We start from the raw sequence: 57,671 nt of genomic DNA on the forward strand, positions 1-57,671 counted from the left end.
AAATAGAGTAATTATATTATGGTATCCATCATTTCTTTTCTCAACCACATCAAGAAATAAATTAACCTTTGCAAATGCTTTTAAAAGCATTAAATCACCTCAAGCGCGCGTAACGCGATTTTTGACCAACCTTCAAAATTTCCATCGAAGTTTTTAAAATCCTTTTCATTTAGCCATATTTCATTAAAGTTTTCTTTTTCTCTAATATCTGCATTAGTAACATATCCTATGAATAAAATACCAAGATGAACCCTTGAAACTTCTGTTGAGTCATCAAGTATTAACCCGACATATTCTAAGGATTTTAATTTATCAATATATAATTCTTCATTTAATTCTCTATTTAACCCGTTGTAAAACGTTAATTCCTTATTTTCATTTCCATCTATTGGATTAATATGCCCCCAATTCCAACGCTATATAAATTATGTAATCTTTTTTCTGTCTGATTTTTCGTTCTTTGAACTACTAAAATCTCATTATTTTCATTTTTTATAACAACGTATGGAATTATTTGTTTTTTTGATTCATCTGTTTCTGCCAATTCTCTATCTATGAAATAAGCATTATTAAAAATCTTTTCAAGTATGTTTTGTTCAACTATAGTAAAACCATTATAAAATTCTATATCCTCTAATACCTCATTATCTACTACCCAGACTTTTTCTTTCATTCAATAACCTCCACAGTGATGTTTTGATTTGTATATATACATATTTCACCGGCTATCTTTAAGGCTTTTGTTGCAATTTCTTCTGCATCTAAGTCTGTATTATTTAATAAAGCTTTTGCAGCAGCTAAAGCATAGGGGCCACCTGAACCTATAGCCATTACATTTTCTTCCGGTTCGATAACTTCACCATTTCCTGAAATTAATAATAAATAGTCCTTATCACCAACCAATAACATAGCTTCTAATTTTCTTAAAACTTTATCTGTTCTCCAATCTTTTGATAATTCTACAGCGGCTTTTAACAAATTTCCAGCATTTGCGCGATACTTTGTTTCAAATCTTTCAAATAACGCTAAAGCATCTGCTACTGAGCCTGCAAAACCGGCTATAACTTTTCCTTCACCCAATCTTCTAACCTTTCTTGCAGTTCCTTTAAATATAGTATTACCAAGTGTTATTTGACCATCACCAGCAATAACAGTTTTTCCATTTTTTCTGATTCCGACTATTGTCGTTCCTCTAAATTCCATTTTAAACACCTCGCTATTTTAAAATTAAGCAGTTTTTAAGAATAGTATATTATAATTAGTTATAATATGGTTTAATTGTTTTGTAAAGTAAATAAACTATAATTTTATTTAGATTACGAGTATTATTATAACATAAGGAGGGTAAAAAGATGAAAAAGGTATTTTTAATTTTTGTGCTATCTATAATGATTATTAATGTAGGATTTACAGCAAAATCAGTGTTTTCGCTGGATATAGTTATACCAACTTTTAATGATGTAACAGGGAGATTTGATGGGTTTTATCTTTTAAGGATGTTTCTAACATTAAGTATGGATTTGATTCAGGATTTTCTTTTCCGTTTATCAGATATTATTTATATGATTTAAAAGGAACATTTGATTTTAGCACGTTAATAGATACAGTGGATTATAACACAAAGTTTTCTATAATGGCAACATTTGGAAAAAGAGAGGCATCCATTATTATTGAACAACCGGTATCATCTAATCTGGATTTTTCGACAAAATATGGAATAAAATTTTTTTTAGAAAATTTTGGTGGTTATATGATAATTGAAACAACATTAAAGGAACTATATGTTGGATTTACTTATTAAGAAGGTGATTGTGTGTTTAAGGTTTTAGTAATAGAAGATGATAGAAGTATCTCAAGATTATTGGAATTGGAATTAAAACATGAAGGATTTTCTGTTGAAGTAGCAAATGATGGAAGAGAAGGATTGGAAAAATATGAAGCATTTAAACCAGATATTATAATATTGGATTTAATGCTTCCGGAATAGATGGTATGGAAATAGCGGATTCTATTAGAAGTTATGATCATAATGTTGGAATTATAATGCTTACAGCTCGTGGTGATTTACCTTCAAGAGTTGAAGGATTAAAAGCTGGAGCAGATGATTATATTGTAAAACCATTTGAAATTGAAGAATTGCTGGCAAGAATAGAAGCTTTGCTCAGAAGATTGGGAAACATGATGTTTTGAAAGTTTCTAATATTGAGTTGGATTCGGAAAAAATGGAAGTGAAGGTAAATAACAAAGAAATAAACTTAACACTTACAGAATTTAATTTATTAAGATTTTTATTGATTAACAAAATAGTGTAATTTCAAAAGAAAAATTGCTTGAGGAAATATGGGATATGATGATCCAGAGAATATTAATTTAGTTGAGGTCTATGTTAATTACTTAAGAAAAAATTGGGTAAGGAAGGAAAAAAATAAAAACAGTGAGAGGTGTTGGATACGTTTTTAAAGAAGAGTAAAAAAAGTGTTGTTGTAAATCTTACAATTATATATACTATAGTAATGATAGTTGTTTTATTAGCGATTATTTTTTCGTTAAGATATTTTGTTGAGAGAATATCTGTAAGATCTTATGCTGTTATATTAAAGCAACAAATAGAAAAAATTTCACAACCATTCCCGGTGAAAGAATGGGGCAATGATGAGAAATATGAATGTATTAAAGGATTCGGAAAGGTTAAAAAATAGTATAATATCAAATAAAGTGGTGATTTTAGATGGAATCGTACTAAATGATCCATACGGTATTGTAAACGATGAAATTTATCATATGAAAAAAGATTTTGCAGTTTATAAAAAAGATGGGTTATATTATATTTTCATTAAAACTAGAGTTTTTGGAGATTCTGATTTGATAATAGGTGGACCTTCGTTAGAATACACAGCCTTACTTGGAACCTTTAATTTATTATCTCTCAGGCTTAGTTTAATAAGCATTTTAATTTCTATTTTTATTTCTTATTATTTTGCAAAGAAATCTTTAAAACCTTTACTTGAAATATCAAAAGAAATATCTGAAATAAATGTAGAGAGTTTGGATAAAAGAATTCCAGAGCAAAAATTTATAGAATTCCACACATTAACAAAGAATATAAATTCAATGTTAGAAAAGATAAATAAAGGATATGAATTACAAAAACAATTTGTTTCTGATGTTTCTCATGAGTTGAGAACACCATTAACCTCAATAATTGGATATATTAAATTAATTGAAAGATGGGTAAAGAGGATAAAGAAGTCTTTTATGAGTCATTAAATAATATGAAAGAATCATCAAATTATTTAAAAGAAATGGTGGAAAACTTATTGTTGTTGACTAAAGCTGATGAAGAAATAAAATTTGAAGAAGTAAATTTAAAAGAGGTAATTGAAAAAATTATAGGAATTTATAAAAACGAAAATGTAAAAATAAAGACAGACTTAAAAGATGTATATATAAATACCAATAAGGATTATTTGAGCATATTGCTTAAAGTCATAATAGAAAATGCAATTAAATATACTGAGTTGAATAATGAAAATGAAATTTTTATAAAATTATCAGATCGTGCAATTGAAATTATTGATAGGGGTCCTGGGATTGCCGAAGAAGAAATACCTAAAATATTTGAGCGTTTTTATAAATCTGACAAATCTCGTTCAACAAAAGGTTTTGGTTTAGGATTGTCTATTGCCAAAAGAATAAGCGAAAAAATTAAGGTAAAAATAGAGGTTATAAGTGATATAGGCAAAGGAAGTACATTTAAGATTAAATTTTCTTAAATATTTTGATTTTTTAAAGAAATTGGTGTATAATGGTATAATAAAAAGAGGTGAAAATATGAGAAGTATGACAGGTTACGGAAGAATAGAGGAAAATATTGGGAATTATAGTTATACGGTAGAAATAAAATCATTAAATGGAAAACACTTAAATATAAAAACGAATTTGCCGTGGATATATTCATCTCTGGAATTAAAGGTAAATGATATATTAAAAAAACATTTTAAAAGAGGCTCCCTGAACGTATATATAGATATTAGATTATTACAGCCAAAGGATATAATCAAAATAGATAAAGCACTTGCAAAATCTTACTATGATGCATTAAATGAGCTTGCGCAATATCTTCATTTAAGCGATTTGCCTAATCTGGATTTATTAATTAGATTTAAAGAAATAATGAAATATTCAATTGATGAAAAAGATTTAGAATTAATATGGAAAGGTTTAGAACAGGTTCTTCTTAAAGGTGTGGAAAAGGTTATTGAAACCCAAAAATCTGAAGGAGAAAAGATATATAAAGTTTTAATGGGGTATGTTGATAAAATAGAAGAAATTACAATTCAAATAGAAAAACATTCTTCAAAAATGAAAGAGTATTATAAAGAAAAGCTAAAAGAATCATTGAAAGATCTTGATTTAGAAATAGAATATAATAAAGAAAGGTTGGAATATGAAATAGCACTTATATTAGAAAGAGGAGATATCACAGAAGAAATAGATAGATTGAAAATGCATGTGAAAAAATTTAGAGAGGTTTCCGGGTCAAATCTTGAATCATTGGGGCAAAATCTTGATTTTCTGGCTCAGGAAATGCATAGGGAATTTAACACAATAGCTTCAAAATCTAAATTGAAAGAAATAACAGCATTGTCTATTGATGGAAGATTACATGTAAATAAGATAAAAGAACAGGTACAAAATATCCATTAATAATAAATTTATTATCGGAGGTGTAAGTTGTGTACGGTTTAATAAATATTGGTTTTGGTAATGTTGTAATTGGTGATAGGGTAATTGCTATTGTTAATCCTGAATCATCACCATTAAAAAGGTTAAAGGATATAGCAAAAGAAGAAGGTAAATTAATAGATGCAACATATGGAAGAAAAACAAGAGCTATAGTAATCACAGATAGTAATCATATTATTTTAAGCGCTATTCAACCAGAAACTATAAGTGGAAGGTTTATGCAAAATTTCTATGATGTTGAAAGTGCATTGGAAAAAATAAGGAGAGAGGTATACTCTAAATGACAAAGGGGATTCTCTATGTTGTTAGTGGTCCAAGCGGAGTTGGAAAGTCTTCAATTATAAAGAATGCAATGTCTAAACTTGAAGGTTTTAGTTTTTCTGTATCATATACAACAAGGCCACCAAGGCCCGGTGAAAAAGATGGAAAAGACTACTTTTTCATTGATGAAAGAACTTTTGAAAAGATGGTTGAAAATGATGAATTTTTAGAATATGCTGAAGTTCACGGTCATAAATATGGAACCTCCAAAAAATACATAAAAGATAAAATTAATGAGGGAATGAATATAGTTCTTGATATTGATGTTCAAGGAGCTTTAAATGTAGTAAGAAAAATGCCCAAAGAAACAGTATTGATATTTATAGCTCCACCATCATATTCGGAATTAAAGAAGCGTTTAATGAATAGAGGAACAGAAAAAGAAGAAGATTTGAAAATTAGACTTGCAGATGCAAAGTGGGAACTTTCTAAAATTAATGAGTTTGATTATCTTATAGTAAATGAAGATTTAAACGAAGCTATAAATCAATTAATATCTATTTTTATTGCTGAACAGATAAAAACAGAAAGGGTAACAGAGCACCTTGGGAAATATTCATTTTTTAAATTTGAGGAGGAATAAAGATGTCAATGGATTTTAATTATGATGAAATTATGAAAAAAGTAGGATTTAAATATGTTGTTCCTATTATGGTTGCTAAAAGGGTTCAAATTTTGAAAGAAGAAGGTTTTGATGCAACTGCGAAACCACTTGTTAAAACTTCTGACAATAATTTAGTTACTATAGCTTTTAAGGAAATTGAAAAGGGACATGTAAGATTAAAGAATAAAGATAAACTTGAGGAATATAAACCTGAGGTGAAATAAATTGAAAAAAACTCTTCTTTTTTTATTTCTTTTGTTTAGCTTAATAATATTTTCTGTTAATTTTGATATAGGAATGTCTATATTAACAGGTGAAAATAACTGGAATATGGCTCTAAAATTAGGTCTTGAAGAAAGTAATTTTGAATTTTCCAGTGATGTGACCTATGTTAGTACACCTTCTTTTGATTTTTTGACAGTAATAGATATTAGTACTTCTATATTAAAGATAAATAACAACAGCAATATAGACTTTGGAATTGCATGGTTTAACGATAGAATTACAAAAGAAGCTACTCAAAATAGAAGTATATTTTTAATGTATTCGGGATTAAGATTTAATCTTGAAAATTTAGCTTTAAAAGCTGGATTTGGGTATCCATTATCTCAAAAAGAGTATTCTACAAATCTTGTGGATTATATGTTTTTTAAAATAACCTATATAGTTCCGCCTCCAGAAGATTTTATTGATGATTTAAAGATTCAATTCAGATTTTTAAATGGAAGAAAGGATTTTTCACTATTCTTTTCGGAGCCAATAAAATGAAAAAAGGATATCTTATGTTGGAAACATCAATATCATTGATTTTAATTTCAATACTATCTATAATTGTCCTTGCTTTATTTGCAAGGACAATTATTATGTTTAAAGAAATTTTATATATAAATTTTAATGTAATAAATGTAGAGAATAGCCTTGTGAATCTATTTCGTTTTTTTAGAGATGATATAAAAGTTGAAACGGTTGATTTCAAAGATGCAGGATATAAAAAATATTTTGAGTTTGAACGTAGAAATAATGAAAGATTGCGAATAGAAAAATATTCTAATTATTTAAGAATGATATTTATAGATAAATATAATAGAAGAACATATGAATATTTTTATACAGGTAAGAATGTCGATATAGGAAAAGAGGATAAGATATTAAAATTTCAATTGGAAAATTATGAATTAAATATTTATTCTGAGGAGTGGTAAAATGTCTAATCCAATTATAGAAGCATATAAAATTTTACAGGAGAAAATACGACATGATAATATGAGATTATACCTTGAATTGCTGGAATCAAGTGTTTCTACAGTGAAAGCAAAGTCTATTCAGGAGTTATCTAAACAAAAAGTTGAAATTACGCATATGCATGAAATGTTAAAAGATAATAGTCCTAATGTAAGGATATCAGCTTTAAAATATCTTGAAAAAATGGGTAAATTGGACTGTACAATATTAAAAGAATTATTTTCTGATATATCTCCAATAATAAGGAAAGAAGCTGTAAAATTATATCTCTCATTGGGGTGTGAAGAGTTTGAAGAAATATATCCATTAACAAGAGACCCAGATTTTAAGGTTAGATTTCAACTTGTGAGTTCTTTTATTGAGTATTATCCTGAAGATATTGACAAAATAAAAGATAAATTTAAGGATGATCCTAACCCGCAAATAAAAGTATTGTTAAATATTACAGATAATATTAGTGAGGTTATTTTGTCAGATGAAGTACCTTTGTCTTTAAAAAAGCTTATATTAAAACGTTTTTTTGAATCAAATGATTCTGTTACTGTATATAATACATTTAATGAAATATACAATAATGCAAATAAAGAAATGAAATTAATAATAATAAAATATTTATCTGGATTACCCTGTGAAATTTCCAAGACTTTTTTCAATAAAAATATAGATGAAGAAAATGATATAGAGATATTGTTTGAATTAGTAAATAAAGGAAAGAAAATTTGTGGTAATGATATAGTACAGGATTGGATTGTTGATAAGTTTATTGACTCTGAAATATCAAAAATAAAAAATTTTGGATTTAAACTGGCAATGGAAAAAGATGATATGAATTATGTAGATTATGCAAGGAGTTTATTAAATGTTGTTGAGGACGAACTGTTATCAGGAGCAGTGTCTTATTTATTGCATTTTCTTGATTACACACTTCTTGAAAAAGTGCCAGAATTTTTAGAATCTCTATCAGTAAAAAGAAAAAATTATGCTTTACAAATAATAAAAAAATTAAAAGCAGAACAATTTCTTATGGAAGTAGCTAAAATTGCCGAAAATAAAATATATCCATTAAATTTAAGAAAAAATGCGCTGAGTATACTAAAAATATTAAAAGCGAACAATTTTTGGGAAACGCCTTACAATATTTTAAAAGATGAAAGTGAAAATGGAAAATTGAAGTTAACAGCTTTAACAACACTACTGAAATTAAATCCAGAGGTAGTACCCAATGTTCTTGAATGATATATTTCCAAATAAATGTGCAGTTTGCGGTAAAAATATAAATTTTAGCAAATTAATCTGCGAGTCATGTGAAGACTCGCTTTTTCAGCCTTCATTTATAAATAGAAATAATAAAATAATTTATTTTGCAGGATTATATGAAGAGCCGTTATCAAGGCTTATTAAAGAATTTAAATTTAAACAAAATACACATTTTGCGAATATTTTCGCAAAAATGATATATAAAACATATAAATATTATAATATTGAACTCAATAGTTTTCCAGAAATATTATATATTCCATCAATAGAAAAACATTTAAAAATAAGAGGATACAATCCTGTATATTTGATTGCAAAAGAATTTTCTAGGATTACTGGATTTTCTTTAAGAAAAAAGTTAAAAATACAAAAAGGATATTCAAAAACACAAGTTGAAACAAAATCTTATTTTGAAAGAATAAATCAGATAAAGAATAAATTTATTTTGAAGAATATAACAATAAAAATAAAGAATATATATTAATAGATGATGTTTACACTACCGGAGCAACGATTAAAGAAGCGGTTAATATTATTAAAGGAGAGGTTACACCAATTATTCTTTGCAGGAATGTAAAAAATATATAACCTTTAACAAACGTGAATTCATGTTATGAGTATTGAATAAACATGATTATGTTTAGAATTCTTTTTGTTTTTGCTGTTTGCTAAAAAAAAATATATGATACAATTTAAAAGGTTGGAAAAAATTAATTGGGGTTGAATTATGATAATAGACAAAAAACTTTCCAGACTTTTAGAAAATGAGGAACCAAGTATTCAAGAATTAAGAAACATAGCAAAAAATATGGGTATTAAGCTTAAAAGATCAATGAGAAAAAAAGATATAATAAAAGTTATTAAAAATAAATTATTGCAATTAAAAGAGGAAGGTTTGATAACGGATACATCGAATCAATTATCGTATCAAATGCCGAGAATTGGTAGGATAGATTTAGTAGAAAATAAAAACAATTTACTTAATGAAAATTTACTTGTAATAACCAGTATTAATGCAAATTGGATATTTGCATTCTGGAACTTTTCAAAAGAATTGTTGATGAAAATAAATAAAATACCAGAAAACACCAAGATGATTATGAGATTTTATGATATAACAAATAAAGATTTTTCAATAGATGAAGCAAATAGAATTTATGAATCTACAAATGATTTAAGGGAATATAAGAGTTATTATTTTTTTGTACCTTCTTCAAATGCGGAATATATAGGAGAAATAGGATATATAGATTATGAAAGGAATTTTATACCTTTAATTAAAAGTAATAAATTAAAAATGCCATCTGACAACTTAAATATTTCAGAAAATATAGTTTTTTACAATATAAAAACAGCCAAAAAGAAAAAAATAAGAAAAAAACTAAATATTAATATTATAGAAAAAATTCCAAGTATAGCTAATGGTAATATGACATTACCTCAATTGGGAGATAGACCTCCAATATCAGGTGGAGGGTCTTTTGTCTGGAATCTATATTCCTTAAACAGGGGATAAAAAAATGAACAAAGGAAAAATACTTTTTGTGTTGCATTCGCATTTGCCGTATGTTAGACATCCGGATTATGAAGAATTTATGGAAGAAAGATGGTTATTTGAAGCAATAACAGAAACATATGTTCCTATTATTAGAATGTTTAAAAATCTTGAGAGAAAAGAAATTGACTTCAAACTAACTATGAGTTTTTCACCAACATTGATAGAAATGCTAAATAGTATAGATTTACAGGAAAAATATGTTCGATATCTAAAAAAAATTATAGAACTATCAGAAAAAGAATATGAAACAACCAAAGATGAAGAGTTGATAAAGCATAAAATGGCAGATTATTATAGGAATAACTTTAAAGAAATTCTGGAAATTTTTGAAAAAGAATATAATAAAAATATATTAAATGCATTTAAAGAATATGAAAGTAAAGGATATTTAGAACTAATTACCACATCTGCAACTCATGCAGTATTACCATTATATTCGGAATATCCAGAAATTATAAAAATGCAAATTAAATATGGTTTAGAAACATTTAAAAAAGTTTTTGGACATAACCCAAAAGGGTTCTGGTTACCAGAGATGGGGTATTATGAAGGTCTGGATAGTTATTTGAAAGAATTTGGTCTGGAATATTTTTTTGTCGAAAAAGAAGGATTGATATATGGAAATCCATATCCAATTTATGATGTATATAATCCAGTTATTACTAATTCAAAAATGTTTGTTTTTTCGAGAGACAAGGAAAATAATGTTGAAATTTTTGATACAGAATCAGGGTATTTAAATGATCCAAGATATAGGGAGTTTTATAGAGATATAGGTTTTGATAGAGACTATGAATATATAAAAGATTATATTGATAAAAGTGGTGTGAGATGTAACACTGGAATAAAATATCATAAAATTACAGGTAAAGATAAAGAACTTTTTGATAAATTATTGTATGACATTGATGAAGCATATGCTGCAGTGAAAGAAGATGCAAATGATTTTGTTCAAAAAAGAGTAACTCAGGTAAAAAAACTGAATAAAAAGTATCCAGAATTAAATCCTGTTATGACATATGCTTTTGATACAGAATTTTTTGGACATTGGTGGTATGAAGGCATTATGTTTCTAGAAAAAGTAATAGAATATGTGTATAATTCTAATGTTATTGAGCTAAAACATCCACAAAATATTTTATCTGAAATAGAGGAGGTACAGGTAACAACACCAGCAAAATCTTCATGGGGAATAAATGGCTTTTTTGAGGAATGGATAAATGGAAATAATGATTGGATATATCCAGCTATTTATGAAATGGTAGAAATATTGAAAAAGAAAATTGATAAAAAGTGGAAAGAACAGGAAAAGAATATTATATTATTGATGATAAAAGAGCTAATGCTGGCGCAATCAAGTGATTGGGCATTTATTATAAGTTCAGGTACAACGGTAGAATATGCAGTTAACAGAATAAAAACACATGTGAAACGTTTTTTTGAACTTAATGCAATGCTTGAGAGTGGAAAAATTGAAAAAAATAAGTTAAAATATTATATGTGGGTGGATAAAATTTTTGATAACATTGATTATAGTGACATTATGTGATCAATATTTGAAAGGAGGGCATAAGAGTGCCAGAAAAATATTTTGAAATCAGATGGCATGGAAGAGCTGGTCAAGGAGCAAAAAGTGCATCACAATTCTTGACAGAAGCAGCCGTAGAAGCAGGAAAATATTCTACAGCATTCCCAGAATATGGTGCTGAAAGATCCGGAGCGCCAATGAAAGCATTTAACAGAATTGCAGATGTTCCAATTAGAATAAGAAGCGGTATTGAAAATCCAGATGTTGTTGTAATCTTTGATGACACGATGCTAGGATTGCCTGAATTAACAGCAGGATTATCAGAAGACAAAATTATGTTAGTTAACACAGTTATGTCTCCAGAAAAAGTTAGAGAAAAAACAGGATTCAAAGGAAAAATATATACAATTCCAGCAACAGATATAGCTTTAGAGGAAATTAAAAGAGGTATACCAAACACTGTTATGATTGGTGCTTTAGTTAAATTAACAAATGTAGTTCCTTTAGAAGTAGTAAAGGAAAAAGTTAAAAAAACATTTGAGAAAAAATTTGGACCTGAAATAGTTGAAGCAAATATCAGAGCAGTTGAAAGAGGTTATCAGGAGGTGAAAGGCGATGCCTAAATATGATAGCTGGAAAGAAATGCCAATTGCTGGAGTAATAGATAAACCAGCTACAGCAAGAGAATACAATACAGGTACATGGAGAATAATGAGACCTATTGTAGATAAAGATGCATGTATCAATTGTATGCAATGCTGGTTATATTGTCCAGATATGGCTATAGATGGTATTGTTAAAGAAGATGGAAAAACAGAAATGGTAGGATTTAATTATGATTATTGTAAAGGTTGCGGAACATGTGCAAAAGTTTGTCCTGTTAACGCAATAACAATGAAACCTGAAACGGAATTTTTAAAATAAGGAGGTTGAATATAAATGCCTACAAAGTTAGCAATAACTGGTGCAGCTGCAGTTGCTCATGCAATGAGACAAATTAATCCAGATGTTGTAGCTGCATATCCAATAACACCCCAAACTCCAATTGTTGAATATTTTGCACAATTTGTAGCTGATGGAGTTGTTGATACAGTAATGGTTCCAGTTGAATCAGAACACTCTGCAATGAGTGCTGTAGTAGGTTCAGCAGCAGCAGGCGCAAGAACAATGACAGCTACAGCAGCTAATGGTTTAGCATTAATGTTTGAAATTGTATATATAGCAGCATCAATGAGATTACCAATTGTAATGCCTATAGTTAACAGAGCATTGTCAGGGCCAATAAATATTCACGGTGATCACTCAGATGCTTATGCAGTAAGAGATGCTGGATGGATTCAATTAATGAGTGAAAATTCTCAAGAAGCTTATGACTTAACTATAATAGCAACAAAATTAGCAGAAAGAGAAGAAGTTTTAACTCCTGCTATGGTTAACTTAGATGGTTTTATTACTTCACATGGTGTTGAAGGTGTAGAAATCTTAGATGATGAAGTAGTTAAAGATTTTGTTGGTCAATGGGAACCTAAATATCCATTATTGGATGTTGACAATCCAATAACACATGGTCCATTAGATTTATTTGATTATTATTTTGAACACCACAGACAACAACAGGAAGGTTTAAAAAATGCATACAAAGCATTACCAGAAGTATTTGCTGAATACGAAAAGATTTCAGGAAGAAAATATGACTTCTTAGATTTATATAAAATGGAAGATGCTGAATATGTAATGGTTGTTATGAACTCTGCAGCATCAACAGCTAAATATGTAGTTGATGAATTAAGAGAAAAGGGTATTAAAGCAGGGTTAATAAAACCATGGGTATTTACACCATTCCCTAAAAAAGAATTTTTAGAAGCTCTTGATGGTAGAAAAGCAGTTGTTGTACTTGATAGAGCTATGTCATTTGGTAAAGAAGCACCATTATACTCATTAGTTAAATCAGCGTTATATGAAGCAAAAGAAAGACCAATGATTGGTTCATATGTATATGGTTTGGGTGGAAGAGATGTAACTCCAGCTATGTTACACATTCCATTTGAAGAAGCAATGAAAGGTGAATTAGATCCAAATGAAGAAAGATATCTTGGTTTAAAAGAATAATTGGAGGTGAACAATAGTGCCTGTAAATATGAAACAATTAATTAATTTGGTAGCTAAAGAAGACTGGCCTTTTACACAAGGTCATAGATTATGTCCAGGATGTAATGCGCCGATGGTAGCAAAGTGGGCAACAATGACAGCAAAAGCATTAGGATATGAACCAGTAGTAGGTGCAGCAACTGGATGTTTAGAAGTTTCTACAACAATATATCCATTTACAGCCTGGAATGTACCATATATTCACAACGCATTTGAAAATGTAGCAGCAACTATTTCTGGTGCAGAAGCTGCATATAGATCATTAAAAAATAGAGGAAAACTAAAAACAGATAAACCAATAAAATTCATAGCATTTGGTGGAGACGGTGGAACATATGATATAGGTCTTCAATCATTATCAGGTGCTGTAGAAAGAGGACACGATTTCTTATACATCTTATACGACAATGAAGGATATATGAACACTGGTAACCAGAGATCAGGTTCTACACCTCCAGGTGCTGATGCAACAACTGAACCAGTAGGAAAAGTAAAAACAGGTAAAGTACAATTTAAGAAAAATATAGTTGAAATAATAGGTGCTCATGAAAATGTATATGCAGCAACCGCTTCAACATCAGACCCATTTGATTTTATGGCAAAAGTTGAAAAAGGTTTAAAACATGAAGGACCAGCATTTATTGCTGTATTAGCTCCATGTGTAAGATTCTGGAGAATTCCAGAAAGTGATGGACCAAAAATCACAAAATTGGCAGTAGAAACAAAATATTGGCCATTATATGAAATTGACAGAGGTGTTTATAAAATTACAAGAAAACCAAGAAACTTTAAACCAATTGAAGAATACATTAGATCAATTGGAAGATTTAGAAAAGCATTACAACATCCAGAATATAAAGAAGTAATTGAAGAAATGCAAAAATATGTAGATACAAGATGGGAAAGATTGTTAAAATTTGAAGAAGCAACAAAAGGTATGTACTTAAGATAATAAAAAACAAAAACCGGGGATACCCCGGTTTTTAGACTATTATAACATGTAGGAATAGAGGGGGTTTTTAGATGAGAGATTGGTTTGTTAAATGGGAAAAGACAATTGTAATTATAATTGTAGTATTATTTACAGCAGGTATTGTTTGGTGGTCAATTGCAGCCTACTTAGGTGCATCAAAAGTAAAAGCAGCTTCCAGTAAACCATCAAGAGATAATGCAGTAGCTGTTATTACAAAAGATGGAACAGAATTAGATTACCCATATTGGATAATGGATTATGAAGTAAATGATGAAGTTTCACAAATGAGACAACAATATACATCTTATGGTCAAAAATTAGATCCTGTATTTGATGAATTGATGTTATCGTATACTGCAGCAAAACAATTATTTGATATAAAAGTAATTGAGTATTACGCTGAAAATAATGGATTAATGCCAACCGACAAAGAAGTTGAAGAAGCATTTAATAAATACATTGATGATCAAATCGCAAAATTAAAAGAAAATCCTGATAATTGGAAAAAATATTTAGATTATTACAAGAGTGAAGAGAATTTAAGAAACTTGATTAAAGCAAACTATAAAAATGCATATAAAACACAATTTATTATTGATAGAGTAAAAAATAGTGTTTCAAATATATCTAAAGAAGAAGGATTGAAGTATTTAAAGGATAATTTTTCAGATTTAAAATCAAAATATGAGGAAGTAAAAGCACAACACATTCTTGTATCTGACGAAGCTACCGCAAATAAAATAATGAAAATGATAAAAAATAAAGAAATAACCTTTGAAGATGCTGCTGCAAAATATTCTAAAGATACATCAAATGCTACAAGTGGTGGAGAATTAGGTTGGTTTAAACACAATACAATGGTAAAAGAATTTGAAGATGCATCATTTAATGCTACAGTGGGAGAGTTAGTTGGTCCAGTTAAAACTAACTATGGATATCACATAATTAGAGTTCAGGATAAAAAAGTGTTTAACAAACCAGAAGACATTATGGATAAATATCCAGAAATATATTCTGAAATTGAAAAAACTTTAAAAAACGATAAGTTTGTTTCCTGGTTAAAAGAATACAAAAATAAAGAAAAATTAGGATTGGATTTCCTTGATGAAGATTTAAAAGCATATGATGAATATAATGAATTATCAAAATCAAAAGATGAAAATAAAATAAAAGAATTTATATCATCAATTGAAAAACTTGTATTTGATAATGGAGAATTAGCTGTTAATGCATCAGCTAATGAAATGGCATTATACATAAATGCTACCAATTTATTAAAAAGTATTTTAAATGAAAGATTAGACAAATTCACAAAATACTTAACTTTAAAAGATGATGTGGATGAAAATATTCTTAAATTAGGTATTGACGAAATTAATAAGAAGTATGAAGAATTAAGTGAAAAAATGAAAAATGTTCAAGGCGAAGAATATACAAAATTATTAAAAGAAAGATTTAAATACGAAGATGCAAAAGATTTCTTAAATCTTAAAAATGAATTAAAGGGATATACAGATGAAGAAATAGCAAAAGGTAAGGTAGAATTACAAAAAGAATTAGATGAATTAAAGTCAAAGAGAGTAAAAGTGTTAGATGAATTATTTGCAGAATATCCGAGCTCAACGAAAACAATTGATTATTATTATCAAGAAGCACCAGAAAAACCTGAAGTTGCTTTGAAATATTCTGAAAATAAAATAAACACATATAAACAATATTTAAAGTATATTGATGCAAATGCTATGTTCCAATATTTTGGGCAACAATTAAGAGAAATAAGCTTTAATTTAAATAGAGTGGCTTTCTCAAAAGCATCAACTGAAACAAGATTAGAAGCATTAGAAACATTAATAGATTTTAATGACACATTCAGCCAGGATACATTCTCAAAGATAGGATATCTTGAAGAAATCAAAAAACTTGATCCAAAATATCCTGGAATAGATAAAATGATAGAAGAAGCAGAAAAAGAATATCAAGAATCAAAAAACGCAACACCAACAAGTAAATAATTTATTGGAAACCAAAACCCGGATTTTCCGGGTTTTGTGTTTATGTTAACAAAGTGAAAAAAGAACGTTAATAACGTGTAAATGTTTATTATAGTGAATAATTTCATTTTATCGCTTATCAATACATTTGTTATTTTTTTAATAAAGTAGTAATATATAATTGAGGGGGTGAATATTATGGAAAAATTTTATGAAAAAACCTTATTAGAAGAACTGCATGATATTCAAGATACATATGGGTATATTCCGGAAGAACAAATTATTAGAATTGCTAAAACGAGGAATATGCCAAAATCTCAGGTCTATGGTGTAATCTCTTTTTATTCTATGTTACATGTTAAACCGAGAGGAAGATACATTGTTAGGGTATGTGATAGTCTTTCGTGTCATCTGAACAATTCAGAGAGTGTAGTTGAAATGATAAAGGAATTTTTGGGAATTGAATCGGGTGAAACTACTGCGGATAAGAAATTTACACTTGAGGTTGTTGAGTGCCTTGGACATTGCGGGAGGGTCCGGTAATGCTTGTAAATAATAAGATTTATACGAAACTTACTCCACAACAAGCAATTTCTATTTTAAAAGAATGTATATAAGGTGGTGATAAAATGATAGAAGAAAAAATATTTTTAAAATCAGATCTTGATAAATCAATGGAAAATTATGAATTTCCAGGATTGAAAAAATCTTTAAAAATGAATTCTGAAAATATTGTGAAAAAAATAACCGAATCAGGTTTAAGGGTAGAGGTGGAGCAGGGTTTCCTACTGGAAAAAAATGGGAATTTGCATTAGCTCAAAAGGATGATGTGAAATTTTTAATTTGCAATGCTGATGAAGGGAACCAGGAACATTTAAAGATAGATTTTTGCTTGAAAATATGCCATTTAAAGTATTAGAGGGAATAATAATAGCTGCATATGCTGTTAAAGCAAATTATGGATATATATACATTAGAGGAGAATACTCTAAAGCAATAGATATTTTCGAGAAAACAATAAAGGATGCTTATCACAGAGGATTGCTTGGGAAAAATATATTAGGAAGTGATTTTAGTTTTGAATTAAAATTAGTTAAGGGTGCAGGTGCATATGTTTGTGGAGATGAAACGTCATTGATTAATTCGATAGAAGGTAAAAGAGGATTTTCAAGGATAAAACCACCATATCCTGTTCAAAGAGGACTATATGATAAGCCAACTGTAGTAAATAATGTTGAAACATTAGCAACGGTTGCAGAAATTATGAAATATGATGAAAATATTTATTCAAAAATGGGAACAGAAAAAAGTAGAGGAACAAAATTGGTTTCAATCAGTGGAGATGTCAAATTGCCAGATGTTTATGAAATAGAATTTGGTAAAGGTACACTAAAAGATATTATCGAATTAGCTGGTGGAACGAAAGATGAATTAAATTTTGTTGTTCCAGGAGGGTTGGCAACTTCAATATTAAAATATGATGAAATAGATGTATTGTATACATACGAAGATTTGGAAGCTGCAGGATCTTCGGTAGGTTCTGGCGGTATGATAGTTGTGTCCAATAAACATGATCTGGTTGATATTTTACTTAATGTTTCTGATTTCTTTGTAAAAGAGACATGTGGGACATGTTTCCCATGTAGAGAAGGAAATAGAAATATAAAAGAAATATTGTTAGAATTAAAGAAAAAAGGATATAAAGAAAAATATAAAAAGATAATAGGTGAATTAAGAGAAGCAATTTTATTAGCTGCCAGATGTGGATTTGGGCAGTCTTCTGTTAATTTTATTTATTCTCTTTTAGATAAATTTTTTTATGAAGAGGTGAGATAGATGAAATCTATCTCTGAAATAAAAATAAGAAATTTTTTAAAATTATTTTTTTCACCGGAGGTGAGATAGATGAAAATCACTATTAATAATAGAGAATATGATATGCCAGAAAATATATCTATTTTAGAAGCTGTAAAAAAAGCTAATATAAAAATACCAACGTTATGTTATATGGAGGGCAAAGAGCCATATGGTGGGTGTAGATTGTGTGTTGTAGAAGTTGAAGGATCAAAAACATTGGTGCCGTCATGCGCGGTAAAAATCAGTGAAGGAATGAAAATAAAAACGCATTCTGAAAAAGTAAGAAAAGTAAGAAAAACAATTATGCAATTAATAGTTGCTTCGCATGGTATTAGTTGTGAATTAAATTGTTTAACCTGTCCTAAAGCTACGAGTTGTGAATTAAAAACAATTGCAGAAGAAATAGGGTAACAAAATAAATATACCTCCAGTAGAAAAAATCTACCAACGGATTTTTCAAGTTATTCCATCGTAAGAGAACCAACAAAATGTATTGTGTGTGGAAGATGTATTAGGACATGTTCTGAAGTTCAGAGCGTTAATATATTCACATTTGCAAATAGAGGTCCAAATACAATAGTAACAACATTTATGGATGAAGGTATGGGAATGTTGATTGTACGAATTGTGGCCAGTGCGTTATGAATTGTCCAACAGGTGCTTTGCATGAAGTATACCATATAGATGGAGTATGGAAGGTGATTAATGATCCAGAAAAGATTGTTGTTGTGCAAACAGCGCCTGCGGTTAGAGTCGCAATTGGAGAGCCGTTTGGATTGGAACCGGGAACAATTTCAACAGGAAAATTAGTAGCAGCATTAAGACTTTTGGGATTTGACAAAGTTTTTGATACAAACTTTACTGCAGATTTAACTATAGTAGAAGAAGGTACAGAGTTTATACATAGATTTAAGGAAGGTGGAAAACTTCCATTATTCACATCATGCAGTCCAGGCTGGATAAAGTTTATAGAACATAACTATCCTGAATTTTTACCGCATCTCTCATCTGCAAAATCACCTCAGCAAATGTTTGGTGCAGTTGCAAAACATTATTATGCTAAAAAATTAGGAGTTCCAAAAGAAAAATTGGTTGTTGTTTCAATTATGCCATGTACAGCAAAAAAATTTGAAATGCATAGACCGGAATTAGCAGGAGATGTTGATTATGTATTAACAACAAGGAATTAGCGAAAATGATAAAAGAATCTGGTATTGACTTTAAAAATTTACCAGAAGAAGAATATGATGCTCCTTTTGGAATATCAACGGGTGCAGGAGTTATTTTTGGAGCTTCAGGAGGAGTTATGGAAGCCGCTTTAAGAACAGCATATGAAATATTAACAGGTAAAGAGCTTGAAAAATTAGATTTTACGTCGGTAAGAGGATTAGCAGGTGTAAAAGAAGCGGAAGTTGAAATTAATGGAAAAATAATTAAAGTTGCTGTTGTTAATACTTTAGGCAAGGCAAGGCAACTACTTGAAAAAATGAAAAATGGTGAAGTAGAATATCACTTTGTTGAATTCATGGCATGTCCTGGTGGATGTATAGGTGGTGGCGGACAACCAATTCCTACTACAGAAGAAGTATTGCTTAAAAGGATGGAAGCAATATATGAAATAGATTATGATTCTAAATTAAGAAAATCACATGAAAATCCAGCAGTAAAAAATTATATGAAGATTTTCTCGGAGAACCAAATAGTGAGATTGCGCATCATTATCTTCATACACATTATATGGCAAGGAATTAATAAAATATATTTAAATAACGAGGCCTTTGGGTCTCGTTATTTTATATTGTATTTTACAAAAAAGGCAATTAAGAGGGATAATCGAGTATTATTGATTATATTCAATTGCAAAAAGGTTTAAATAAGGTTTAATTTAAGTATAAAATAATGTAAAATTTAATATAGATGAAAAATTAAAAAAATAGGAGGAAAGGGATGAAATACAAATTAAGATGTATTACCTGTGGAAGAATATATGAACCAGATGATGTTGAATATACCTGTCCTAAATGCGGAGACAGATTGGGAACGTTAGAAGTTATATATGATTATGAAAATATAAAAGTAAGTAGGGAAGAATTTTCAAAATATGAAAACATATGGCAGTTTGAGAAAATTTTACCAATAGAAGAAAATAGTTATAGAACTCCACTACATGTAGGTGGAACGCCATTATATGCTTTTCCGCAATTAGCTGAAGAATTAGGTATAAAAAAATTGCTTATTAAATATGATGGTACAAATCCAACAGCTTCATATAAGGATAGGGCTTCGGCAGTGGCAATAACCAAAGCATATGAAAAAGAATATGACACGATATATTGTGCATCTACAGGAAATGCAGCAAGTTCTCTATCAGGATTAAGTGCTCCAACAAAGTTAAAAACCTATATATTTTTACCAGCTTCGGCACCTATTGCAAAGATTTCTCAATTATTTATATATGGTGCAAAGGTTATTCCTATTGATGGAAGTTATGATGAGGCATTTGATATATCAATGAAAATTGGTGAGGAAAAGGGTTGGTATTGTAGAAATTCAGCAATAAATCCTTATTTGTTAGAAGGAAAGAAGACAGGTGCTCTGGAAATAGCTGTTCAAAATGATTGGGAAGTGCCAGATTATCTTTTAGTTAGTGTTGGAGATGGACAGTTATTAGTTCATTTTACAAGGGATTTTATGATTTTTATCAATTAGGATTAATAGATAAAATTCCTAAAATAATTGGTGTGCAGGCTGAAGGAGCTGCAGCAGTAAAACGAGTTTTTGATAAGGGAGAACCATTTATTCCTGATGATATTGAGACAAAGACTATTGCAGATAGTATAAGTGTTGGTAAGCCAAGAGATGTAATTAAAGCCTGTAAATATGTAAAAGCAAGTGGAGGATATTTTATTTCTGTAACTGATGAAGAAATATTAGATGCTATCTATGAATTATCATTAAAAACAGGATTATTTGGAGAACCTGCAGGAGCAACATCTTATGCAGGACTGAAAAAGATATCTGCAAATCTTGATAAGAATTCTAAAGTTGCTATAGTTATTACTGGAAATGGATTGAAAGATGTAAAAGCAATAGAAAAATTTGTCAAATTAAGAAAAGTAAAACCAGATATAAATGCAGTTAGAGAGGTGATTGAAGAATATGAAAATAAGATTTAAATTAAATGGTAAATATGTGGAATATGATGTTTTAGAATATAAAAGGGCTCTGGATTTTTTAAGGGATGATATGCGAATGACTTCTGTAAAAGAAGGTTGTGGTGAGGGTGAATGCGGAGCATGTACTATTATTTTAAATGGCAAGAATGTTAACTCATGTATGGTGTTAGCTGTTGAATTAGATGGTCAGGAAGTATGGACTCTTGAAGGATTAAACGAAACAGGAGATACAATAATTCAAGATTCATATGTAGAAAAGGGTGCAATTCAATGTGGTTTTTGCACACCGGGATTTATTATGTCTACTAAGGTATTATTGGAGAATAAGCCACATCCCACAGAAGAAGATATAAAAGAGGATTAGAAGGAAATTTATGTAGATGCACAGGTTATACTAAAATAATAGAAGCAGTAAAATTAGCCGCAGAAAAACGAGGTGAGAAAAAGTGAAATTTAAATATTATAAACCTCAATCAATAGACGAAATTAGTGAATTAAAATCCAAATATAATGCTAAATTACTATCAGGCGGGACAGATTTAATGGTTAAAATGAGAGCAAAAGTATGCACTCCAGAAGTTGTGATAGATACTAAAGGTCTTGAAAAAAGGGATATAAAGTTCGATGAAAATAAAGTAATTATTTCAATGAATACCACATATAGTGAATTATTGAATAATGATGAGTTTGTAAAAAAATATCCAATGGTGGTTGAAATAATAAGAAAGATAGGTTCTCCACAAATTAGAAATAGAGCAACACCTATAGGAAATATAGCAAATGCATCTCCTGCTGGAGATTTTTTGCTTGCAACATACTTGTTCAGGGTTATGCAAAGATAAAACCATCAAATAAAAAAATAAAGATTTCAAAATTGGTAACAGGTCCTGGAAAGATAGCGTTGAGACCAGAAGAGTTTATAAGTTCTATTGAATTAAGAGATAGAAGTGAGTATGAATACTATTATGAAAAGGTTGGAAAAAGGAATGCAATGAATATTGCTATTATTAGTATAGGGGTATTATTAAAACTCAACAATGATACTATAGAAGATATAAAAATTGCATATGGTTCTGTTGGACCAACAGTAATGAGGTTTAAAGAATTGGAAAAAGAGATGATAGGTAAAAAATTTTCTAAAGAAACATTTGAAGAGTTTGGTGAGAAATATATGCAAAATATAAATCCAATAACCGATGTAAGAGCTACTGCAGAGTATAGAAAGAAAATGGTAAAGAATTTATTGATTAAAGCTTATTATAAATTTAGCAGGGAAGGGTGATAGGTGTGATTGAGATTAAAGAATATTATAGGCCGAAAAGCGTAGAAGAGGCTTATGAAAAATTGGTGAGTATTGAGGAGCAGAAATAATAGGTAGCGGTGCATTTATGAGATTATCTTCAAGAAAGATAGATCTTGCCATTGATTTGCAGGATGCAGGATTAAATTATGTTAAGATTGAGAGTGATGAGCTAAAAATAGGTGGGGCAACTACTTTAGGTGAAATTGAAAGAAATGAAATAATAAAGGCAGCTTTTAATGGTGAATTAATTAAAACACTTCAAGCTATTTGGTCCGTGCAATTAAGAAATATTGCTACTATTGGTGGAACTATATTTCCAAGATTGGGATTTTCAGATCTTATAACAGTATTATTAGCTTTGAATACGGATGTTGTGTTATACAATAATGGAAGAATGCCATTAGAAGTGTTTTTAGAAGAAAAAATAAGAAAGGATATATTAGTTGAGTTAGCAATAAAGAAAGAAAATAGAAAGCTTTCTTTTCAATATATGAGAAATTCTTTCTATGATTTTTCCATATTAAATACAGCAGTTTCAGTAGATGAAAATAAAGATTTTAGAATAGCTATTGGTGCAAGACCTGCAGTTGCAAGCTTAGCCAAAAAAGCTATGAATTATCTGAAAGAAAATGATAATATAGAAGAAGCAGCAAAGATTGCAGCAGAAGAAATGACATTTGGATCTAATATTAAAGGTTCAAAAGAATACAGAGAGATGATTGCTCCTGTTCTTGTAAGAAGAGGATTAGAGGAGGTTTTAAGATGAAAATAATACTAACAATAAATAATGTAAAAAGAGAAGTAGAAATTTCTCCTTCAGAATTTCTTCTTGATGTGTTGAGAAGATTGGATTATATGAGTGTAAAAAAGGGCTGTGATACAGGAACATGTGGTGTGTGTACAGTTTTAATGGATGGGAAACCTGTATTATCCTGTTCTGTTTTAGCTGCTTCAGCAGATGGACACGAAATAACAACAATAGAAGGATTAGAAAATGATCCTGAATTTAAAGCGATATCAAATGCTTTACTCGAAGAAGGGGCAGATCAATGTGGCTTTTGTAGTCCAGGGTTAATACTTAATGTTTATGCTATGAAAAAAGAATTGAAAAATCCAAGTGAAGAAGATATGAAAAAGTATTTAGTTGGGAACTTATGTAGATGTACAGGATACGTTCCTCAAATGAGAGCAATAAAAAAGTATTTTGAGGTGAAAGCATGAAAGAAGTAAAAAGACCTATTAAAAAAGTTGATGGATATGGATTAGTTAGTGGTAAACCTGTATATACAGATGATTTAGCACCTAAAAATTCATTAGTAGTAAAGATTTTAAGAAGTCCTCATGCATTTGCTAGAATAAAAAATATTGATGTATCAAAAGCAGAAGCATTAGAAGGTGTAGAATGTGTATTAACATATAAAGATGTTCCAAAAAATAGATTTACAAGAGCTGGGCAGGGTTATCCGGAACCATCACCATATGATAAATATATTCTTGATGAATATGTAAGATATGTAGGAGATGAGGTTGCTGTAGTTGCAGCAAGAGATGAAATTACAGCAGAAAAAGCTCTAAAATTATTAGATGTAGATTATGAAGTTTTAGAACCTGTATTGGATTTTGAAAAAAGTAAAGGTTCTAAATCAATAATACATCCTGAAGATGATTATCAAAGTGAAGTTTTTGTAAGTTCAGATCCTAAAAATAATATAGCTGCTACATATGAAATGAGTATAGGTGACGTTGAGGGAGAAATAGAAAAATCTGATGTTGTTATAAAAGAAAGATTTTATACACAGGCTCAAGCACATGTAATGATGGAACCACATGCTGCTTACTCATATATTGATATGCAGGGTAGATTGGTTATTGTTAGCTCAACACAGGTTCCATTCCATGTAAGAAGAATATTGGCAAGAGCATTGGACTTGCCAATAAAGAAGATAAGAGTAATAAAACCACGTGTTGGTGGTGGATTTGGTGGGAAACAAGCCATTCACGGTGAACCATATGTTGCTCTGGTTACATTAAAAACAGGAAAACCTGCAAAGGTTTATTACACAAGAAAAGAAGTCTTTGAATCAACATATACAAGACATCCAATGCGTTTTGATGTAACCATAGGTGCAGATAAGAATGGAAAAATAAATGTTATAGATGTTAGAGGGCTTTCAGATACAGGAGCCTATGGAGAGCATGCTTTAACCACATTTATGGTTGCAGGTTCTAAAGTATTGCCAATGTATAATAAAGTAAAGGCAGTAAGATTTGGTGGTGATGTGGTATATACCAATCATGCACCTGCTGGTGCATATAGAGGTTATGGAGCAATTCAGGCGAATTTTGCAATTGAATCTGCAATGGATATGTTAGCCTATAAATTAAATATGGATCCAGTGAAATTGAGAGAAATAAATATGATAAGAGAAAAAGAAACATCTCCTATCTTCAAGATTATGGGTGAAGGTAGAGAAGGTGTCGATATGATAGTAAGAAGCTGTAAGTTAGACGAATGTGTTGAAAAAGGTGCTAAAAAAATAGATTGGGAAAATAAATTTAAAACCAAAAAAGAAGGTAAAAAAGTTAAAGGAGTAGGTATGGCAATAGCCATGCAGGGATCTGGAATAGCCAAGATAGATATGGGTGCTGCAACATTAAAATTAAATGAAGATGGCTCATTTAATCTATTAATAGGTGCTACAGATATTGGTACAGGTAGCGATACAATTTTATCTCAAATAGCAGCAGAAGTATTGAATGTTCCAACAGAAAGCATAATTCCATATTCTTCTGACACAGATGTCACACCTTTTGATGTAGGAGCATATGCTTCAAGTACTACATATGTCTCAGGTAATGCAGTTAGAATAGCAGCTGAAAAAATGAAAGAAGAAATAATAAAAGCAGGAGCAGAGTATTTTGAAGTTTCAGAAAATGAAGTAGAATTTGATGGTAAAGAGATAAAAGCAGGAGAAAGAAAGATAACATTGAAAAAATTAGCAGAGGTGTTGTATTATAATGAAAATCAAAAACAATTGAGTACAACCGGTTCATATGTAGGAGAAGAGTCACCACCACCATTCATGGCAGGTTATGCAGAAGTAGAAGTGGATACAGAAACAGGAAAAGTAGATCTTTTAAATTACGTAGCAGTAGTTGATTGTGGAACACCAATTAACCCAAATCTTGCAAAGGTTCAGGTTGAAGGTGGTCTTGCTCAGGGAATAGGTATGGCAATGTATGAAGAAGTAAAATATGATAAAAATGGAAGATTGCTCACCAACAACCTTATGAATTATAAAATCCCATCAAGGGTTGATATCAAGAAACTTAATGTGGAACTTGTAGATAGCTATGAACCAACTGGCCCATTTGGTGCTAAAAGCGTTGGAGAAATAGGTATAGATACACCACCTGCTGCAATTGCAAATGCAATATATAATGCGGTAGGAGTTAGAATAAAGGATCTTCCAATTACACCAGAAAAGGTATTAAGAGCATTAAAAGAGAAAAAATAAAAATATCTTAAGGGATTGTAAAAGTAACTGAAAATACAAAAAAAACTTATTTCTGTAACATTTAATTAATATATCTAAGATATAATAATTTCGAAATCCCCATCCCCGATTCCATATAGATATATGGCATCATAAAAGCTCCAGAGAAATCTGGAGCTTTTATTTTTATAATTCTATATTATTTCTATTTTCTTCGGTTATTTCAATCACAGGTAAATTGGCTAAAAAGTAATACCTCTCATGAAAAAATAACCGTATTATTCCTATAAAATTTTTTGATTCTTCAATGATCCTTTCTAATTCAGTTAAAAAAGGTGTATGTTTTTCTTCTAAATATCCAATTTCATCTACGACAAAAAAATCAGGAAATTTTACATTTTTCAATTCGTCAGTAAGAGCATTAAATCCTTTTTCGTCTATTTGCATGCCAAATTTAGATTTTTTCCCTATTATGTGTTTTTGTGGTGAATTTAGCAACCATGCATAAACATTTTCACCAACCTTTTGGGTGAAAATACCGTTTTTTATATTATATTTTTTAATAGCTTTTCTCAATATAGTTGATTTCCCTACCCCATCTTACCTGTTAATAATATTTTCATAATATCACTTCGAATAAAAATTTTAAATAATAAAACTTATAATAGCAGCAATTATTGTATAATATCCAAAGTATTTAAGCTTTCCATTTATTACAGTTTTTTTCAAAATATAGAGACCTAAAACTCCAAAAATAAAAGTTGCAATTCCAGAGTTTATAACAGCAGGAGTAAAATTAACCTTATTAATTTCTAATAGTCCTGCACCAAAGGTAACAGGTAAACTCATTAAAAATGAATATTTTAAAGCAGCTTCCTTTTTAGTATTTAAAAGTAATGCACCAAATAGTGTAAAACCGCTTCTTGAAATTCCAGGAAAAATAGAAGCAGCTTGAAATAGACCTATAATTATCGCATCAATATAAGATATATTCATTAAATCCTTTTTTCCATTAAATCTATCTGATAAAATCATTGCTATTGAAGTAAATAGGAAAAATAAACCAACTAATTTCAAAGATGAAAATGCTTCACTAATTTGTTCTTCAAATAAAATGCCAATAAAAGCAGCTGGAATTGATGAAACTATTATTTTTAAGGCTAAATTCCAGGCATCTTTTTGACCTGTAAATATACCTTTTAATATAAACCATACTTCTTTATACACAAATAATAAAACAGCAAAAAATGTCATTAAATGAAGAAAAGCAAAAAAAGAAACATTTGGATCAAAACCTAAAATTTTTGAAAATAAAGCTAAATGTCCAGAGCTTGAAACGGGTAGAAATTCTGTTAATCCTTGAATAATACCTAATATAATTTCTTGCATTACTTCACCTCTTTCTGTATATTATTCTTTTAATATTTTTTCAAGATATCTTGATAGGAAAATTCCAATTATAAAAAAGATATAAGTTAGCCATTTAGACGTTATAGGGAAAATGATAATTGTTCCTGCTATAGTTAATCCAATTAAAAATGCTATAACCTGTTCATGAAATTTTTCAATTAATTTTTCTAATATTTTTATTATTAATACAAGACCAAGCAAAACACCAATTCCAACAGGTATAATAATTTTCAAATTCATGTTTGATATAGCATCAATAACAGGTTTGTAAATTCCCATTATTAAAAGCATAGATGAACCACTAATACCTGGTAAAACCATTGTTGCTGCTCCAACCATTCCTCCGAATATTAAATACCAGAAAGAAATATTTCCATTTGTTGATTCAAAGGTTTCAGCGAATCTTAAAAGAAAGAATGTAATTATAAAAGAAATAGTGATTATTGAAAAATTACTTTTCTTTTTAAAATCTATTTGATTTAATAAATATAATAATCCACCGATAATTAATCCTGTAAATATACCATAAGAATATTCTGGATACTTTTCAAAAATAAAGGAAAGAACTTTGGATAATAAAATTATAGAAGTACCCATTCCTGCAATTAAAAATATAATAACGCTTAATGAATCTTTCTTCCATTTAAAAGAAACAAAGTCAGATGCAGCTTTTAATATTATTTCATATCTTCCAGAAATTGCTGCTATGGTCCCACCACTGATGCCTGGTAAAAGGTTAGCAATCCCCATTAATAGCCCGAGAATAAAATCCTTCACTAATTCACCTCCAAAACATTACTTTTTAATTTTCAAAAATTTTTTTAAAAATGAAAAATGCGTTATGCCATAAGTTTTAAAATAAAGTATTGAAAGGAGTATGGTTGAAATTAAAAGTAAAATAGTCCAAAAATTAATGACAATAGTTGAATAGAAGTATATCCAGAAAAAGGCTCCAACTCTATCAATAAAATTAAAATCTGGTGAATCCAATTTTACTAATTCATAGGAAACATTGTTTTTATTAACATGGACTTTTATGTAATGATAAAAATCATGTTCTGGTTTTTTACCGACTAATTCAGCACCAGCACCACCAGTTACAGTATAATTTATATTCTTCCATTTTCCAGTATAATAACCATGTATATGTCCAAAAAATACTCGGGTTATATTATACTTATTCAGAAGATCTAACAATTCTTTAGCATTGGATAAGTTTTTTAATGAATGCCCGGGTTGATCATCAATAGAGTTTCGTGGATCATAAATGGGACATGCATAAAAACAAAAGTATGTTTGTATTTTCTTGACTTTTCTAATTCATTTTTTAACCAATTCATTTGCCACGGGTCAATTTCTTTTTCATTGGAGTTATCAATCATGATAAAATAAGAATTTTTTAAATGAAAAGAATAATACAATGGTCCAAAAATTTTCAAATATCTACTTACTCCATCATCTGCAACATCATGATTCCCAACTACAGGTAACATGGTTTATTTAATTTTTTTATTTGTTTTAAAAAAAAATCATATTTTATAGGATTACCATCAAATACCATATCTCCAGTATTAATAACAAATTTAATAGAATTATCATTGTTAATTTGCTTAATAATTTTATTAAAAGTAGAAATAGAATTTTTATTATCTCCAAGAACTACAAAAGTATAGCTATCTGATTTTATAGCATTTTTTGCTAATGTTGAATTTTTAAAAATTAAATTTTCTTCTGTATTTAGAATAAATGGGTAAGAAACTTTAATTAATGAAACAATGCCAATTAAAACTATTAGTAGAATAAATAATTTTTTTTAGCATTATCAAACACAATATCCCCTCCAACTAATCTAATATATTATAACATGAAAAATATAAAAATATAATAGTGGATATTATTAATTTTATGATATAATGTTATGTTAAAATAGAAAATTTTAGGAGGGATAGAAAAATGAAGAAAATTTTATTTACGGCTTTAGTATTGTTTTTATTTGTTCTTTCGTTTTCTTCAGCTATTACAGATATTTCAAGTGCAAAGCAATTAAAGGATTTGCAAACTGTAACTGTAAAAGGCATAGTTACAGTAGAACCTGGACCATTTGATGTAAATATAATATTTTTACAGGATAAAACTGCAGGAATAAATCTCTATTACCGAGGTGGAGAATTTAAAGATGTAAAAAGAGGGGATTTAGTAGAAGCAAGAGGTTATATATGGACACATAGAAATAATACAGAACTAGTATTAGAAAGTGACAATCCGTCGCATTATTATAAAATACTATCTCATAATAATACTTTACCGAACCCTTTAGAAATAAAAACGTCAGAAATAAATGATGAAAAATATGAAGGATTATATGTAAAAACAAAAGGGAAAATAGTGGAAATAGATAAATATGATGTCAGAAAAATATATATAGATGATGGAAGCGGTAAAGGCATGGTGTTTATAAGAGAAAATACAGGAATAAATTCATCTTTATTTAAAGTTGGTATAAACATGGAAGTAATAGGTGTATTAGGACAATATATGTCTATTCATGAACTATGGCCAAGAGATATGAATGATATATTAGTAGATGATGTATTTCCGCCAGAAGTAAAAACATATGCTTTAAAGGAAAACTCTATTTTAGTTCAATTTAATGAGCTGTTAAATCCAAAAAGCGTTATTATGAATAAATCTGTAAGAATATTAAAAGCAAACATAAAAAATATTGAATTTTTAAGAAATAATACTATGTTAAAAATAGACCTGGAAAATATTCCTGAAAAATCAAAACTTGTATTAAGAGCTCTTTCTGATAAAAATGAAAATAAAATGGCTATGAAGATTATTCCGTTGGATAAAGAAAAAGACTCTTATAAAAATAGAGTATTATTTGATAATAATCACGGGCAAACAGCAGGAAATGCGGATTGGGTAATAAATGGAGGATATTCTGATTTTGCCGATGCAGCAAAAAAAATAGGCTTAAAGGTTGAAGAAATAAAAGAAGATATAGATAAAGATATTCTTCAGATGTATAAAGTGTTTATAATTCCAGAACCCAACAAGCCATTTAAAAAAGAAGAGATTGAGGCTATATTAACCTTTGTAAAGAATGGAGGTTCATTATTTATAATAGCAGATCATGGAAATTCAGATAGAAATGGAAATGGTTGGGACTCTCCACGTATATTTAATACTTTTGTGGAAGAATTTGGCTTTAGATTTGTTGGTGATGATTTAGAAGAGGCTCCTTTAGATCATATATATGAGCATGAAATTACAAAAAACATAAAGAGAATTGGAGTGTGGAATGGTTCTTCAATAAAAATATTAAAAGATAATGTAAAGGTCTTAATTGCTAATTCTGAGAATAAACCATATATGGTTGTTACTACATATGGAAATGGAAAAGTAGTTGCAATTGGCGATAGCTCTCCATTTGATGATGGAACTGGAGATAGTGGAGATTTGCTCCATAACGGTTGGCAATGGGGTGACGATGCTCAACTTGCAATTAACACAATTAAATATTTAGTAAAATAGAAATGAGGAGAAATCCTACGCTTCACTTCGTGAAGGATTTTATTGAGGTCCGGTTAATCCGGGCCTTTTTAGTTTGTAAACAAAACACAAAATAAAATAAAAAATAACCTTAAACCTTTCGCGAAGCTAAACTCTTCGCTATGCGAAGGGTTTAGAAAAATTTATTTAATAATAAAAAAACTAAAAACTTTTGCATGGCAAAAGTTTTTAAGATTATAATTTTATTTATTAAAAACCAAAAACCTTTCGCGAAGCGAAAACTCTTCACTTCGTAAAGGATTTTAGGAAAAATTATTTAATAATAAAATTCTTTAAACCTTAAACTTTTCGCTCCGCGAAATGTTTGGAATTTGCTCATATTAATTTTGATTATTTTATTTTGTCGACAGTTTGACTCTTCGCTTCGCGAAGGGTTCAGGATGAACATTTTTATTATAAAAAAACAACATTAAACTTTCCGCTCTGCGGAATGTTCTGGTATAATTATGGCAGGAGGAGGTGGAATCGATGAAAAAATTGCCAATAGGGGTACAGGATTATAAAGAGTTAATAACCGAAAATTATATATATGTAGACAAAACAAAATATCTGTATGATTTAATGTCAAGTGGGAAGTTTTATTTTCTATCACGCCCAAGAAGATTTGGAAAGAGCTTAACAGTATCAACATTCTATTATATATTCAAAGGTGAAAAAGAATTATTTAAAGATACTTATATATATGACAAATGGGAATTTAAAGAATATCCAATAATAAAATTAGATATGTCAGACGTAACATTAAAAAATATAGAATCATTTGAAAAATCATTAAATAACACACTTGATAAAATCTATAACTCATACAATATAACTCCAGACATAGATGACATACCAACAAAATTTGGAAATCTAATAGAAGAATTAAATAAAAAATATAAAGAAAGAGTAGTAATATTAATAGACGAATATGAAGCAGCAATATTAGAATATATAAACAATAAGGAAAAAGCAGAAGAATTTAGAGCATTTTTAAGAGAATTCTATAAAAAGGTAAAGACAAAAGATGCATACATAAAGTTCGTATTCATCACCGGAATAACGAAATTCACAAAAACAGGAGTATTCTCTGCATTAAATAATTTAAACGATATATCGTTAAATAAAAAATACTCACAGATGTTAGGATATACACAGGAAGAACTCGAACATTATTTCAAAGACCACATAAAAGAAACATCAGAAGAAATGGGAATAAGTGAAGAAGAATTATTAAAAGGATTAAAAGAATATTATAATGGCTTTTCATTTGATGGAGAACATTATGTATATAATCCATTCTCAATATTAAAATTCTTTGAAGAAAAGAAATTTCAAAATTACTGGTTTGAAAGTGGATCACCATCATTCTTATACGAATACATAAAAAACAGAAAGATAACCTATGAAGATTTAGTAAAAGAAACAGTAAGTGCAATGGATTTCTCAACAAGAGAAATAGAAGATGCAAATGCAAACATATTCTTTACACAGGCAGGATATTTAACATTTAAAGGAATAAAAAAATTGGGATTAAAAGAAAAATATATACTCGACTATCCAAACATAGAAGTAAAAAGTAGTTTCTCAAGATTAATATTGGAAGCAAACTATGGATTAAAAGGATTAGATGAAGCAGAAAATATAATATATGAAAAGATATATGACAATGATATAGAAGGATTAATAGAAGAAATAAAAAAAGTAATAAGTGCAATACCATATAATCTACATCAAAAAGAAGAAAGATATTATCACTCATTAATATTTGCAATACTTGCAATAGCAGGATTAAATGTAAGAGCAGAAGAAATGACAAATATAGGAAGAAGTGATGTAGTATTAGAATTCGATGAAAGGGTATATATATTCGAAGCAAAACTGGACAAAAGTGCAGAAGAAGCACTAGCTCAGATAAAAGAGAAAAAATACTATGAAAAATACAGAGGAAAAGAGATATATCTCATAGGAATAAACATAAATTCAGAAAAAAGAAATATTGAGGATTATATTATTGAAAAAATGTAAAATAACAACTTGTCAACTAAAAAATTTTAAATTTTTTTATAATACTATTTTTAAAAGTTATAGGGGATTTTTATGATGATATTTAGCATTGATAAAGCTAATAAATGTTTAAAAACATTTAAAGAGAGAAAATTTGCGAAGAATTATAAAGAAACTAATCTTGAGGATTTACTCGCAAAGAGTTCAGAATTTTTTTGGGGGAAGATGAAAAATTAGAAGACGAAAAAATACTAATTATAGGAAGGCAAGTGCAAACTAATTTAAATACATACATTGATTTATTAGGTCTGGATAAAGACGGAAATACTGTAGTAATTGAATTGAAGAGAGAAAAAACGCCAAGAGAAACAGTTGCTCAAATATTAGAATATGCATCCTTTGTTGATAATCTGGATTATTCGGATCTTAATTCGATTTATCAAAAATACAATAACATTGATTCTATTACATTAAAAGACGAATTTAAGGCTTTTTTTAACCCTGAATCAGCAGAAACTATATCTTTTAATAAAGAAAGTAAATTATTAATTATAGGTGAAAATATATCTCCTGAAATAAAGCAAACAGCATTGTATTTAAGAAAAAAAGGAATAAATATTTATTGTATAGAATTCAAATATTTTGTAACCGAATCCGGAGAAGAGCTTCTTGCAAGAGAAATAGTTGTTGGAAAAGATGATTATATCAAGAAAGAAATTCAAACAGCTTCGTTACCTAAGATTAATGAAAGTATTTTTATGGAAAAACTGGATGAAAATGGAAAACGTGTTTTTAAAAAAATATTTTATTTTTCAAAAAAAGAAGGATTTCTAATAAAATGGGGAACAAAGGGGTTTTCATTTAATATAAAATATAAAGATATGGTTATAGCCTTATTTTATGGCTATCATAAAGAATCGACTTATGGTCAGAGTATATTCACTTCTTTTGAGGTAATAAATAGAAAAATGAATAATTCACAGGAAATTATTGAGTTATATTCTAATGAATTATCTAATTTAAAATATTTTATTCCTGCAAGTTCAAATTTTAAATTGATAATCAATAAATCATATTCTGATGATGAAATCGAAAGATTTATAAATGTTTTAAAAAAAGTCAGGGACAAAATTGAAAATTCATAATATTTTAAATATGTTTTTTTCTGTTCTATTTTGAACTTTGATTGTAAAAATGTGAGTTTATATGAACTGAAGAATTTCACTTTGCAATGGTTTTGTGCAGAAAGGAGGTGGAATCGATGAAAAAATTACCAATAGGTGTACAGGATTATAAAGAGTTAATAACCGAAAATTATATATATGTAGACAAAACAAAATATCTGTATGATTTAATGTCAAGCGGGAAGTTTTATTTTCTATCACGTCCAAGAAGATTTGGGAAGAGCTTAACAGTATCAACATTCTATTATATATTCAAAGGTGAAAAAGAATTATTTAAGGATACATATATATATAATAAATGGGAGTTTAAAGAATATCCAATAATAAGAATAAGCATGTTGGACGTATTATCTTCAACAGAAGAAGAATTTAAATATGGATTGCTGGAAATAATAAAATTAGAAGGGGAAAGATATGGAGTATCAATAGAAAATACAAATTATAAATATGCATTCAATGAACTAATAATAAAACTATCAAAAAAAGGAAAGGTAGTAATACTGGTAGATGAATACGAAAAACCAATACTTGATAATATAAATAATAAAGAAAAAGCAGAAAGATATAGAGAAATACTAAGGGATTTCTATGTAAGTATCAAGTCAAAAGACGAATATATAAAGTTTGTATTTTTAACAGGAATAACAGAATACACACTAAAAAGTGTGTATTCAGGCTTAAATAATTTAAATAGTATATCATTTGATAAAATTATTCAAATTTTTGGGCTTTACCCAAAAAGAACTTGAATACTATTTCAAAGAACATATAAAAGAGACATCAAAAAAACTGGAATAAGTGAAGAAGAATTATTAAAAGGATTAAAAGAATATTATAATGGCTTTTCATTTGATGGAGAACATTATGTATATAATCCATTTTCCATATTGAAATTCTTTGAAGAGAAAGATTTTAAAAATTACTGGTTTGAAAGCGGATCACCATCATTCTTATACGAATACATAAAAAACAGAAAGATAACATATGAAGACTTAGTAAAAGACACAGTAAGTGCAATGGATTTCTCAACAAGAGAAATAGAAGATGCAAATGCAAACATATTCTTCACACAGGCAGGATATCTAACCTTCAAAGGAATAAAAAATTAGGATTAAAAAAGAAATACATACTCGACTATCCAAATATAGAAGTAAAAAGCAGTTTCTCCTGCCTTTGACAGCAATTTGGCGATTTTAAGGGAAATGGAACGGTAGAATGCGGGTTTGAGGCGTGTATTTTTCAGGAAGTCGAAAAATTGTGTGGCTAACTTTTGTTACAGAGAATTAACTATAATTAGTAATATATTAGTCCTTTTGGTGGTATAATATATATGACAACCACTGAAAGGAGATGTTTTAAAATGTATCCTAAAATATCAAAAGTGAAAGGAAAAAGATATTTAAGGATAATGGAAAGCAAAAGAGAAAATGGAAAAGTGAAACAGCATACAGTAATAAATTTTGGAAATATAGATAAGTATAGTAAAAAAGATATAACAAAACTTGTAGATAGTCTTTTTAAAATATTTGAAATAGATGAATATGAAAAAATAGAAGATGATTTAATGGAAGAAATAGCAAGAAGAAATTACGGAGCCAAAGTAATAGTAAATAAGATATTTGAAAGATATGAGATGAAAAGATATTTTGAAAGACTGGATAAAGAAATAAAATACAATGCAGAAGAAATGTTAAAAATAATGGTGATGAATAGAATAGTAGAACCGAAGAGTAAATTGGGAATATTTAATAATTTAGAGTATTTTGGATATAACAAAGTGGAAGTTAAAAAGAAAAAGACCTGGAAGAAAAAGATGTAATGTTGCACTGGTTATACAGAACATTGGATATATTAGCAGATAATAAAGAGTCGATAGAAAAACATATGTATAATCAAAGGATAAGTTTGTTTAATACAACGGTAGATTTAGTATTTTACGATGTAACAACATTAGCGTTTGAAACACAACAAACAAATGAAATATTACAAATGGGATATTCAAAGGATAAGAAATTTAATGAGTCGCAAGTAGTATTAGGGATGTCAATAGATCAGGATAGAATGCCAGTTAGTTTTGATATATATGCAGGAAATACATTTGAAGGGCATACATTTAAAGATTCAATAGAAAAAATGAAAAAAGAATATCAATTAGGAAAAGTAATAGTAGTAGCAGATAGAGGAATGATGAGTAAAAAAATATAGAAGTAGTAGAAAATTCTAATTATGAATTCATAGTAGGAAAATCAATAAAACAGTTAAAAAAGTAAATATATTTGAAGGAGAATTCATAGAAATAGCAAAAGGAATAAAATATAGAGAAGTAGAATATGAAAATAAAAGATTACTCATAATATATTCAGAAGAAAGAGCCAAAAAAGACAGAGCAGATAGACTACGATTAATAGAAAAAGCGAAAAAAATGTTAGAAGAAGGAAATATAGATTCAAAAAGTAAAAGAGGAGCGAAAAATATTTAAAAGAACAGAACAAACAAAATTATATATTGGACATAGAAAAAATAGAAAATGATGAAAATACGATGGATACTATGGAATAATAACAAACACAAAACTATCTCCAAAAGAAATATTAGAACAATATCATACATTATGGAAAGTAGAAGAAACATTCAGAACATTAAAAAATTATCTTGAAACAAGACCGGTATTTCATTGGACACCGAAAAGAATAAAAGGACATATTGTAATGAGTTTCATATCATAATTCAAAGAACATTAGAATTAGAACTGGAAAAAAATAATATTGAATACTCTCATGAAAAAATAAGAGAAGCTATAAAAAAAATGGAATACTCTGAAATAAGATTAAAAGACAAATTATTTGCATTAAGAGCCAATTTAAACGATTTTCAAAAAGCCATATTAAAAACATTAAAAATAGAAAAACCGAAAAAAATGATGGAATTAGATGAATTTAAAAAAATAATCTCCTAAAACACGCATGAAAAGCCAAAAAGGAGGAGGTGTGTGGCTAATTTCTCTTTTATAAAAAGTTAACAATAGCTATTTTTTTGAATAATTCTACTTTTTAGAATTTTGTTGATAATAATAGTGTCAAACTCAGGAAAATAATAAATAGACCGCAGTGTTTGCCGCGGTCTATTTATTATTCAGTATAACCAATTTTCCAGTATTCTACAAGTCTTTTGGGATTTTGTCTGTAAAGTCTGGAAGTTTTTGTCTGATATAAAATGAATTTCCGTAATAAGGCTTTGTTGTACCAGTTAATTGTTTAACTATATAAAGTTCGTCTTTTGCGCGGGTTATTGCAACATAAAATAGTCTTTCTTCTTCATCTATTTTCTTTTCTTTTAAAGCCATGCCGTTTGGGAAATCACCAGGGTTTACAGAAATTATAATAACAACCTTCCATTCAAGCCCTTTTGCTCCATGAACTGTTGTAAGTGTAATTTTTTCAGTCTTTCTATCTTTTCTGCTCCTTGAATTTCTATGTTTTCGCTCAATGCTAATTCTTCAAGAAATTTGTCTAAAGTATCATATCTTGAAGCAATTTCAGATAATCTTTCTACATCAAGTTTTCTTGAATAAGCGTCTTTGAAATTCAATTCAAGATATTCTCTATAAAACTCAAGATAGATATAATCTATTAAATCCTGTGGATTTTCTGTTTCATTTTCATAGAGATATAATATAATATCTTTTAGTTTGGGATATTTTTTTAAGTTAATATGATCAAATGCATCATAAGGTGTGGTGTATTCCATTAAATTAGCATAAAATTCATTTGTGATTTTTGTCATAGTTTTTTGACCTATACCAGGGAATAATTTTAACACTCTTGACCATGAAATATTATCAAATGGGTTAGCAATAACCTTTAGAAAAGCCATAATATCTTTAATATGTCTTGTTTCTATAAATCTTTTTCCTGATAATAATTTATAAGATATTTTATTTGCATCTAATTTTTGTTGTAATGTCATTGATAAACTATGAGAACGATATAATATTGCAATTTCTTCAGGTGATATACCTTCATCGAATTTATTCTCTATCAATTGGACAACAAAATCCGCCTGTTCTAATTCATCATAAGTTTTAACTATTTTTGGTTTATAATTATAAGATGATCTAAAAGGTTTTAATTTTTTAGGTATTGAATGTGTTGGTATTAAATAATTTTCAAGCTCAACTATTTCAGGGACACTTCTATAATTTGTTTGTATTTTAAATAATTTAACATCTTTATGTTTTTGAAAATCTTCAACATTTTCAAATCTGGAGCCTCTAAAGGAATATATACTTTGAGAATCATCACCAACTACAATAAGGTTTTTATGAACACTTGATAAAAATTCAACTATTCGTAATTGTACCAAACTGGTATCCTGGAATTCGTCTACTAATACCCATTTATATTTTGAGGCAATATGATTTCTAATATCCTCGTTGTTTTCTAGTAACCTCAACGTATTAATAAGCATATCGTCATAATCCATAGCGTTTATTTTTTGTTTAAGTTCTATATAATTCATATAGATTTTTTCTATATCTTCCTCATAATCTATTAAATAAGGGGCAACATCTAAAATAGCTTCTCTCAATGATTTTATAGTATTGGTTGCATAACCTATTATTTTTAATATAACGCCTTCATTAGGTATATGTTTTGCTTCTTCTTTGGTTAAATTACCCTTATATTCATTTTTTGCAATTCGCATTAAATCTTTTGAATCTTCTGCATCAAGTATAGAAAAATTATTTTCATATCCAAGTAGTTTGGAGTATCTTCTTAATAACATATTACATATATGATGGAATGTTCCTGCGGTAAGCGAGGATGTATCTATATTGGTAACGTTTTTTACTCTTTCAATCATTTCTTTTGCAGAAGCTCTTGTAAAAGTTACTAATAATATATTTTCAGGTTTTATTCCCTGAGATAATAAATAAGCTATTTTATAAGTAATAACCCGGGTTTTCCCTGAACCCGGGCCAGCTATTATTAACGATCTACCACTGGAATTAACAACGGCATTTAATTGTTCGTCATCAAGCTCTTCTTTAAAAAATTCTGGAATAACATATTCACTTTTTTTTATGTTAAAAACTTTTTCTTCCATAATTATCCTCCAGGATTATAATTCTTTGCCAAGCATTGAGCTTAATTCTTTTAGTTGTGCACTTCGACTTGGATGTCTTAATTTTCTTAACGCTTTTACTTCAATTTGTCTAATTCTTTCTCTGGTAACGTTGAAATATTGGCCAACTTCTTCAAGTGTTTTAACCTTTCCATCTAACAAACCGTATCTCATTTTTAAAACCATAGCTTCTCTTGGTTGTAATGTATCTAAAATCTTTTCTAATTCTTCTCTTAATAACATCTTCATTGCAACCTCTGAAGGTTTATCCAATGAATCATCAGCAATAAAATCACCTATAGTTGAATCATCTTCATCGGATGATCCTAAAGGTGAGTCAGCGGAAATAGTTTCTCTTGCGGTTAAAAGTATTTCATTTACCTTCTCAATAGGTTTTCCAGTTAATTCAGCTAATTTTTCTGGAGAAGGATATTCCCCATATTCCTGTAAATATTCTCTAATAATTTTATTGAATTTATTTATGGTTTCTACCATATGAACAGGTATTCTAATAGTTCTTGCCTGATCAGCTATAGCTCTTGTGATAGCCTGTCTTATCCACCATGTTGCATATGTACTAAACTTAAATCCTTTTTTATAATCGAATTTATTTACAGCTTTTATAAGACCAATATTTCCTTCCTGTATTAAATCGAGAAATGATAATCCTCTACCAACATATTTTTTTGCTATTGAAATAACAAGTCTCAAATTAGCTTTTATCAATTCATCACGAGCTTTTTTATTACCTTCATGAGCTCGCTTAGCCAATCGTTTTTCTCTTTGAGGGTTAATAATTTTATTTTCCCAATTTCTTTTAAATAGACTTTTATAGGGTCTTTTAAAGACATATTATCAAATACCTGAGTAACCCCATCTTCCAGATAATCCATTAATTCTATTGTAGCAGCACCTTCAGATTCAATCATTTCTTCAATTTCCTGAATACTTTCATCATCCAATTGAGAACCATCATCAACCATTATGCCCTCTTTTTCTAATGCTTCATATACTTTTTCTATTAATTCAGTATCTAATTCTGAAGGTAATGTCTTATCAATATCTTCATATGTTAATACCATATTATTCTTTTTCGCTTTTTTTATCAATTCTTTAACGATTTTTTCAAAAGGTTTTGGAGGTTTATAGCTTTTCCTTTTTTCTTTTTGACCTCGACAAATTCTTTTGATTTGTCGACATCACCTATTTCTAAATTGCCAATCTCTTCGATGGCCTTCATTAAATTTTTATCTGCCATTAAAAAACACCTCCTCGCTTTTTGAGGGTAGCGAGTATTTCAAAAATTTTTTTCATTATTTCCTTTTTTTCTTTTGGATCGACAGTAGAATTTAATAATTTTCTAAGTTTTTTGATTTCTTTTTCTTTTCGAAATCTCTCTACTGATTGTATTAGACTAAAAAAAACCTTTTCTGGTTCTATATCATAATCAAAATTCCATGTCAATTTTATTAAATCAACTAATTCTTCGCTACCATTTTCAAGTATATGAGATAAGTCATAACCATTTTCTATGAAATCTAAAAATTCTTTTCCACAATTTTCAAAATCATTTGAGGAAAGTTTATCCATTATATTATTTCTAAATCTTTTGTGTTTAATCCAGAGCCATATAAGTTGTTTATCAAGCTCATTATATTTTTTTGTTTTGAAGAAATACTATCTTCTGTTTGAGAAACATAGGGAATAATCTTTTTATTGAATTTTTTATATTTCAGTATATTTTCAATGGCTTTTTTTATATTATTTTCAGGTTTTAATAGTATTAAAGAAATTCTTTTGATGAAGGTATCTAAAATTGCAGCATGCTTAGATTTTTGGAATTTCAAATACCATTCTGCCATTTTTTCTAAATATTGTTCTATTCCGAATTCATCATTTATGTTATATTTATCTTTATAATATTCAGGTATAAAGTCATAAAATTTTTTAGAATTTTCTAATGCTTTTAGTACACCATTTTTCCCTTGCTTTTTTATTAGTTCATCTGGATCTTTAGTATTATATTGAGATATTGCAACTTGAAATCCATATGATAATAGATAATCAAATGATTTTAAAGTTGCATTTTGTCCAGCAGCATCCATATCAAACATAGTAATAACTTTATCAGTTAATTTTATTAATTTTTTAGCATGATTTGCAGTAAATGCAGATCCTAAAATAGCTACAGAATTTTCAAATCCGTTTATATGCATGCTTATAGCATCAAAATATCCCTCTACAAGAATAGTATATTTTTCTCTTTTAATAATATTTTTAGCTTTATCATATAAAAAGAGTATTTTTGATTTTTGGAAGAATTTGTTTTCTGGACTATTTAAATATTTAGGAATTTCATTATTAATAGAACGTCCAGCAAATGCAACAACCCTTCCAAAATCATCTTTTATAGGAATAATGATTCTATTGTTGAAAACTTCGCTTCCATCTTTTCTTATTATTCCTAATTCTGATCCAAGTGTTGGTGGTAAATCAAAATCATCTAATATAGATGATTTTAAAGAACCATTAGAAAATCCTAATTCAAACCTTTCAGCATAGTCCCTTGAAATGCCTCTTTTTATTAAGTAATTCCATGCAGGATGAGATTTAGGCAGATTTAAAAGTATTTCCTTATATTTATTATGATAACTTTCAAATATCTGCAGTTCTGTGGGTAATTCTCTTTTTTTTAAATATTTTGAAATATCAATACCCGCTAAATTTGCAGCTTTTTTTACAGCATCAATAAAACTCAATTGTTCGTATTTTTGAATAAAACTAATTGGATCACCGTGCGCACCACATCCAAAACAATGAAAGGTATTGGTTGTGGGAAAAATAAAAAAAGATGGTGTATCTTCAGGATGAAAAGGACACAATGCAGTATAATTCTTTCCTGTTCTTTTTAAGGAAAGATAATTTCCTACTATATCTTTTATATTTAGTCTAGAATTAATTTCATCTAAAATTTCTTTTGGTATCAAAATACCATCTCCATATAGCAAAAGGATGGGAACGGAAAAACCGTTCCCTTATTATGCAACATTTTGATATAGCCCAAAAATCATCTCTTTGAGAATTGTGGAGCTCTTCTTGCTTTCTTTAAACCATATTTCTTTCTTTCTACTTCTCTTGGGTCTCTTGTTAATAATCCGTGTTGTCTTAACACAGGTCTTAAATTTTCGTCGAATTGTAATAAAGCTCTTGCTATTCCCAATCTTATAGCACCAGCCTGTCCGTTCATTCCGCCACCTTCAACAGTAATTACTAAATCAAATTTTCCTTCGTTGTCTGTTACTGTTAATGGTTCTAAAGCGTGTTTTGACCAAACTGGGTTATTATTGAAATATTGTGTTAAGTTTTCAAATTCTTTTTTATTAACTCTTACTTTACCTTCTCCAGGTCTTAAATGTACTCTTGCGATAGAAGCCTTTCTTCTACCTGTGCCGTAATAATCTATAAATTCAGCCATGCATTATTCCCTCCTTATAATTCCAACTTTTCTGGTTTTTGTGCTTCATGAGGGTGATTAGAACCAGAATAAACCTTTAATTTTTTGAACATATGTCTTCCTAAAGTTGTTTTTGGAAGCATTCCTTTAACAGCTTTTTCAATTAATCTTTCTGGATATTTTTCTAATATTTCTCTTGCAGTTTGTTCTTTTAATCCTCCAGGATAACCTGTATGTCTATAATATTTCTTTTGTGTCCATTTTTTACCTGTTAACACTATTTTTTCAGCATTTATTACAATAACATAATCACCTGTATCAACATGTGGTGTATATGTTGGTTTGTGTTTTCCTTGTAAAACTTTTGCTACTTGTGCGGCTAATCTACCTAATGACATTCCAGCTGCATCAACAACATACCATTTTCTTTCAACTTCTTCATTTTTTGCTAAATAACTCTTTTGAGTCATAATTGAAGCCATTTTGCTGTCCTCCTTTCTTAGGAAAAAAAGTTTTTGATTCTTTTATATAACAAATCGCCCAAAATTGCATCTGTAATAAATTTTATCAAATTAAAAGATATTATAGTTATAATAAGTGTCCATGAACTTAATCCAAAATATTTTGCTGCTTCATTAAAAGACATTTTAAAATAAATCGGTATAATCGCCATATTCATTAAAACCATAGCTATTCCTACTCCAAATGCTGCAACAAAAAATTTAATATATTTATGTATATTTAATTTAAAGATTGTGAGAATAGAAATAAAAGTTAAAATTGCTATGAAATCCATTGAAACGCCAATTAAATCACCAGATTTTACAAAATAAAATACAAGGTCTTTAGTAATTAACGAAAAAACAGCAGTTTTCCAATCAAACAAAAATAATGAAGCTATTATTAATAAAGCACTTGGGTCAAATTTTAAAAAACTTGCAAAAGGAAATATTGGGAATTCTAAAAACATTAATAATACAGATAAAGCTCCTAATATTCCCGCCGTGGATAAAATTTTTACACGGCTCATATTATCACCAACTTACTTTTCAGGATAAACGCTAACTAATCTTCTATTATTTTTCTTTTCAAACTTTACATAACCTTCTATTTTAGCAAATATTGTGTGATCCTTCCCATTCCAACATTGTTTCCTGGGTGGAAATGTGTTCCTCTTTGTCTAACAATAATATTTCCTGGAATTACTTTTTGACCATCACTTTTCTTAACTCCGAGGTACTTTGGTTTTGAATCTCTTCCATTTTTTGCTGTACCTCCACTCTTTTTAGAAGAAAAGAGCTGAAGATTTATTTTCATTATTTATTCACCTCCACTTTCAAGTTATCGGGATAACTCATTTCAATGCTTTTTAAGGCGTCATATAAATATTTCATCAATTTATCAGACATTTCATTATTCGTCCAGTTGATTTTTAAATAACCATCTTTTTTCTTGAATTTCCCACTTTTTTCATTTTTTAAAATTTCTGCAACAAATTGTGTTAACACACTAACAGCACTGCATACAATATCTTTTCCAAACTCATCAAATTCAGCATGTCCTTTAATTTCAACAAAATTCTTTTTGAAATTAAATTTTACATTAATCATGCTTCAATTTTTTTGATTTTTAAAGCTGTGTAGTGTTGGCGATGTCCTTTCTTTCTTCTATAATTTTTTCTTCCCTGGAACTTTACAACTAATACTTTTTTATCTTTACCATGTTTTACAACTTCAGCAACTACCTTTGCATTTTCTACATAAGGTTTTCCTACTTTAGCTGTTTCATCTTTTACGAATAAAACCTTATCTAAAACTACTTCTGAACCTGGTTCATATCCGTTTAATTTTTCTGTGTAAAGTTCCATACCTTCTTCTACTTTGTACTGTTTTCCGCCAACTTCAATAATAGCGTACATATAGTCACCTCCTCTTGAAATAGTCAAAGTGGGCTAAGGTACCATTATGGCTTTAAGACCTTAGACCCTTTCCGGAATATTTTATCATATTTCTCACTAAACATTGATTAAACTTATGTTAAAATTATAAATCGATTTGTGTGGAATATGATATTTATAATTATTAAAAATCATGGTGTAACATAAGTTACGGAAAAAATATATACAAATGGTATATAATATAACCGGATAAAAAATATCCGAATTAAAAAATAATTATAAAGGAGTGATTTATATATGGAAAAATTTAGAGTTGAAAAGGAAAAATGTATTGCTTGTAGAGCTTGTGTCAGAACGGCACCGGAAAATTTTAAAATTGAAGAAGGCAAAGCAGTTGTGTATAAACAACCAGAAAACGAAGAAGAATTAAGTAAAAGTCAAAGAGCAATGGAAATATGTCCTACAAAAGCAATTCTATCATTAAAAGATAAACCAATAACTGGTGATTCAAAAGTCAAAGAGACTTTAGAAAAATATCCACATTTAAAAGAAGTATTATTAGAAATATCTCCTAAATTTAGAACAATGCAAAATCCTGTAATGTGGAATACTGTCGCAAAATATGCTACATTTAAAAATGCTGCGAAAATGACAGGAGTATCATTATGTGAGATTTTACATACTTTAAATAAAAAATTGGGATTAGAAAAAGAATTATATGAACTATTTCCAGAATGTATAAGAGAAGTAACTCCTAAATATAATAGTGTGGAAATTACATGGAATGAACCAGAAACAACTATACAAATACCGGAAAATAATATGGAAACAATTGCTTTAATTATCAATCAAATAGAAAATTTAAAACCAGGAAAATCATTGGTTTTTGAAGGTGTATTAGAACTCGATCCAATAATAAAAGTAATAGAATCACATGGTTTCTTATATAATATCAATAAAATTAACCAATTTAAGACCAGAGTTTCTATATATAATAAAGAAGTAAATGAAAAAGAAAGTAATAAAAAGAATACGAAATCCTTGATGTTAGAATGATGCAACAGGATCCATTTGATATAATCATAAAAAAAGCATATTCATTAAATCCAGGTGAAGGTTTTGTATTAGTGCAAACATTTGTTCCTACACCACTAATTAATATGCTTGATGGTATGGGATTTGATGCTAAGGTTGAAGAGGTTGGACCATATGAAGTAAAGGTATATTTTACACGTAGAATTGAAGAAGAGATAAATGATAGTGAAGTTTCTGATAAACCTACAATAACAATACAGTCTGCAACTCCTGTTGGATATCCAATAATCATGAGATTATTACAGTCAAAAAGATTAAAACAAACGGTAAATATAAAGGAATTAAAAATATGGGAAGAAACAGAAAAACATCTTGGTTGGATAATAAATAAAAAAGCAGATATAAGTTTTTCAGCATTAATAACTGCTGCAAAATTGAGAGAAGCAGATGTAAAAATGCCTGTTGTATTTGTATGGGATAATTTTACTATATTAACAAGAGGATATAAAGCAAAATCGCTTGAAGATTTAAGAGGAAGAAAAATACATATTCCATTGTTTGAAGATGCACCACCTGCTAAGATAACTAAATATTTAATTGAAGCAAAAGGTTTAAATGTGGAAGATTTCGAATTTACATTTGGGAATCCGTTTGGAAGGCCAAAACAAATAATGATGGACTTTTTATCAGGGAAAGCGGATACAGTTCTTTTGAGAGAACCGGAAGCGGGTTTTGTTGTTAAAGTATTGGAAGAAAGCAATATTGAATATTCAGAGCTTTCCTATGGAGAAATCTGGAATGAAATTAATGATGGATTTGGATTATTACCAAATGCAGGGGTTGTATTTAAAGGTGAATTGGTTAGAGAGTATCCGGAAATTGTGAAAGTTGTATTGGAAGAATTAGAAGAAGCAATAAACTGGGTGAATGAGAATAAAAAGGAAGCAGCCAAACTTTCATTTGATATGATGAGAGCACCAATAAAGAATGTTGAAAAATTCCTGGAAAGAGTGACATTTAAATATGTAAGTGGTGAAGAGCTGCAGGAAAAGGTATATAAATTTTATGATATTTTGATAAAAAACGATATTATAAATGCAACACTCGATGATGAATTAATGAAGATTTTCAAAATTTAATAAACTCCCGATTTTATCGGGAGTTTTCAAATTGTTGTCAAAGTAAAATAAGAAAAAAATAATATAAGCGAATCCTATATTTATAGAATAAAAAAATAAAACGAATGAAGACTCGCAGATTGCCTGAAAAAATCATGAATGAAAGCCGACAAAAAAACAGGACGTTTTTTTGAGCGAAGCTTTTGCAGGATGCAAAATCTGAGTGTCGGCTGAGAATGATTGATTTTTTCAGAAAAGCAATCAAGCGTCTGAATGAGTTTTATTTTTATTCCATTTTTGAGGATTAATAATTTTTGCTGGATGAGCAAAAATTATTTTATTTTGGATATTATAGATCAATTTCAATACCAATAGGACAATGATCAGAACCCATTACATCAGAAAGAATAAAAGCATCTTTAAGTTTATCTTTCAATGGCGTGCTTACAAAGAAATAGTCTATTCTCCATCCTACATTTCTTTCCCTTGCTCTTGTTTTATAATCCCACCATGTGTAGTTATTAGGTTCTTTGCTAAACATTCTAAAAGTATCTATAAATCCACTTTCTAACAATTTATCAATCCATGCTCTTTCAATGGGTAAAAAACCAGAAACATTTTCATTTTCCTTTGGTCTTGCAAGGTCAATTTCTGTATGAGCGGTATTAACATCACCACAAATAATAATATTTGGTTGATTCTTTTTATATTCTTCTAGAAAATCCAATAAATAATAGTAAAAGTCCATTTTATACTGTAATCTTTCATCACGAGCTTTTCCGTTTGGAAAGTAGATGTTAAATAAAGAGAATTTTTCATATTCTGTAATTAAAGTTCTACCCTCTGAATCAAATTTTTCATTTCCCAATCCTTTTAAAACATTTTTGGGTTCAATTTTTGTAAAAGTAGCAACACCACTATATCCTTTTTTTTCTGCGGAAACAAAATATTTTTTCCACTCTCCATGTTGAAGAAATTTTTTAGTTAATTGTTCTTCTCTTGCTTTTGTTTCTTGAATACATAAAATATCAGGATCTTCATTGTCTAAAAATTCGATAAATCCCTTTTTTATAGCAGCTCTAATTCCGTTAACATTCCAGGATAATATTTTCAATTTTCTCACCTCTTTCCAAAAGCTAATGTAAAAACATTATACCATATATTATAATATTACTCATTTAGAATAAAAATAAAAAAATAATGTGATGAACCCTTGAATTTTCCTGAAAAAATGTGAATGAAACCGGTCAATTTTGCATGGATGCAAAATTGAGTGAAACCGAACATGGATGTGAGTTTGAACGACCGGTAAGAATGAACATTTTGAAGAGTAAGAAAATTCACCGGGTGAAGAACGTCATTTTTTAATTTTATTCCATTCAAAATATTTTATTTTAGACTTTATTTAGAATTTAAAATTAGATATGATATAATATTCGTAAAGCAAATTATTTTTGGGAGGGAATATTATAATGAGAGTATTAGAAGGATTAGAACCAGAAAAGGTATTTTATTTTTTTGAAGAAATAAGTAAAATTCCAAGATGTTCAGGTAATGAAAAAGCTATCAGTGATTATTTAGTAAATTTTGCTAAAGAAAGAAACCTTGAATATATTCAGGATAAAGCGTTAAATGTAATTATAAAAAAGCCAGCAACAAAAGGATATGAAAATGTTCCAGGTGTAATAATTCAGGACATATAGATATGGTTTGCGAAAAAGCATCAGATTCTGATCATGATTTTTCAAAAGACCCTATTAAACTTCAAATTGATGGAGATTATATAAAAGCTACTAACACTACATTAGGAGCGGATAATGGAATTGCTGTAGCATATGCTTTAGCTATTCTTGACTCTGAAGATATTGATCATCCTGCAATAGAAGCTTTATTTACCACAGAAGAAGAAACTGGAATGACAGGTGCAAATGAATTAGATCCAAAATTATTAAATGGGAAAATATTATTAAACATTGATTCAGAAGAAGAAGGGATTTTTTACGTGAGTTGTGCAGGCGGACTAAGGATATAATCACATTACCAATAGAATTTAATGAACCAAAAAATAAATATGGATTTAAATTAAAGATATCTGGGTTACAGGCGGACATTCTGGAATGGAAATTATAAAACAAAGAGGAAATTCGAATAAACTATTAGGTAGAGTATTATATGATCTAGCAAAAAAATCGATGTAGAATGTGCTTTTATAAATGGTGGAGATAAGAGCAACGCTATTCCGAGAGAAGCAGAAGCAGAAATTGTTGTGAATGACGTTGAAAATTAAAAGAAATAGTCAAATACTGGCAAAAAACATTTAAAAATGAACTTAACATTTCCGATCCAGATGTTAAAGTAACTATAGAAGAAATAGAAAACCTTCAAAGGTTTTAAGCGATAGTTCATTTGAGAAAGCGGTAAATATTTTAATGCTTGTTCATGATGGAGTTCAAACAATGAGTAAGGCAATAGAAGGGCTTGTGGAAAGTTCAAGTAATTTAGGTGTGGTTAAAACTTATGAAAATAGAATAGAATTCACCTCTGCTACAAGGAGTTCTGTTGAAACATTAAGAGATTTAATTCATAACAAATCAGAAATTATTGCTAGATTAAACGGAGCAACAATAACAACAAACGCACCGTATCCAGCCTGGGAATATAAACCGGATTCAAAAATAAGAGAATTAATGAAAAAAGTATATAAAAATATGTATGGTAAAGAGCCAGAAATAGCAGCAATTCATGCTGGATTAGAATGTGGAATTCTCTCTGGAAAAATGAAAGATGTAGATATGATTTCCTTCGGCCCAAACTTGTATGATGTTCATACACCACAGGAGAAAATGAGCATATCTTCCGTAAAAAGAGTATGGGAATTTTTACTTGAGATATTAAAAGCAATGAAGAATTATTAATAAAACTAAACCTCCAGATTTTCTCTGGAGGTTTAGTTTTATATCACCCATCTACCGTTTTTCATTATTAATTCTTCTTTTCCTTCTTTGATGCCATATACATTTAATTCTTCATTACCAATCATAAAATCAACATGTGTAATACTATTATTTAAACCAACATTTTTTAATTCTTCTTCATTCATGTTCTCTCCGTTTTCCACACATGTTGGATAAGCTCTTCCAAAGGCAAAATGAGAAGCAGCATTTTCATCGAATAATGTATTATAGAAAATAACATTTAATTGATAGATTGGTGAATCGACAGGAACTAATGCAACTTCACCAGGATAACTTGCACCTTCATCTAATGATATAGCCTGTTTTAATACATCTTCGCCTTTTTCTGCAGTAACTTTAATTATTTTACCATCTTTAAATTCCATAGTAAATCCATCTATTACATTTCCGCCATATACTAATGGTTTACTATTTCTTACATAACCATTTACTTTATCTTTATGAGGAGCTGTAAACACTTCTTCTGTTGGTATATTTGGAAGGAAAACTACCCATCTTCATTTTTCTGAGCTCCACCTAACCATTTATGATTTTTTGGAAGACCTACAGTTAAATTTGTCCCTGGCCTTCATATCTTAAATATTCATATTGTTTATTATTTAAATACTCAGTCTTTTCTTTTAAATTATTTAAATGTTTGTTCCATAATTCAACAGGATCATCGGTTTCATTTACTCTTACAGTTTTTAAGATAGCATTCCATAAGTCTTGAACAGGATTATTAGAATGTGGAAATACTTTTTCTGCCCATTTTTTTGATGGAACCGCACCAACAGACCATGAAACTTTGTCGGACATGATAACCTTTGATACATCTTTCATTGCTGTTTGCCTTGTTTTAGAGTATTGTCCGATCTTTTGTGGAGCTATAGTTTTTAAAATATCAGGATCAGAACCAATAATACTTAAAAAACCACCTTTTTCATCACAAAAATATTTTGCCATATCAACTTCCCATTGATGAAATTCATTTAATAATTCGTCATCAGCATACTTTAATTTTAAATATAACATATATTCGTCATTATATACGGTATAAACTTCCTTAGCTCCAGCTTCATAAGCTTTTTCCGCAACTTTTCTTGTAAAGTCTACTGCATCAATTGTGGATCTTAAGAAAACTCTTTGACCTTTCTGCACATTAATACCGACTTTTACTAAAAGTTCGGCATACTTTTCCAATAGTTTTTCCATTACATCTCCTCCTCGAATAATTTTAGTTGTTCTGCTTTTAAAGGGAACCCTTCTATTAATTTGATTTTAAAGTCCGCTACTTCTATTAATTTTCTATATTCAGAAAATTGTTTTAATGGAGATAATATTTGTTTTTTGAAAAGTGTATAATAATCAATTTCGAAATCATTATATAATAAATTCTTGAAATCTTCAAGGTGTTCTCTTTCTATACTGGCAGAAATATAGTAAATATTATGTTCTGGCATCTTATTAAATATATTTTTTATTTTTCAAAATTCTTATAATTATAATATTTAATATAGTAATATAATAATCTATCATCATATGTGTATTTGAAATTATATAGACTTTCCATAAAAATAGCTGATTTTATATGATTTGGAAGAGTTTTATACTTTGTAAAATCTTTTTTCTTATACTTTTTATTAAAGCAATTTCCTCAATATCATATTTTTTTATTTCATAATATTGCTCGATAATCTCATCTAAGGTTAATTCATTATCTAAGGCTTTCAAAAATAAAGTGGTTAAAACTTTTTTAATACTCGTCGGTGTATCTTTTCTTACGATTTCAACACCATGAGTGATGATTTTTCTATCAAAGTCATATCCGAAATATCTTTTTTAATACCAAAAAACCTTACACGTTTATATATTTTATCAACTTCCATACTTAAAGTGCACTCGATTTTTTCATTGGTAAATTTTGGAATGAACTTTTCTGGTAGGATATTGTTAATATAATTTGCAATATAATTTCCAATTTCTAAAATATCTGATTTATCTAGTTTTTCATTACATTCAATATAATTAAATGAACTATCAGTATCTGAATATAATACATGTGTGGTAAAAGATATGGTTCTTTCGTTTATTTTAATATTTTCAAATTTGTGGTTATCAAGGATATTGTTAACAAACCTTAAAGCAGATCTTGCTGCTGCCAATATTGCTAAGGAAATTCTTATATCATGCAATGCAAAGTTATTTGTTCCTAAAACACCATACATGGAGTTTAAAAGGATCTTATAATTATATTGTTTTATATCATATATAACATAATCGGGACTATCAGATGTTGTTTCCTTTTTCAGTTTTTTATAATAAAGTCTTTCTTTTAGTAAATGCTTAACCAATGAAGATAAGATACCTTTTTTCTCCAATGTGAATTTTATCGGTTTATATTTTTCATTTTCCTCTTCGGATAAAATTTTACCTAAATCTACATGTTTTCCTGTATAATTTATATTATATATTAAAGTTTCAGGAGAGATATTAAAAGTAGCAATAATATTTGGATAAAGCGAAGTAAAATCCAAAACTACGACATTATCAAAAGTTTTATTTGGTGGAGTTAGTACAATAGCCCGCTAACATGAAGTCCATAATTTCCGCGTTCATAAAACCTAAAGGTTATCTTATCTTTCATTATATATTGTTGAATATAATGTTCTATGGAATTTGAAGTGCCAAAAAGAATAGGGAAAGGCACTCTTATTAATGCTTGAAGGGAACATATTAATCCTATTAATTTTAACTTTTTTTCTAATTCAACAAGTATTTCAACATCTCTAATGGCATAATCAATGAACTTCTCTATATCACTTTGATAATAGTTATATCCTTTAATTTCTGTTTTTCCTTCGATATGATGATGTTTTGCAACTATATCGAGTTTATATGAAGCGGGTTTATCTAAGACATATCTTCTATATATTTCTAAAAAATCTATTAAATTTACACCAGGAATTGAGTTAAAGTATTTGCCATTTCTTTGATAAGAATTATGTTTTAAATTTGGAATTGCCGTTATGTTTATTCTATAATAATTTGCTCTATTGATTATGTAGGGTATATCAAAACCATTTGAAAACCAGCCAGTTATTATATCTGGTTTTTCATTCATTACCAATTTACTAAAATATATCAACATATCTTTTTCTGTAAGAAATGTCAAAATATTTTTTTTATTTTTCAATTCTTTATGATGCACAAGAAGAATATATATTTCTTTTTATATGAATCATAATAGGTAATAGAATTTATTTTACCGCTATAATTTTTTACATCTTCATTGTTTACTTCGATATCTAAAAACCATATCTTTTTATCTTCAGGTTTTCCAGATATAGGCTCATTAAAAATATTCATTATATTTTTTCCATATACATAAACATTATTTTTTTCTAATTCATCTGTGATTTTTTTAAAAAGATTATAGTTGATGTCAAGCGTTGTATTTATTAATCTTTTCCCGTATATATCTTTCCACTCAAAATCTATGTCAATATAATTTTTTATTCTGTATTTTAACAGAATTTTTTGAACTTTGTCTATTTCAGTATTTTCAAATATTAAATTAAAAAATCTTTTTTGCTGTTTAAAGTCAGAACTTATTTTATTTTTAAAATAAAAGATTTTTGTTGCTGGATCTTGCCAGATAGATGTTATCATATATTCATCTCCAAAAGTTATAATATAATTAATATTATTTATGTTTTAATAAGGAGGAGGAATAAAATGGAAATTATTCGATATGATTCTTTAGAAAAGATACCAGGTATTAATTTTGATGGAAGAAAATTATATACTTCCAAAAAAGTTGAATTGGTTTTAATAAGTTTGGAATCAGGTGAAAAAATAAATAAACATTCTGTACCTTTTGATACGATATTTTTTATATCAAAAGGGAGTGGGGTTATTGAATTAGAAAATGAAAATATACTTGTAAAAGAAAATGATATGATGTATTGTGATAAAAATAGACCACATGGAGTAATAAATAATTCAAATGAGAAATTTAATGTGTTGGTTATAAAGATATTTGATTAGGTGATAATATGATGGATTTATTGAAAAATAATGAATTTTGTGTGTTGGATACCGAAACAACAGGGCTTAATCCTGGAATGGAGATAGAGTTATTGAAATAGCTATATATAACATTATAACTGAAAAAAGTAATTACTATGTTAAAAACAAATTTGTAACCTATATTAATCCTGAAAGACATATACCATCTTTTATTACAAGAATAACAGGGATTAGTGATTTTCATGTTGCCGGAGCTCCAAAGTTTTTTGAAATTGCAGAAGATTTTTTAAAGTTTATAAAAAATAAGATATTGGTAATTCAAAATGTTGGTTTTGATATGAAGTTTTTAAATAATGAGCTGAGATTAGCGGGATATAGAGAATTGAATAATAAAACTATTGATACAATCATGATGTCAAAGAGTGTATTTAAAGGTGAAAGAAAACATAACCTTGATGCTATAGCTTCAAGGTTAAATATTTTGAAGAAAGTGAATAGACATTCAGCAGAAGGTGATGTTATTATAACAACAGAAGCATTTGTAAAAATGAGAAATATACTTAAACTTTCCGCTTCGCAGAAGGTTTAAAGAATTTTATTAAATAAAATTCCAAAGGCTCTTCGCTCCGCGAAGAGCCTTTTATTTGATTAAATCATCAATATATTTTTTAAAGGTATTTTCTAGATTTTCGTATGAAACAGTTTCCACAACTTCACCATTAATAGATATTGCACCACCACTTTTTGTTCCAGCTATTCCGATATCCGCATGTTTTGCCTCTCCGGGACCATTGACAACACATCCCATAACAGCAATGTTTAAGCTTTTATCAACGTTTTTAGTCCATTCTTTAACTTTTATAGCCAATTCCTCAACATTTATTTCTGTTCTAGCACATGTTGGACATGCAATAACTCTTGGGCCTTTTTTAAACCCTAATAAGGTTAATAATTTTTTAGCAACTAAAACCTCTTTTACTGGATCACCTGCTATTGAAATTCTGATTGTATCTCCTATATTATTTAATAATAATGCTCCCAATCCTGCAGAGGATAAAACCAATGCATCTTCATATATACCTGCTTCGGTTATTCCTATGTGTAAGGGATATGGAACCTTTTCAGATATATATTTATTAGCAAGAAAATTTTCTTTAGCATCAGTGGATTTTATAGATATTACTATATCCTCAAATTCCAGTTCTTCCATTATTTTAACTTCTTGTAAAGCACTTTCTGCCAATGCTTTATAACGCGGCATTGATGTGTTTTCAAATTCTTTTTTTATAGATCCTGAATTTGCACCAACTCTGATAGGAATATTATATTCCTTTGCAACCTTTACAACTTCCTGAACTTTCCATTTTGCTCCAATATTTCCAGGATTAATCCTAATCTTTGAAGCTCCTGCTTTAATAGCTTCTATAGCTACTCTATAATCAAAATGAATATCTGCAACAATTGGCACAGAGGAGTTTTTACAAATTTCTTTAAAAGAAGAAATATCTTCCAAAGTTCTAACAGAAACCCTAACAATTTCTGCTCCAGCATTTGCTAATTTTATTATTTGTCTTATAGTGCTTTCAGTATCAAGAGTGTCAGTGTTTGTCATACTTTGTATTATAATTGGGTTATTTCCTCCAATAGGAATATTTTTTACATAAACAGTATTTTTTGAAAACATAAAATTACCTCCGGATTATATTCTTTTATCTAAAAAATCTTAATATATCATTATATGTAAAGTATACAAACAATCCCATTAAAATAAGAAAACCAATGGTATGTATGGTGGCTTCTACTTTTGGATTTGTTCTTTTTCCAGTAATCATTTCATATAATGAAAATACAATTCTTCCTCCATCTAAAGCAGGGATTGGTAAAAGATTTACTATACCAAGATTTAAAGTAATCAATGCAATTAAGGAAATTAAAGCTTCTGGGCCAGCTTTTGCTGCTTGACCAACAGCTCCTGCAATTCCAACAGGTCCCATAACCTCTGTTGTTTTTACTTTACCTGTGAATAATTGTCCAATTACATCTATCATTGCTCTCAATAATGTATTTGCCCATTGAATTGAAACAGATATTACTTCAAATCCTTTTGGTTTCCACTTATCAAAAGCAAACTTTAATACTAAAGGTTCTTGTAAAATTGAAAGAAATTCAGACTTTTTCAGTTTGATAGTTTTCTCCGTACCATTTCGTAAGATTGTTATGGTTAATGTATCAGAATTAAATCCTTTTTTAACTTCAGAAATCTTATTATCATTGATTGTAACTAAGATATCCTCAGGAGACATAGAAATTGAAGATAATAATTCTATTAAATCAAGACCATTCTTAATATTTTTTTCATTGATTTTTGTTATAACATCATTTTTTTGAAATGGAGCAATATCTTTATTAATTATATTAGAAAATGTAGCAAAATATACTCCAATAGCATATCTTTTAGGAGATATATTATATCCTTCTATTTTACCTTCAACGACTTTACCATTATCTAATTCAATAATTAATTTATCACCTTTTTCGAGATTCGGCAAAATATCTTTAATTTTTTCTGGTGGATTCATATTAAAAGATTTGATATTATATGAATCAAAAGTTATATCACTATTTGTTTTAAATACAATAGTATATTCTGGGTCGAATAATTCAGGTTTTATTTTTAATTCAAGAGGTTTATTATTACGTATGATTTCCAAATTTAATTCTTTTCCTTCTTTTATTGCAAGACTTAATATTGAACTGTCAAAAACAAAATGTCCATCAACTTTTTTTATTACATCACCAGGTTGTATTCCTGCATAATAGGCTGGTGAATCCTTGATAACCTCTTCAATCCTTACCTCAGAAAATCCATATAATAATCCCGAAATAGAAAGAACAATATATCCCAATATTATAGAGAACAAAGGTCCTGCAAATGCAATTAAAAATTTTTGCCATGGTTTTTTATTGTAAAAAAGATCAGGGTTGTCAGATAAGCCTTCTTCATTAGCAGGTTCTTCACCGGCGATCTTGACATATCCCCCAGGGGTATAAGATTAAAACGAAATTCTGTTTCTTTCCCTTTAAATGAGAAAAGTTTAGGTCCCATACCAATTGCAAACTCTTCAACTTTAGTTTTAAATAATTTAGCAAAAATAAAATGTCCTAATTCATGAAAGAAAACAACAATTGTAATTACGACCATAAACCAAAAAAGAGTTATCATTAAAACACCTCCATTATAATATACATTCTCAATAAAATATTCTATCATATATATGTTAATGAAATAGCATAAAAGTTTGAAGTAATTCCAAAAATCTTTGATTATAAAGTTAAAAATCCTTATTTTATGGATTTGCTATGAATTCACAAACGATTAACGAAATTAACAGTATTGTAAGTTGACAAAGAGGAAGAAAGGTGGTAATATATATACTCGGACGCGGACGAAGAGGTCTGCGGGAGGAAAAAGAAGAGTAAGGAAGGATGAAGCTCCTTGACAAGTGAACAGAGACACCCAGCGGAAGTAAAACGAGAGTGAAGAGATCGAACTCGAAATCTTGGATGGAGGGTTTGATCCTGGCTCAGGGCGAACGCTGGCGGCGTGCTTAACACATGCAAGTCGAACGAGGAGGCTCTCTTCGGGAGTAGTACTAGTGGCGAACGGGTGAGTAACGCGTAGGAAAGTGTCCTCCAG

General features: G+C 28.7%; 65 protein-coding genes, 1 rRNA gene and 11 pseudogenes (1 of these 77 running past the window's edge). 46 read left to right on the forward strand and 31 right to left on the reverse strand.

The features are described 5' to 3' along the window. Window positions 1-385 precede the first annotated feature (385 nt). Window positions 386-673 carry a hypothetical protein gene (locus tag DJ007_RS13055; protein ID WP_129409973.1) on the reverse strand — a complete coding sequence of 96 codons (288 nt, stop codon included), beginning with the start codon at window positions 671-673 and terminating at the stop codon, window positions 386-388. Next, window positions 670-1,203: an ATP-dependent protease subunit HslV gene (gene hslV / locus DJ007_RS13060; RefSeq protein ID WP_129409974.1), complete on the reverse strand. Its 534-nt coding sequence runs from the start codon at window positions 1,201-1,203 to the stop codon at window positions 670-672. The genes DJ007_RS13055 and hslV overlap by 4 nt, the downstream gene beginning before the upstream one ends. Window positions 1,204-1,352: 149 nt before the next feature. On the opposite strand from hslV, the gene DJ007_RS13065 reads away from it, so the two are divergent. The 34 genes and pseudogenes from DJ007_RS13065 (at window position 1,353) to DJ007_RS13210 (ending at window position 26,222) form a co-directional block, all read left to right on the forward strand. After that, window positions 1,353-1,571: a hypothetical protein gene (locus DJ007_RS13065; RefSeq protein WP_129409975.1), complete on the forward strand. Its 219-nt coding sequence runs from the start codon at window positions 1,353-1,355 to the stop codon at window positions 1,569-1,571. A gap of 35 nt (window positions 1,572-1,606) precedes the next feature. Next, window positions 1,607-1,801, forward strand: coding sequence for a hypothetical protein (locus DJ007_RS13070; protein WP_129409976.1), 195 nt, complete (start codon window positions 1,607-1,609; stop codon window positions 1,799-1,801). A 12-nt stretch (window positions 1,802-1,813) separates the two neighbouring features. After that, window positions 1,814-2,190, forward strand: a pseudogene (locus DJ007_RS18355) (response regulator transcription factor). A gap of 251 nt (window positions 2,191-2,441) precedes the next feature. Next, a complete protein-coding gene (locus DJ007_RS13080; protein ID WP_206076381.1) occupies window positions 2,442-2,699 on the forward strand; it encodes a hypothetical protein in 258 nt (85 codons plus the stop codon). Further along, a complete protein-coding gene (locus DJ007_RS13085) occupies window positions 2,662-3,267 on the forward strand; it encodes a histidine kinase dimerization/phospho-acceptor domain-containing protein (protein WP_165974183.1) in 606 nt (201 codons plus the stop codon). Before DJ007_RS13080 ends, DJ007_RS13085 begins: the two co-directional genes overlap by 38 nt. A gap of 5 nt (window positions 3,268-3,272) precedes the next feature. Then, on the forward strand, window positions 3,273-3,773 hold the full coding sequence (locus DJ007_RS13090) for a sensor histidine kinase (RefSeq protein ID WP_206076382.1): 501 nt from the start codon (window positions 3,273-3,275) through the stop codon (window positions 3,771-3,773). A gap of 58 nt (window positions 3,774-3,831) precedes the next feature. Next, window positions 3,832-4,707: a YicC/YloC family endoribonuclease gene (locus tag DJ007_RS13095; protein WP_129409980.1), complete on the forward strand. Its 876-nt coding sequence runs from the start codon at window positions 3,832-3,834 to the stop codon at window positions 4,705-4,707. Window positions 4,708-4,736: 29 nt separating this feature from the next. Beyond that, window positions 4,737-5,030, forward strand: coding sequence for a DUF370 domain-containing protein (locus tag DJ007_RS13100; RefSeq protein WP_014297016.1), 294 nt, complete (start codon window positions 4,737-4,739; stop codon window positions 5,028-5,030). Further along, window positions 5,027-5,650, forward strand: a complete 624-nt coding sequence (gene gmk / locus DJ007_RS13105; protein ID WP_129409981.1) for a guanylate kinase — start codon at window positions 5,027-5,029, stop codon at window positions 5,648-5,650. The genes DJ007_RS13100 and gmk overlap by 4 nt, the downstream gene beginning before the upstream one ends. A gap of 2 nt (window positions 5,651-5,652) precedes the next feature. Continuing rightward, a complete protein-coding gene (locus DJ007_RS13110; protein WP_129409982.1) occupies window positions 5,653-5,895 on the forward strand; it encodes a DNA-directed RNA polymerase subunit omega in 243 nt (80 codons plus the stop codon). A gap of 1 nt (window position 5,896) precedes the next feature. After that, window positions 5,897-6,439 (forward strand): hypothetical protein, encoded by a 543-nt coding sequence (locus tag DJ007_RS13115; RefSeq protein WP_129409983.1) that lies wholly within the window; start codon window positions 5,897-5,899, stop codon window positions 6,437-6,439. Then, on the forward strand, window positions 6,436-6,873 hold the full coding sequence (locus DJ007_RS13120; protein ID WP_129409984.1) for a hypothetical protein: 438 nt from the start codon (window positions 6,436-6,438) through the stop codon (window positions 6,871-6,873). The genes DJ007_RS13115 and DJ007_RS13120 overlap by 4 nt, the downstream gene beginning before the upstream one ends. 1 nt (window position 6,874) lies before the next feature. Beyond that, window positions 6,875-8,149 carry a HEAT repeat domain-containing protein gene (locus tag DJ007_RS13125; RefSeq protein WP_129409985.1) on the forward strand — a complete coding sequence of 425 codons (1,275 nt, stop codon included), beginning with the start codon at window positions 6,875-6,877 and terminating at the stop codon, window positions 8,147-8,149. Beyond that, window positions 8,136-8,654 (forward strand): ComF family protein, encoded by a 519-nt coding sequence (locus DJ007_RS13130; RefSeq protein WP_129409986.1) that lies wholly within the window; start codon window positions 8,136-8,138, stop codon window positions 8,652-8,654. Before DJ007_RS13125 ends, DJ007_RS13130 begins: the two co-directional genes overlap by 14 nt. A 243-nt stretch (window positions 8,655-8,897) precedes the next feature. Next, window positions 8,898-9,686, forward strand: coding sequence for a DUF4912 domain-containing protein (locus DJ007_RS13135; RefSeq protein WP_129409987.1), 789 nt, complete (start codon window positions 8,898-8,900; stop codon window positions 9,684-9,686). Window positions 9,687-9,690: 4 nt separating this feature from the next. Next, a complete protein-coding gene (locus tag DJ007_RS13140) occupies window positions 9,691-11,277 on the forward strand; it encodes a glycoside hydrolase family 57 protein (RefSeq protein ID WP_129409988.1) in 1,587 nt (528 codons plus the stop codon). Between the two features lie 26 nt (window positions 11,278-11,303). Beyond that, on the forward strand, window positions 11,304-11,879 hold the full coding sequence (locus DJ007_RS13145) for a 2-oxoacid:acceptor oxidoreductase subunit gamma family protein (protein WP_129409989.1): 576 nt from the start codon (window positions 11,304-11,306) through the stop codon (window positions 11,877-11,879). After that, window positions 11,872-12,180, forward strand: a complete 309-nt coding sequence (locus DJ007_RS13150) for a 4Fe-4S binding protein (RefSeq protein ID WP_129409990.1) — start codon at window positions 11,872-11,874, stop codon at window positions 12,178-12,180. The genes DJ007_RS13145 and DJ007_RS13150 overlap by 8 nt, the downstream gene beginning before the upstream one ends. 15 nt (window positions 12,181-12,195) lie before the next feature. After that, the gene (gene porA, locus DJ007_RS13155) at window positions 12,196-13,365 is read left to right on the forward strand and encodes a pyruvate ferredoxin oxidoreductase (protein ID WP_129409991.1); all 1,170 of its coding nucleotides are present in this window, start codon (window positions 12,196-12,198) and stop codon (window positions 13,363-13,365) included. A 16-nt stretch (window positions 13,366-13,381) separates the two neighbouring features. Further along, the gene (locus tag DJ007_RS13160; protein ID WP_129409992.1) at window positions 13,382-14,356 is read left to right on the forward strand and encodes a thiamine pyrophosphate-dependent enzyme; all 975 of its coding nucleotides are present in this window, start codon (window positions 13,382-13,384) and stop codon (window positions 14,354-14,356) included. A gap of 71 nt (window positions 14,357-14,427) precedes the next feature. Continuing rightward, window positions 14,428-16,389: a peptidylprolyl isomerase gene (locus DJ007_RS13165; RefSeq protein ID WP_129409993.1), complete on the forward strand. Its 1,962-nt coding sequence runs from the start codon at window positions 14,428-14,430 to the stop codon at window positions 16,387-16,389. A 177-nt stretch (window positions 16,390-16,566) separates the two neighbouring features. Then, window positions 16,567-16,911, forward strand: a complete 345-nt coding sequence (locus DJ007_RS13170; protein ID WP_240739631.1) for an NADH-quinone oxidoreductase subunit NuoE family protein — start codon at window positions 16,567-16,569, stop codon at window positions 16,909-16,911. An 86-nt stretch (window positions 16,912-16,997) separates the two neighbouring features. Then, on the forward strand, window positions 16,998-17,183 hold the full coding sequence (locus DJ007_RS18360) for a hypothetical protein (protein WP_240739632.1): 186 nt from the start codon (window positions 16,998-17,000) through the stop codon (window positions 17,181-17,183). After that, a pseudogene (locus DJ007_RS18365) lies at window positions 17,120-17,565 on the forward strand (complex I 51 kDa subunit family protein); the annotation flags it as partial. The gene DJ007_RS18360 and the pseudogene DJ007_RS18365, both read left to right, overlap by 64 nt. A 351-nt stretch (window positions 17,566-17,916) precedes the next feature. Next, complete coding sequence (locus DJ007_RS18370) at window positions 17,917-18,204, forward strand: NADH-ubiquinone oxidoreductase-F iron-sulfur binding region domain-containing protein (protein WP_240739641.1); 288 nt, start codon at window positions 17,917-17,919, stop codon at window positions 18,202-18,204. Window positions 18,205-18,273: 69 nt separating this feature from the next. Then, window positions 18,274-19,977: pseudogene (locus DJ007_RS13180) on the forward strand (NADH-dependent [FeFe] hydrogenase, group A6). A 195-nt stretch (window positions 19,978-20,172) separates the two neighbouring features. Continuing rightward, window positions 20,173-20,934 (forward strand): threonine synthase, encoded by a 762-nt coding sequence (locus DJ007_RS19495; RefSeq protein ID WP_206076383.1) that lies wholly within the window; start codon window positions 20,173-20,175, stop codon window positions 20,932-20,934. A 32-nt stretch (window positions 20,935-20,966) separates the two neighbouring features. Beyond that, the gene (locus DJ007_RS19500; protein ID WP_276318794.1) at window positions 20,967-21,401 is read left to right on the forward strand and encodes a threonine synthase; all 435 of its coding nucleotides are present in this window, start codon (window positions 20,967-20,969) and stop codon (window positions 21,399-21,401) included. Beyond that, window positions 21,385-21,851 (forward strand): annotated as a pseudogene (locus DJ007_RS13190) ((2Fe-2S)-binding protein). The gene DJ007_RS19500 and the pseudogene DJ007_RS13190 overlap by 17 nt, the downstream one beginning before the upstream one ends. Next, window positions 21,848-22,243 carry an FAD binding domain-containing protein gene (locus DJ007_RS16370; RefSeq protein WP_206076384.1) on the forward strand — a complete coding sequence of 132 codons (396 nt, stop codon included), beginning with the start codon at window positions 21,848-21,850 and terminating at the stop codon, window positions 22,241-22,243. The pseudogene DJ007_RS13190 and the gene DJ007_RS16370 overlap by 4 nt, the downstream one beginning before the upstream one ends. Window positions 22,244-22,275: 32 nt before the next feature. Further along, on the forward strand, window positions 22,276-22,683 hold the full coding sequence (locus DJ007_RS16375; protein ID WP_206076385.1) for an FAD binding domain-containing protein: 408 nt from the start codon (window positions 22,276-22,278) through the stop codon (window positions 22,681-22,683). Window positions 22,684-22,789: 106 nt separating this feature from the next. Next, the gene (locus DJ007_RS13200; protein WP_206076386.1) at window positions 22,790-23,470 is read left to right on the forward strand and encodes an FAD binding domain-containing protein; all 681 of its coding nucleotides are present in this window, start codon (window positions 22,790-22,792) and stop codon (window positions 23,468-23,470) included. Continuing rightward, window positions 23,467-23,925 carry a (2Fe-2S)-binding protein gene (locus DJ007_RS13205; protein ID WP_129409994.1) on the forward strand — a complete coding sequence of 153 codons (459 nt, stop codon included), beginning with the start codon at window positions 23,467-23,469 and terminating at the stop codon, window positions 23,923-23,925. Before DJ007_RS13200 ends, DJ007_RS13205 begins: the two co-directional genes overlap by 4 nt. After that, entirely contained in the window at window positions 23,922-26,222 is a 2,301-nt protein-coding gene (locus DJ007_RS13210; RefSeq protein ID WP_129409995.1) for a xanthine dehydrogenase family protein molybdopterin-binding subunit, read from the forward strand. Before DJ007_RS13205 ends, DJ007_RS13210 begins: the two co-directional genes overlap by 4 nt. A 165-nt stretch (window positions 26,223-26,387) precedes the next feature. Here DJ007_RS13210 and DJ007_RS13215 read toward each other — a convergent pair. The 6 genes and pseudogenes from DJ007_RS13215 to DJ007_RS20595 all read right to left on the reverse strand — a co-directional run. Then, a pseudogene (locus DJ007_RS13215) lies at window positions 26,388-26,786 on the reverse strand (nucleoside-triphosphatase); the annotation flags it as partial. A gap of 60 nt (window positions 26,787-26,846) precedes the next feature. After that, window positions 26,847-27,590 carry an undecaprenyl-diphosphate phosphatase gene (locus DJ007_RS13220; RefSeq protein WP_129409997.1) on the reverse strand — a complete coding sequence of 248 codons (744 nt, stop codon included), beginning with the start codon at window positions 27,588-27,590 and terminating at the stop codon, window positions 26,847-26,849. 21 nt (window positions 27,591-27,611) lie between these two features. Next, window positions 27,612-28,388, reverse strand: coding sequence for a DUF368 domain-containing protein (locus DJ007_RS13225; RefSeq protein ID WP_206076387.1), 777 nt, complete (start codon window positions 28,386-28,388; stop codon window positions 27,612-27,614). An 18-nt stretch (window positions 28,389-28,406) separates the two neighbouring features. After that, a complete protein-coding gene (locus tag DJ007_RS13230) occupies window positions 28,407-28,808 on the reverse strand; it encodes a hypothetical protein (RefSeq protein ID WP_129409998.1) in 402 nt (133 codons plus the stop codon). 23 nt (window positions 28,809-28,831) lie between these two features. Beyond that, a complete protein-coding gene (locus tag DJ007_RS13235) occupies window positions 28,832-29,104 on the reverse strand; it encodes a metallophosphoesterase family protein (RefSeq protein WP_129409999.1) in 273 nt (90 codons plus the stop codon). Further along, window positions 29,092-29,412: a metallophosphoesterase gene (locus DJ007_RS20595; RefSeq protein WP_129410028.1), complete on the reverse strand. Its 321-nt coding sequence runs from the start codon at window positions 29,410-29,412 to the stop codon at window positions 29,092-29,094. Before DJ007_RS20595 ends, DJ007_RS13235 begins: the two co-directional genes overlap by 13 nt. Window positions 29,413-29,564: 152 nt before the next feature. On the opposite strand from DJ007_RS20595, the gene DJ007_RS13245 reads away from it, so the two are divergent. From DJ007_RS13245 to DJ007_RS20905, 6 genes and pseudogenes are all read left to right on the forward strand, one after another. Next, the gene (locus DJ007_RS13245) at window positions 29,565-31,151 is read left to right on the forward strand and encodes a Gldg family protein (protein WP_129410000.1); all 1,587 of its coding nucleotides are present in this window, start codon (window positions 29,565-29,567) and stop codon (window positions 31,149-31,151) included. A gap of 507 nt (window positions 31,152-31,658) precedes the next feature. Continuing rightward, a complete protein-coding gene (locus tag DJ007_RS13250; protein ID WP_129410001.1) occupies window positions 31,659-33,197 on the forward strand; it encodes an ATP-binding protein in 1,539 nt (512 codons plus the stop codon). Between the two features lie 194 nt (window positions 33,198-33,391). Next, window positions 33,392-34,321, forward strand: coding sequence for a PDDEXK family nuclease (locus tag DJ007_RS13255; protein WP_165974185.1), 930 nt, complete (start codon window positions 33,392-33,394; stop codon window positions 34,319-34,321). 116 nt (window positions 34,322-34,437) lie between these two features. Beyond that, a pseudogene (locus DJ007_RS13260) lies at window positions 34,438-35,534 on the forward strand (AAA family ATPase); the annotation flags it as partial. Window positions 35,535-35,768: 234 nt separating this feature from the next. After that, a pseudogene (locus DJ007_RS21085) lies at window positions 35,769-35,822 on the forward strand (hypothetical protein); the annotation flags it as partial. Between the two features lie 117 nt (window positions 35,823-35,939). Continuing rightward, a pseudogene (locus tag DJ007_RS20905) lies at window positions 35,940-37,316 on the forward strand (IS1634 family transposase); the annotation flags it as partial. A 201-nt stretch (window positions 37,317-37,517) separates the two neighbouring features. On the opposite strand, the gene DJ007_RS21090 reads toward DJ007_RS20905, so the two are convergent. The 12 genes and pseudogenes from DJ007_RS21090 to rplU all read right to left on the reverse strand — a co-directional run bounded on the left by DJ007_RS21090 (window position 37,518) and on the right by rplU (window position 44,856). Then, window positions 37,518-37,853: a 3'-5' exonuclease gene (locus DJ007_RS21090; RefSeq protein WP_497006737.1), complete on the reverse strand. Its 336-nt coding sequence runs from the start codon at window positions 37,851-37,853 to the stop codon at window positions 37,518-37,520. Further along, a complete protein-coding gene (locus DJ007_RS13280) occupies window positions 37,736-39,466 on the reverse strand; it encodes an ATP-dependent helicase (protein ID WP_497006736.1) in 1,731 nt (576 codons plus the stop codon). The genes DJ007_RS21090 and DJ007_RS13280 overlap by 118 nt, the downstream gene beginning before the upstream one ends. Window positions 39,467-39,481: 15 nt before the next feature. Further along, window positions 39,482-40,605 (reverse strand): annotated as a pseudogene (gene rpoD / locus DJ007_RS13285) (RNA polymerase sigma factor RpoD). Beyond that, window positions 40,590-40,742, reverse strand: a complete 153-nt coding sequence (locus DJ007_RS14960) for a hypothetical protein (RefSeq protein ID WP_165974186.1) — start codon at window positions 40,740-40,742, stop codon at window positions 40,590-40,592. The pseudogene rpoD and the gene DJ007_RS14960 overlap by 16 nt, the downstream one beginning before the upstream one ends. After that, a complete protein-coding gene (locus DJ007_RS13290; RefSeq protein ID WP_129410004.1) occupies window positions 40,742-41,074 on the reverse strand; it encodes a hypothetical protein in 333 nt (110 codons plus the stop codon). Before DJ007_RS13290 ends, DJ007_RS14960 begins: the two co-directional genes overlap by 1 nt. After that, the gene (dnaG, locus tag DJ007_RS13295) at window positions 41,074-42,471 is read right to left on the reverse strand and encodes a DNA primase (RefSeq protein ID WP_165974187.1); all 1,398 of its coding nucleotides are present in this window, start codon (window positions 42,469-42,471) and stop codon (window positions 41,074-41,076) included. Before dnaG ends, DJ007_RS13290 begins: the two co-directional genes overlap by 1 nt. Window positions 42,472-42,551: 80 nt before the next feature. Further along, the gene (gene rpsI, locus DJ007_RS13300; RefSeq protein WP_129410006.1) at window positions 42,552-42,959 is read right to left on the reverse strand and encodes a 30S ribosomal protein S9; all 408 of its coding nucleotides are present in this window, start codon (window positions 42,957-42,959) and stop codon (window positions 42,552-42,554) included. Window positions 42,960-42,973: 14 nt separating this feature from the next. Beyond that, window positions 42,974-43,420 (reverse strand): 50S ribosomal protein L13, encoded by a 447-nt coding sequence (rplM, locus tag DJ007_RS13305; protein WP_129410007.1) that lies wholly within the window; start codon window positions 43,418-43,420, stop codon window positions 42,974-42,976. A gap of 17 nt (window positions 43,421-43,437) precedes the next feature. Next, a complete protein-coding gene (locus tag DJ007_RS13310) occupies window positions 43,438-43,968 on the reverse strand; it encodes an ECF transporter S component (RefSeq protein ID WP_129410008.1) in 531 nt (176 codons plus the stop codon). A gap of 12 nt (window positions 43,969-43,980) precedes the next feature. Then, window positions 43,981-44,258: pseudogene (rpmA, locus tag DJ007_RS13315) on the reverse strand (50S ribosomal protein L27). After that, window positions 44,255-44,548 carry a ribosomal-processing cysteine protease Prp gene (locus tag DJ007_RS13320; RefSeq protein WP_129410009.1) on the reverse strand — a complete coding sequence of 98 codons (294 nt, stop codon included), beginning with the start codon at window positions 44,546-44,548 and terminating at the stop codon, window positions 44,255-44,257. The pseudogene rpmA and the gene DJ007_RS13320 overlap by 4 nt, the downstream one beginning before the upstream one ends. Beyond that, window positions 44,545-44,856 (reverse strand): 50S ribosomal protein L21, encoded by a 312-nt coding sequence (gene rplU / locus DJ007_RS13325; protein ID WP_129410010.1) that lies wholly within the window; start codon window positions 44,854-44,856, stop codon window positions 44,545-44,547. Before rplU ends, DJ007_RS13320 begins: the two co-directional genes overlap by 4 nt. A gap of 276 nt (window positions 44,857-45,132) precedes the next feature. Here rplU and DJ007_RS14965 point away from each other — a divergent pair, with 276 nt between their 5' ends. Both DJ007_RS14965 and DJ007_RS13335 read left to right on the forward strand, forming a co-directional pair. Further along, a complete protein-coding gene (locus tag DJ007_RS14965; protein WP_165974188.1) occupies window positions 45,133-45,891 on the forward strand; it encodes a DUF1858 domain-containing protein in 759 nt (252 codons plus the stop codon). Next, window positions 45,888-47,009, forward strand: coding sequence for a DUF2249 domain-containing protein (locus DJ007_RS13335; protein WP_129410011.1), 1,122 nt, complete (start codon window positions 45,888-45,890; stop codon window positions 47,007-47,009). Before DJ007_RS14965 ends, DJ007_RS13335 begins: the two co-directional genes overlap by 4 nt. A 328-nt stretch (window positions 47,010-47,337) precedes the next feature. Here the strand turns inward: DJ007_RS13335 and DJ007_RS13340 are convergent, their stop codons facing one another. Next, a complete protein-coding gene (locus DJ007_RS13340) occupies window positions 47,338-48,111 on the reverse strand; it encodes an exodeoxyribonuclease III (protein ID WP_165974189.1) in 774 nt (257 codons plus the stop codon). Window positions 48,112-48,460: 349 nt separating this feature from the next. Between DJ007_RS13340 and DJ007_RS20600 the strand changes: the two are divergent. After that, a pseudogene (locus tag DJ007_RS20600) lies at window positions 48,461-49,903 on the forward strand (aminoacyl-histidine dipeptidase). Window positions 49,904-49,941: 38 nt separating this feature from the next. On the opposite strand, the gene DJ007_RS19505 reads toward DJ007_RS20600, so the two are convergent. The 7 genes from DJ007_RS19505 to DJ007_RS13370 form a co-directional block, all read right to left on the reverse strand. Next, entirely contained in the window at window positions 49,942-50,421 is a 480-nt protein-coding gene (locus DJ007_RS19505; protein WP_206076388.1) for an aminopeptidase, read from the reverse strand. A 91-nt stretch (window positions 50,422-50,512) separates the two neighbouring features. Then, window positions 50,513-51,157: an aminopeptidase gene (locus DJ007_RS19510; RefSeq protein WP_206076389.1), complete on the reverse strand. Its 645-nt coding sequence runs from the start codon at window positions 51,155-51,157 to the stop codon at window positions 50,513-50,515. Continuing rightward, complete coding sequence (locus DJ007_RS13355; RefSeq protein WP_129410013.1) at window positions 51,157-51,405, reverse strand: hypothetical protein; 249 nt, start codon at window positions 51,403-51,405, stop codon at window positions 51,157-51,159. Before DJ007_RS13355 ends, DJ007_RS19510 begins: the two co-directional genes overlap by 1 nt. Before the next feature lie 124 nt (window positions 51,406-51,529). Further along, the gene (locus DJ007_RS16390) at window positions 51,530-51,676 is read right to left on the reverse strand and encodes a hypothetical protein (protein ID WP_206076390.1); all 147 of its coding nucleotides are present in this window, start codon (window positions 51,674-51,676) and stop codon (window positions 51,530-51,532) included. A gap of 47 nt (window positions 51,677-51,723) precedes the next feature. Beyond that, window positions 51,724-52,479, reverse strand: coding sequence for a DNA polymerase domain-containing protein (locus DJ007_RS13360; protein WP_240739639.1), 756 nt, complete (start codon window positions 52,477-52,479; stop codon window positions 51,724-51,726). 35 nt (window positions 52,480-52,514) lie between these two features. Beyond that, the gene (locus tag DJ007_RS13365) at window positions 52,515-53,138 is read right to left on the reverse strand and encodes a 3'-5' exonuclease (RefSeq protein WP_206076391.1); all 624 of its coding nucleotides are present in this window, start codon (window positions 53,136-53,138) and stop codon (window positions 52,515-52,517) included. Further along, on the reverse strand, window positions 53,135-53,614 hold the full coding sequence (locus DJ007_RS13370) for a hypothetical protein (RefSeq protein ID WP_129410016.1): 480 nt from the start codon (window positions 53,612-53,614) through the stop codon (window positions 53,135-53,137). The genes DJ007_RS13365 and DJ007_RS13370 overlap by 4 nt, the downstream gene beginning before the upstream one ends. Before the next feature lie 66 nt (window positions 53,615-53,680). Here DJ007_RS13370 and DJ007_RS13375 point away from each other — a divergent pair, with 66 nt between their 5' ends. Both DJ007_RS13375 and DJ007_RS13380 read left to right on the forward strand, forming a co-directional pair. Then, window positions 53,681-53,992, forward strand: a complete 312-nt coding sequence (locus tag DJ007_RS13375; protein ID WP_129410017.1) for a cupin domain-containing protein — start codon at window positions 53,681-53,683, stop codon at window positions 53,990-53,992. Between the two features lie 115 nt (window positions 53,993-54,107). Next, on the forward strand, window positions 54,108-54,563 hold the full coding sequence (locus tag DJ007_RS13380) for a 3'-5' exonuclease (protein WP_240739643.1): 456 nt from the start codon (window positions 54,108-54,110) through the stop codon (window positions 54,561-54,563). A 51-nt stretch (window positions 54,564-54,614) separates the two neighbouring features. On the opposite strand, the gene ispG is transcribed toward DJ007_RS13380, so the two are convergent. Genes ispG through DJ007_RS13395 form a run of 3 tightly spaced genes read right to left on the reverse strand, consistent with a single transcriptional unit; the run spans window position 54,615 to window position 57,197 of the window. After that, window positions 54,615-55,658, reverse strand: coding sequence for a flavodoxin-dependent (E)-4-hydroxy-3-methylbut-2-enyl-diphosphate synthase (gene ispG / locus DJ007_RS13385; RefSeq protein WP_129410019.1), 1,044 nt, complete (start codon window positions 55,656-55,658; stop codon window positions 54,615-54,617). Between the two features lie 25 nt (window positions 55,659-55,683). Then, window positions 55,684-57,000, reverse strand: coding sequence for a site-2 protease family protein (locus DJ007_RS13390; protein WP_129410020.1), 1,317 nt, complete (start codon window positions 56,998-57,000; stop codon window positions 55,684-55,686). Continuing rightward, window positions 56,913-57,197, reverse strand: a complete 285-nt coding sequence (locus DJ007_RS13395) for a site-2 protease family protein (RefSeq protein WP_165974191.1) — start codon at window positions 57,195-57,197, stop codon at window positions 56,913-56,915. Before DJ007_RS13395 ends, DJ007_RS13390 begins: the two co-directional genes overlap by 88 nt. Window positions 57,198-57,535: 338 nt before the next feature. Here DJ007_RS13395 and DJ007_RS13400 point away from each other — a divergent pair. Next, window positions 57,536-57,671: ribosomal RNA gene (locus DJ007_RS13400) — 16S ribosomal RNA — on the forward strand (it continues 1,398 nt past the right edge of the window).

The sequence above is a fragment of the Marinitoga lauensis genome, assembly GCF_004135675.1.
Classification (GTDB): domain Bacteria; phylum Thermotogota; class Thermotogae; order Petrotogales; family Petrotogaceae; genus Marinitoga; species Marinitoga lauensis.

What these genes read in the sequence shown, in the direction of transcription:
- DJ007_RS13055 (WP_129409973.1), bottom strand. Translation starts at nt 673, where the DNA reads ATGAAAGAAAAAGTCTGGGTAGTAGATAATGAGGTATTAGAGGATATA.
- hslV (WP_129409974.1), bottom strand. Translation starts at nt 1,203, where the DNA reads ATGGAATTTAGAGGAACGACAATAGTCGGAATCAGAAAAAATGGAAAA.
- DJ007_RS13065 (WP_129409975.1), top strand. Translation starts at nt 1,353, where the DNA reads ATGAAAAAGGTATTTTTAATTTTTGTGCTATCTATAATGATTATTAAT.
- DJ007_RS13085 (WP_165974183.1), top strand. Translation starts at nt 2,662, where the DNA reads ATGAATGTATTAAAGGATTCGGAAAGGTTAAAAAATAGTATAATATCA.
- DJ007_RS13090 (WP_206076382.1), top strand. Translation starts at nt 3,273, where the DNA reads ATGAAAGAATCATCAAATTATTTAAAAGAAATGGTGGAAAACTTATTG.
- DJ007_RS13095 (WP_129409980.1), top strand. Translation starts at nt 3,832, where the DNA reads ATGAGAAGTATGACAGGTTACGGAAGAATAGAGGAAAATATTGGGAAT.
- gmk (WP_129409981.1), top strand. Translation starts at nt 5,027, where the DNA reads ATGACAAAGGGGATTCTCTATGTTGTTAGTGGTCCAAGCGGAGTTGGA.
- DJ007_RS13110 (WP_129409982.1), top strand. Translation starts at nt 5,653, where the DNA reads ATGTCAATGGATTTTAATTATGATGAAATTATGAAAAAAGTAGGATTT.
- DJ007_RS13120 (WP_129409984.1), top strand. Translation starts at nt 6,436, where the DNA reads ATGAAAAAAGGATATCTTATGTTGGAAACATCAATATCATTGATTTTA.
- DJ007_RS13125 (WP_129409985.1), top strand. Translation starts at nt 6,875, where the DNA reads ATGTCTAATCCAATTATAGAAGCATATAAAATTTTACAGGAGAAAATA.
- DJ007_RS13130 (WP_129409986.1), top strand. Translation starts at nt 8,136, where the DNA reads ATGTTCTTGAATGATATATTTCCAAATAAATGTGCAGTTTGCGGTAAA.
- DJ007_RS13135 (WP_129409987.1), top strand. Translation starts at nt 8,898, where the DNA reads ATGATAATAGACAAAAAACTTTCCAGACTTTTAGAAAATGAGGAACCA.
- DJ007_RS13140 (WP_129409988.1), top strand. Translation starts at nt 9,691, where the DNA reads ATGAACAAAGGAAAAATACTTTTTGTGTTGCATTCGCATTTGCCGTAT.
- DJ007_RS13150 (WP_129409990.1), top strand. Translation starts at nt 11,872, where the DNA reads ATGCCTAAATATGATAGCTGGAAAGAAATGCCAATTGCTGGAGTAATA.
- porA (WP_129409991.1), top strand. Translation starts at nt 12,196, where the DNA reads ATGCCTACAAAGTTAGCAATAACTGGTGCAGCTGCAGTTGCTCATGCA.
- DJ007_RS13165 (WP_129409993.1), top strand. Translation starts at nt 14,428, where the DNA reads ATGAGAGATTGGTTTGTTAAATGGGAAAAGACAATTGTAATTATAATT.
- DJ007_RS13170 (WP_240739631.1), top strand. Translation starts at nt 16,567, where the DNA reads ATGGAAAAATTTTATGAAAAAACCTTATTAGAAGAACTGCATGATATT.
- DJ007_RS18360 (WP_240739632.1), top strand. Translation starts at nt 16,998, where the DNA reads ATGATAGAAGAAAAAATATTTTTAAAATCAGATCTTGATAAATCAATG.
- DJ007_RS18370 (WP_240739641.1), top strand. Translation starts at nt 17,917, where the DNA reads ATGATAGTTGTGTCCAATAAACATGATCTGGTTGATATTTTACTTAAT.
- DJ007_RS19495 (WP_206076383.1), top strand. Translation starts at nt 20,173, where the DNA reads ATGAAATACAAATTAAGATGTATTACCTGTGGAAGAATATATGAACCA.
- DJ007_RS13200 (WP_206076386.1), top strand. Translation starts at nt 22,790, where the DNA reads ATGAGATTATCTTCAAGAAAGATAGATCTTGCCATTGATTTGCAGGAT.
- DJ007_RS13205 (WP_129409994.1), top strand. Translation starts at nt 23,467, where the DNA reads ATGAAAATAATACTAACAATAAATAATGTAAAAAGAGAAGTAGAAATT.
- DJ007_RS13210 (WP_129409995.1), top strand. Translation starts at nt 23,922, where the DNA reads ATGAAAGAAGTAAAAAGACCTATTAAAAAAGTTGATGGATATGGATTA.
- DJ007_RS13220 (WP_129409997.1), bottom strand. Translation starts at nt 27,590, where the DNA reads ATGCAAGAAATTATATTAGGTATTATTCAAGGATTAACAGAATTTCTA.
- DJ007_RS13235 (WP_129409999.1), bottom strand. Translation starts at nt 29,104, where the DNA reads ATGTTACCTGTAGTTGGGAATCATGATGTTGCAGATGATGGAGTAAGT.
- DJ007_RS13245 (WP_129410000.1), top strand. Translation starts at nt 29,565, where the DNA reads ATGAAGAAAATTTTATTTACGGCTTTAGTATTGTTTTTATTTGTTCTT.
- DJ007_RS13250 (WP_129410001.1), top strand. Translation starts at nt 31,659, where the DNA reads ATGAAAAAATTGCCAATAGGGGTACAGGATTATAAAGAGTTAATAACC.
- DJ007_RS13280 (WP_497006736.1), bottom strand. Translation starts at nt 39,466, where the DNA reads ATGGAAGAAAAAGTTTTTAACATAAAAAAAAGTGAATATGTTATTCCA.
- DJ007_RS14960 (WP_165974186.1), bottom strand. Translation starts at nt 40,742, where the DNA reads ATGGCAGATAAAAATTTAATGAAGGCCATCGAAGAGATTGGCAATTTA.
- DJ007_RS13290 (WP_129410004.1), bottom strand. Translation starts at nt 41,074, where the DNA reads ATGGATAAACTTTCCTCAAATGATTTTGAAAATTGTGGAAAAGAATTT.
- rpsI (WP_129410006.1), bottom strand. Translation starts at nt 42,959, where the DNA reads ATGGCTGAATTTATAGATTATTACGGCACAGGTAGAAGAAAGGCTTCT.
- rplM (WP_129410007.1), bottom strand. Translation starts at nt 43,420, where the DNA reads ATGGCTTCAATTATGACTCAAAAGAGTTATTTAGCAAAAAATGAAGAA.
- DJ007_RS13310 (WP_129410008.1), bottom strand. Translation starts at nt 43,968, where the DNA reads ATGAGCCGTGTAAAAATTTTATCCACGGCGGGAATATTAGGAGCTTTA.
- DJ007_RS13320 (WP_129410009.1), bottom strand. Translation starts at nt 44,548, where the DNA reads ATGATTAATGTAAAATTTAATTTCAAAAAGAATTTTGTTGAAATTAAA.
- rplU (WP_129410010.1), bottom strand. Translation starts at nt 44,856, where the DNA reads ATGTACGCTATTATTGAAGTTGGCGGAAAACAGTACAAAGTAGAAGAA.
- DJ007_RS14965 (WP_165974188.1), top strand. Translation starts at nt 45,133, where the DNA reads ATGGAAAAATTTAGAGTTGAAAAGGAAAAATGTATTGCTTGTAGAGCT.
- DJ007_RS13335 (WP_129410011.1), top strand. Translation starts at nt 45,888, where the DNA reads ATGATGCAACAGGATCCATTTGATATAATCATAAAAAAAGCATATTCA.
- DJ007_RS19510 (WP_206076389.1), bottom strand. Translation starts at nt 51,157, where the DNA reads ATGGAAAAACTATTGGAAAAGTATGCCGAACTTTTAGTAAAAGTCGGT.
- DJ007_RS13355 (WP_129410013.1), bottom strand. Translation starts at nt 51,405, where the DNA reads ATGCCAGAACATAATATTTACTATATTTCTGCCAGTATAGAAAGAGAA.
- DJ007_RS13370 (WP_129410016.1), bottom strand. Translation starts at nt 53,614, where the DNA reads ATGATAACATCTATCTGGCAAGATCCAGCAACAAAAATCTTTTATTTT.
- DJ007_RS13375 (WP_129410017.1), top strand. Translation starts at nt 53,681, where the DNA reads ATGGAAATTATTCGATATGATTCTTTAGAAAAGATACCAGGTATTAAT.
- ispG (WP_129410019.1), bottom strand. Translation starts at nt 55,658, where the DNA reads ATGTTTTCAAAAAATACTGTTTATGTAAAAAATATTCCTATTGGAGGA.
- DJ007_RS13395 (WP_165974191.1), bottom strand. Translation starts at nt 57,197, where the DNA reads ATGATAACTCTTTTTTGGTTTATGGTCGTAATTACAATTGTTGTTTTC.